52 protein-coding genes are annotated in these 56,218 nt (G+C 66.4%); 28 read left to right on the forward strand and 24 right to left on the reverse strand.

Translation table 11 applies throughout. The features are described 5' to 3' along the window. The coding region (locus VFC51_10735) for an MFS transporter (GenBank protein HZT07495.1) at window positions 1-714 on the reverse strand (714 nt) is incomplete at its 3' end. Window positions 715-990: 276 nt separating this feature from the next. Here VFC51_10735 and VFC51_10740 point away from each other — a divergent pair. Further along, the gene (locus tag VFC51_10740; GenBank protein ID HZT07496.1) at window positions 991-2,694 is read left to right on the forward strand and encodes an ABC transporter substrate-binding protein; all 1,704 of its coding nucleotides are present in this window, start codon (window positions 991-993) and stop codon (window positions 2,692-2,694) included. An 18-nt stretch (window positions 2,695-2,712) separates the two neighbouring features. On the opposite strand, the gene VFC51_10745 is transcribed toward VFC51_10740, so the two are convergent. Beyond that, window positions 2,713-3,873: a cobalamin-independent methionine synthase II family protein gene (locus VFC51_10745; protein HZT07497.1), complete on the reverse strand. Its 1,161-nt coding sequence runs from the start codon at window positions 3,871-3,873 to the stop codon at window positions 2,713-2,715. A gap of 256 nt (window positions 3,874-4,129) precedes the next feature. On the opposite strand from VFC51_10745, the gene VFC51_10750 reads away from it, so the two are divergent. The 3 genes from VFC51_10750 to VFC51_10760 are packed head-to-tail and all read left to right on the forward strand — an operon-like array spanning window position 4,130 to window position 8,169. After that, window positions 4,130-5,257, forward strand: coding sequence for an AI-2E family transporter (locus tag VFC51_10750; protein ID HZT07498.1), 1,128 nt, complete (start codon window positions 4,130-4,132; stop codon window positions 5,255-5,257). Continuing rightward, window positions 5,257-7,803: a cation-transporting P-type ATPase gene (locus VFC51_10755; GenBank protein ID HZT07499.1), complete on the forward strand. Its 2,547-nt coding sequence runs from the start codon at window positions 5,257-5,259 to the stop codon at window positions 7,801-7,803. The genes VFC51_10750 and VFC51_10755 overlap by 1 nt, the downstream gene beginning before the upstream one ends. Before the next feature lie 18 nt (window positions 7,804-7,821). After that, window positions 7,822-8,169 (forward strand): hypothetical protein, encoded by a 348-nt coding sequence (locus VFC51_10760; GenBank protein HZT07500.1) that lies wholly within the window; start codon window positions 7,822-7,824, stop codon window positions 8,167-8,169. A 70-nt stretch (window positions 8,170-8,239) separates the two neighbouring features. On the opposite strand, the gene VFC51_10765 is transcribed toward VFC51_10760, so the two are convergent. Then, window positions 8,240-8,608, reverse strand: a complete 369-nt coding sequence (locus VFC51_10765; protein HZT07501.1) for a ChaB family protein — start codon at window positions 8,606-8,608, stop codon at window positions 8,240-8,242. A gap of 260 nt (window positions 8,609-8,868) precedes the next feature. Between VFC51_10765 and amrB the strand changes: the two genes are divergently transcribed. The 6 genes from amrB (at window position 8,869) to VFC51_10795 (ending at window position 13,895) form a co-directional block, all read left to right on the forward strand. Next, window positions 8,869-10,200, forward strand: a complete 1,332-nt coding sequence (gene amrB / locus VFC51_10770) for an AmmeMemoRadiSam system protein B (GenBank protein HZT07502.1) — start codon at window positions 8,869-8,871, stop codon at window positions 10,198-10,200. Window positions 10,201-10,333: 133 nt separating this feature from the next. Next, complete coding sequence (locus VFC51_10775; GenBank protein ID HZT07503.1) at window positions 10,334-10,780, forward strand: hypothetical protein; 447 nt, start codon at window positions 10,334-10,336, stop codon at window positions 10,778-10,780. A 50-nt stretch (window positions 10,781-10,830) separates the two neighbouring features. Then, entirely contained in the window at window positions 10,831-11,346 is a 516-nt protein-coding gene (locus VFC51_10780) for a hemerythrin domain-containing protein (protein HZT07504.1), read from the forward strand. A 275-nt stretch (window positions 11,347-11,621) separates the two neighbouring features. Next, window positions 11,622-11,837, forward strand: a complete 216-nt coding sequence (locus VFC51_10785) for a hypothetical protein (protein ID HZT07505.1) — start codon at window positions 11,622-11,624, stop codon at window positions 11,835-11,837. A gap of 175 nt (window positions 11,838-12,012) precedes the next feature. After that, the gene (locus VFC51_10790; GenBank protein HZT07506.1) at window positions 12,013-12,888 is read left to right on the forward strand and encodes a universal stress protein; all 876 of its coding nucleotides are present in this window, start codon (window positions 12,013-12,015) and stop codon (window positions 12,886-12,888) included. 95 nt (window positions 12,889-12,983) lie between these two features. After that, entirely contained in the window at window positions 12,984-13,895 is a 912-nt protein-coding gene (locus VFC51_10795) for a universal stress protein (protein HZT07507.1), read from the forward strand. A gap of 141 nt (window positions 13,896-14,036) precedes the next feature. Here the strand turns inward: VFC51_10795 and VFC51_10800 are convergent, their stop codons facing one another. Continuing rightward, window positions 14,037-14,279: a hypothetical protein gene (locus VFC51_10800; GenBank protein HZT07508.1), complete on the reverse strand. Its 243-nt coding sequence runs from the start codon at window positions 14,277-14,279 to the stop codon at window positions 14,037-14,039. Window positions 14,280-14,463: 184 nt separating this feature from the next. Here VFC51_10800 and VFC51_10805 point away from each other — a divergent pair, with 184 nt between their 5' ends. The 3 genes from VFC51_10805 to VFC51_10815 all read left to right on the forward strand — a co-directional run bounded on the left by VFC51_10805 (window position 14,464) and on the right by VFC51_10815 (window position 17,673). Continuing rightward, the gene (locus VFC51_10805; GenBank protein HZT07509.1) at window positions 14,464-15,825 is read left to right on the forward strand and encodes a nicotinate phosphoribosyltransferase; all 1,362 of its coding nucleotides are present in this window, start codon (window positions 14,464-14,466) and stop codon (window positions 15,823-15,825) included. A gap of 207 nt (window positions 15,826-16,032) precedes the next feature. Continuing rightward, entirely contained in the window at window positions 16,033-17,187 is a 1,155-nt protein-coding gene (locus VFC51_10810; GenBank protein HZT07510.1) for a Vms1/Ankzf1 family peptidyl-tRNA hydrolase, read from the forward strand. Window positions 17,188-17,196: 9 nt separating this feature from the next. Then, on the forward strand, window positions 17,197-17,673 hold the full coding sequence (locus tag VFC51_10815) for an archease (protein HZT07511.1): 477 nt from the start codon (window positions 17,197-17,199) through the stop codon (window positions 17,671-17,673). Here the strand turns inward: VFC51_10815 and VFC51_10820 are convergent. The 13 genes from VFC51_10820 to VFC51_10880 all read right to left on the reverse strand — a co-directional run bounded on the left by VFC51_10820 (window position 17,670) and on the right by VFC51_10880 (window position 28,868). Next, entirely contained in the window at window positions 17,670-19,436 is a 1,767-nt protein-coding gene (locus tag VFC51_10820; protein HZT07512.1) for an adenosylcobalamin-dependent ribonucleoside-diphosphate reductase, read from the reverse strand. The two genes, VFC51_10815 and VFC51_10820, sit on opposite strands and share 4 nt — an antisense overlap. Window positions 19,437-19,448: 12 nt before the next feature. Continuing rightward, the gene (locus VFC51_10825) at window positions 19,449-20,840 is read right to left on the reverse strand and encodes an RtcB family protein (GenBank protein HZT07513.1); all 1,392 of its coding nucleotides are present in this window, start codon (window positions 20,838-20,840) and stop codon (window positions 19,449-19,451) included. Window positions 20,841-20,969: 129 nt separating this feature from the next. Continuing rightward, a complete protein-coding gene (locus VFC51_10830; GenBank protein ID HZT07514.1) occupies window positions 20,970-21,239 on the reverse strand; it encodes a hypothetical protein in 270 nt (89 codons plus the stop codon). Beyond that, complete coding sequence (locus VFC51_10835; protein ID HZT07515.1) at window positions 21,236-21,430, reverse strand: hypothetical protein; 195 nt, start codon at window positions 21,428-21,430, stop codon at window positions 21,236-21,238. Before VFC51_10835 ends, VFC51_10830 begins: the two co-directional genes overlap by 4 nt. 117 nt (window positions 21,431-21,547) lie before the next feature. Further along, on the reverse strand, window positions 21,548-22,222 hold the full coding sequence (locus VFC51_10840; protein ID HZT07516.1) for a BON domain-containing protein: 675 nt from the start codon (window positions 22,220-22,222) through the stop codon (window positions 21,548-21,550). A 172-nt stretch (window positions 22,223-22,394) separates the two neighbouring features. Then, the gene (locus VFC51_10845; protein HZT07517.1) at window positions 22,395-22,691 is read right to left on the reverse strand and encodes a hypothetical protein; all 297 of its coding nucleotides are present in this window, start codon (window positions 22,689-22,691) and stop codon (window positions 22,395-22,397) included. A gap of 169 nt (window positions 22,692-22,860) precedes the next feature. After that, a complete protein-coding gene (locus VFC51_10850) occupies window positions 22,861-23,118 on the reverse strand; it encodes an acyl carrier protein (GenBank protein HZT07518.1) in 258 nt (85 codons plus the stop codon). Next, window positions 23,115-24,266: a dihydrolipoamide acetyltransferase family protein gene (locus VFC51_10855; GenBank protein ID HZT07519.1), complete on the reverse strand. Its 1,152-nt coding sequence runs from the start codon at window positions 24,264-24,266 to the stop codon at window positions 23,115-23,117. The genes VFC51_10850 and VFC51_10855 overlap by 4 nt, the downstream gene beginning before the upstream one ends. After that, window positions 24,259-25,242, reverse strand: a complete 984-nt coding sequence (locus VFC51_10860) for an alpha-ketoacid dehydrogenase subunit beta (GenBank protein ID HZT07520.1) — start codon at window positions 25,240-25,242, stop codon at window positions 24,259-24,261. The genes VFC51_10855 and VFC51_10860 overlap by 8 nt, the downstream gene beginning before the upstream one ends. Before the next feature lie 4 nt (window positions 25,243-25,246). Then, window positions 25,247-26,236, reverse strand: coding sequence for a pyruvate dehydrogenase (acetyl-transferring) E1 component subunit alpha (pdhA, locus tag VFC51_10865; GenBank protein HZT07521.1), 990 nt, complete (start codon window positions 26,234-26,236; stop codon window positions 25,247-25,249). A gap of 1 nt (window position 26,237) precedes the next feature. Further along, window positions 26,238-28,031 carry an acetate--CoA ligase gene (acsA, locus tag VFC51_10870; GenBank protein HZT07522.1) on the reverse strand — a complete coding sequence of 598 codons (1,794 nt, stop codon included), beginning with the start codon at window positions 28,029-28,031 and terminating at the stop codon, window positions 26,238-26,240. 2 nt (window positions 28,032-28,033) lie between these two features. Beyond that, complete coding sequence (locus VFC51_10875) at window positions 28,034-28,411, reverse strand: carboxymuconolactone decarboxylase family protein (protein HZT07523.1); 378 nt, start codon at window positions 28,409-28,411, stop codon at window positions 28,034-28,036. 13 nt (window positions 28,412-28,424) lie between these two features. Then, a complete protein-coding gene (locus VFC51_10880) occupies window positions 28,425-28,868 on the reverse strand; it encodes an HPF/RaiA family ribosome-associated protein (GenBank protein ID HZT07524.1) in 444 nt (147 codons plus the stop codon). Window positions 28,869-29,089: 221 nt separating this feature from the next. Between VFC51_10880 and VFC51_10885 the strand changes: the two genes are divergently transcribed. The 5 genes from VFC51_10885 to VFC51_10905 all read left to right on the forward strand — a co-directional run bounded on the left by VFC51_10885 (window position 29,090) and on the right by VFC51_10905 (window position 34,819). Further along, the gene (locus VFC51_10885; protein HZT07525.1) at window positions 29,090-30,505 is read left to right on the forward strand and encodes an ATP-binding protein; all 1,416 of its coding nucleotides are present in this window, start codon (window positions 29,090-29,092) and stop codon (window positions 30,503-30,505) included. A 41-nt stretch (window positions 30,506-30,546) separates the two neighbouring features. After that, complete coding sequence (locus VFC51_10890; protein HZT07526.1) at window positions 30,547-32,487, forward strand: adenylate/guanylate cyclase domain-containing protein; 1,941 nt, start codon at window positions 30,547-30,549, stop codon at window positions 32,485-32,487. 193 nt (window positions 32,488-32,680) lie between these two features. After that, complete coding sequence (locus VFC51_10895; GenBank protein HZT07527.1) at window positions 32,681-33,379, forward strand: dienelactone hydrolase family protein; 699 nt, start codon at window positions 32,681-32,683, stop codon at window positions 33,377-33,379. A gap of 23 nt (window positions 33,380-33,402) precedes the next feature. Next, window positions 33,403-34,101 (forward strand): phosphoribosyltransferase family protein, encoded by a 699-nt coding sequence (locus tag VFC51_10900; GenBank protein ID HZT07528.1) that lies wholly within the window; start codon window positions 33,403-33,405, stop codon window positions 34,099-34,101. 25 nt (window positions 34,102-34,126) lie between these two features. Continuing rightward, window positions 34,127-34,819: a BON domain-containing protein gene (locus VFC51_10905; GenBank protein ID HZT07529.1), complete on the forward strand. Its 693-nt coding sequence runs from the start codon at window positions 34,127-34,129 to the stop codon at window positions 34,817-34,819. Between the two features lie 216 nt (window positions 34,820-35,035). Here the strand turns inward: VFC51_10905 and VFC51_10910 are convergent, their stop codons facing one another. Beyond that, window positions 35,036-35,254, reverse strand: a complete 219-nt coding sequence (locus tag VFC51_10910; GenBank protein ID HZT07530.1) for a hypothetical protein — start codon at window positions 35,252-35,254, stop codon at window positions 35,036-35,038. 237 nt (window positions 35,255-35,491) lie between these two features. Here VFC51_10910 and VFC51_10915 point away from each other — a divergent pair, with 237 nt between their 5' ends. The 3 genes from VFC51_10915 (at window position 35,492) to ftsH (ending at window position 40,931) form a co-directional block, all read left to right on the forward strand. Further along, a complete protein-coding gene (locus VFC51_10915; protein ID HZT07531.1) occupies window positions 35,492-37,858 on the forward strand; it encodes a glycosyl hydrolase family 65 protein in 2,367 nt (788 codons plus the stop codon). Next, window positions 37,851-38,771, forward strand: coding sequence for a universal stress protein (locus VFC51_10920; protein HZT07532.1), 921 nt, complete (start codon window positions 37,851-37,853; stop codon window positions 38,769-38,771). The genes VFC51_10915 and VFC51_10920 overlap by 8 nt, the downstream gene beginning before the upstream one ends. Window positions 38,772-39,029: 258 nt before the next feature. Continuing rightward, entirely contained in the window at window positions 39,030-40,931 is a 1,902-nt protein-coding gene (gene ftsH / locus VFC51_10925; protein HZT07533.1) for an ATP-dependent zinc metalloprotease FtsH, read from the forward strand. Here ftsH and VFC51_10930 read toward each other — a convergent pair. Then, entirely contained in the window at window positions 40,915-42,555 is a 1,641-nt protein-coding gene (locus tag VFC51_10930) for an ATP-binding protein (protein HZT07534.1), read from the reverse strand. The genes ftsH and VFC51_10930 overlap by 17 nt on opposite strands. A gap of 174 nt (window positions 42,556-42,729) precedes the next feature. Beyond that, on the reverse strand, window positions 42,730-43,389 hold the full coding sequence (locus VFC51_10935; protein HZT07535.1) for a response regulator transcription factor: 660 nt from the start codon (window positions 43,387-43,389) through the stop codon (window positions 42,730-42,732). 401 nt (window positions 43,390-43,790) lie between these two features. Between VFC51_10935 and VFC51_10940 the strand changes: the two genes are divergently transcribed. Genes VFC51_10940 through VFC51_10950 form a run of 3 tightly spaced genes read left to right on the forward strand, consistent with a single transcriptional unit; the run spans window position 43,791 to window position 48,592 of the window. Continuing rightward, window positions 43,791-45,122: a GTPase gene (locus VFC51_10940; GenBank protein ID HZT07536.1), complete on the forward strand. Its 1,332-nt coding sequence runs from the start codon at window positions 43,791-43,793 to the stop codon at window positions 45,120-45,122. 52 nt (window positions 45,123-45,174) lie between these two features. Continuing rightward, complete coding sequence (gene arcC, locus VFC51_10945) at window positions 45,175-46,092, forward strand: carbamate kinase (protein ID HZT07537.1); 918 nt, start codon at window positions 45,175-45,177, stop codon at window positions 46,090-46,092. A 7-nt stretch (window positions 46,093-46,099) separates the two neighbouring features. Continuing rightward, window positions 46,100-48,592 carry an AMP-binding protein gene (locus VFC51_10950; protein HZT07538.1) on the forward strand — a complete coding sequence of 831 codons (2,493 nt, stop codon included), beginning with the start codon at window positions 46,100-46,102 and terminating at the stop codon, window positions 48,590-48,592. Here VFC51_10950 and VFC51_10955 read toward each other — a convergent pair. Next, window positions 48,576-49,334 (reverse strand): CPBP family intramembrane glutamic endopeptidase, encoded by a 759-nt coding sequence (locus VFC51_10955; protein HZT07539.1) that lies wholly within the window; start codon window positions 49,332-49,334, stop codon window positions 48,576-48,578. The two genes, VFC51_10950 and VFC51_10955, sit on opposite strands and share 17 nt — an antisense overlap. Before the next feature lie 86 nt (window positions 49,335-49,420). Between VFC51_10955 and VFC51_10960 the strand changes: the two genes are divergently transcribed. From VFC51_10960 to VFC51_10970, 3 genes are read left to right on the forward strand one after another with little or no spacing between them, the layout of a single operon-like run. Beyond that, window positions 49,421-50,419: an ABC transporter substrate-binding protein gene (locus VFC51_10960; GenBank protein ID HZT07540.1), complete on the forward strand. Its 999-nt coding sequence runs from the start codon at window positions 49,421-49,423 to the stop codon at window positions 50,417-50,419. A gap of 30 nt (window positions 50,420-50,449) precedes the next feature. Beyond that, complete coding sequence (locus VFC51_10965) at window positions 50,450-51,778, forward strand: aromatic ring-hydroxylating dioxygenase subunit alpha (protein HZT07541.1); 1,329 nt, start codon at window positions 50,450-50,452, stop codon at window positions 51,776-51,778. Then, window positions 51,775-52,266: an aromatic-ring-hydroxylating dioxygenase subunit beta gene (locus tag VFC51_10970; GenBank protein HZT07542.1), complete on the forward strand. Its 492-nt coding sequence runs from the start codon at window positions 51,775-51,777 to the stop codon at window positions 52,264-52,266. Before VFC51_10965 ends, VFC51_10970 begins: the two co-directional genes overlap by 4 nt. Before the next feature lie 334 nt (window positions 52,267-52,600). Here VFC51_10970 and VFC51_10975 read toward each other — a convergent pair whose 3' ends face one another. From VFC51_10975 to VFC51_10985, 3 genes are all read right to left on the reverse strand, one after another. Next, window positions 52,601-52,996, reverse strand: coding sequence for a VOC family protein (locus VFC51_10975; protein HZT07543.1), 396 nt, complete (start codon window positions 52,994-52,996; stop codon window positions 52,601-52,603). An 85-nt stretch (window positions 52,997-53,081) separates the two neighbouring features. Then, a complete protein-coding gene (locus VFC51_10980) occupies window positions 53,082-54,809 on the reverse strand; it encodes an ABC transporter substrate-binding protein (protein HZT07544.1) in 1,728 nt (575 codons plus the stop codon). A 128-nt stretch (window positions 54,810-54,937) separates the two neighbouring features. Further along, window positions 54,938-55,516, reverse strand: a complete 579-nt coding sequence (locus VFC51_10985) for a urate hydroxylase PuuD (protein ID HZT07545.1) — start codon at window positions 55,514-55,516, stop codon at window positions 54,938-54,940. Between the two features lie 224 nt (window positions 55,517-55,740). On the opposite strand from VFC51_10985, the gene VFC51_10990 reads away from it, so the two are divergent. Beyond that, the coding region (locus VFC51_10990; GenBank protein ID HZT07546.1) for an ABC transporter substrate-binding protein at window positions 55,741-56,218 on the forward strand (478 nt) is incomplete at its 3' end.

The raw sequence follows: 56,218 nt of genomic DNA on the forward strand, positions 1-56,218 counted from the left end.
CGCGCTGATGATGGTCTCGGACCGCACATATTGAAATCCCTCGAGAATCGCCTGCAGGGCGTTGGAGTCGGAGCCGCGTTCGACGGGGTTCGTCACGCGAATGGCGAGCAGGCATGCGCCCAGCGCCACGAAGGTGAGGGCGTTCAGCGTATACGTGTTGGCGACCCCGACGGTCGCGACGCTGATGCCGCCGAGCGATGGTCCAATGATTTGGCTGCCGCGCCGCAGGATGGAGTTGAGGCTGATGGCGGTCATCAGGTCCGCGCGAGGGACGAGGTAGGGGAGCAGTGCCTGTTGTGCCGGAATCTGGAACGCGCCCACGAGCGCGTTGAGCACGCTGGCGACGTAAATGTGCCACACCTCGACGGCGCCGACGGCGATGTCGATTGCCAGCGCCATGGTGATGAGCGTGCTCGCGACCTGTACCCAGACCAACATCTTCTTGCGGTCGACGCGGTCGACGACGGTGCCGGCGTATAGCGACGTGACGACGAAGGGGAGGCTGCTCAAGAGCCCCCCGACCCCGACGAGGAACGGCGACCGCGTCATGTCGTAGATGAGCCAGGATTGCGCGACCTGCTGCATCCAGTTCCCGGCCTGAGAGACGAAAGACCCGGACCAGAAGAGGGCGAAGTCGCGATGGCGCAGCGCACCAAAGGCGCGTCCCTCCCGGGGAGCGCCTGTGTTGGGCAAGGTGTGGCGGCGGTCATGCATCGAGGGAGTGCCTCGGGCCGACAGATGGTCGAGCGCGCGGCAATCATAGGGTGGTCAGTCGCCTCGGGTCAACGCGCACGCTGCGGCCCCGGCGACGCACACGATACGACAGAAGGGGTGCTGGGCGTCTGCAGGTCATGCGGAGATTCCGTTGAACGAAGCCGGTTGTGGCGTTGACGGAGTCGCTTGGTGTCTCTAGACTCGTCGTCGCACGGATGCCCCAGGCAGGGGGCAATGCCCTCGTTGCTCTCCGAAGATGCTGGAAGGGAGTGGCCGATGCGGCGCACACACATGATCGTTCCGGTGGTAGCTGCAGTTCTTTTCGCCTCGGCCTGCGCGTCGCCGGTGCCGCCGGCCTCAGTTGGCCCCGGTCCGTCTCTTCGCGCACCCAACACCGTGCAGCGAACGCTCGTGATGATCGCGCGCGGCGAACCCACAAATCTCGGCGCGGTGGACATGGTTTCTGCGGGACCGGCGGGGCGGGAGGTGGCCCGTCTGTTTTTCGCGACGCTCGACTTCGCGGACGAGCATGGGGTGGCACAACCCTTCCTGGAAGAGGCGATTCCTCAGCTCAACACCGAGACGTGGCGTGTACACGCTGACGGAACCATGGAGACGACGTATCGGTTGAAGCCGAACCTGACGTGGCACGACGGCACGCCGCTCGTTGCCGATGACTTCGTGTTCGCGTGGGACGTCTACAGAACGCCGTCCATGGGAGTTGCCGCGTCCCCGCCCCTAAACCTCATGGGAGAGGTGCTTGCGCTCGACACCCGAACCGTCGCCATCCGCTGGAACCAGCCGTATCCGGACGCTGGTAGCCTCAAGGAGAGCTTTCAGGCACTACCCCGACACATCCTCGAGCCCGTGTTCAACGTCGGCGACGTTGACGTGCTCGCCAACCATCCATATTGGACCCAGCAATACGTTGGGCTTGGCCCGTACATGCTCGACCATTGGGAGCCGGGCGCGTATATCGAGGCGCAAGCATTTGACGGTCATGCGCTTGGTAGACCAAAGATTGACCGCGTCAAGGTCGTGCTGGCAACCGACGCCAACGCGGCAATCGCAGCGTTTCTCAGTGGGGATGCCCACATCGTCATCGACAATCTTGTTCGCGTCGAAGATCTTGCGACGATTCTGGGCGCTGGCGGAGTCGTGCTGAAAAGCCCGCTCAGCTTTCGCATCATCCACATCCAGCGGCGACCAGAGATGGGCGCCCTGCGCGAGCTGGGTGATCTTCGCGTCCGTCAGGCAATCGCGCACGTCGCGAACAAGCAGGGCATCAACGACGCGCTGTATGGCTCTCAGGCCGTCGTGACCGATACGCTAGTCTCTCCACTGTCGGACTACTATCCCGCTATCGAATCCGGTGTGACCACATACGCGCAGGACCCGCGCCTGGCACAACAGCTTCTGGAGGAGGCCGGGATGCGGAAAGGACCCGATGGCTTCTACACCGGATTCGACGGTGCGCCCCTGTCCATCGAAGTCGGAACGACCGCGAGTCCAGTGAACCAGACCGAAAACGAGATCCACCGTGACGATCTGAAGGCGATCGGGCTCAATAGCACGACGATGGTGCTCACCGTCGCCCAGATGCGCGACAACAGAGCGGTCGCCACATTTTCCGCGCTTTTCGCCACGGGCCGAGTCGGCAGCGAGGCCGGCCTGGCCGACTTCGCCACGAAGAATATTCCCCGCGACGAGAATCGCTGGCTGGGAGGCAACCGCGGCGGCTGGTCGAATTCAGCGTATGATCGCGCCTGGGACGCGTACAACACCCTGCTCGACCGATCTGCCCGGGTGGAGCAGATCGCGGAGATGGAGCGGCTCGTGAGTGCCGATGTCGCTGCCATTCCGCTGCTGTACACCCCGCGGATGATTGCCCACGTCGCGAACCTTCGCGGGCCGACTGCGCGCACATCGCGCGACGCAATGGAGCTGGTGCACGTCGAGCAGTGGGAATGGGCCAGCTGATGGACCAATCTGAGGAAGTCAGCCCCAGAGCAGCTTGGTGGCCAGATCCGCCCCCTCCCGCATGGCGCGAAACTTCGCCCACACGACCGTCGGATGCACATTCGGACTGGGCGTAGCCTGGGACGAGAAGCCGCAATCACTCCCCGCGATGACCCGCTCGCGTCCGACGATCCGAGCGAATCGAACGATTCGCTCGGCGATCCATTCGGGATGTTCGACGATGTTGCTGACGTGGCCAATTACCCCCGGAATGATCACTTTGTCGTCCGGAAGCTTCACCGATTCCCAAACGTGGTACTCGTGCTCGTGGCGAGGGTTCGCCGCCTCGAATGAGTACGCACCGGCGTTGATCTTGAGGATGAATTCGATCATCTCTTTGAGGGGTACGTCCGTTGTGCGCGGTCCCTCGTCGATTCCGTAGCACGTGTGGAAGCGTACGTTTTCGGACGGGATTCCTTTGAGCGCTCGATTGATCGCTTCTACGTGGAGGTCGGCCTCTCGTCGGCGCTCTGATGGGCTCAGTTGTGGACTGTGACCCAAGGCATACGTCAGAGCTGGGTCATCGACCTGGAGGATGAAACCAGCATCCACTATCGCCTGATACTCCTCGTGGAGAGCATCGGCCACGGCTCCGAGGTAGTCCTCGTAGGACGAGTAGTAGACATCTTGGCCGATGTCGCGACCCCGTGGAGCGCTCGCCGGCATGAATGCATCCTCGGTCTCGCGGCCGGCGAGCCCAGCCTTGAAGTTCGCAATGTCTGTTTGGACGGCCGCGTGCCCACGGTACGTGACCGGTCCCGTGCAGATGAGCGCGCTGTTTGGCCCGACGCCGCGGCTCGCCGCGACTGACTGGTAGTAGTCGGGAAAGGCATTGAACTCGCTGATCCAGGGCGAGGGGCGCCCGGCAGTCCCTGGCGGCGCCGGCTCGAAGCCCGACAATCGCTCTCGCACGTATTGAAAGAATCCGACCTTGCTTTGCTCGCCATCGCTGGGAACGTCTACACCGGACTCACACTGCATCCGTACAACGTCCGCGACGGCGCCGCGGACACGGCTCGCATACGCCGTGGGGTCGACCGGTCCTCCGGTGGCGCGCGCCTCCATCATCTTCAGGAGATCGGGAGGTCGCGCGAGGCTGCCGACGTGGGTTGTCAGGATCCGATCGGTGCTGCGCTTCATTCGGCTGCTCCTGGTTCAGTTTCGCTCGCCGCGCGGTGCCGGCGGACAAGGCTTGGGGGTTGCTCCAGTGTATCCTCGGCCTCCCCACCCAGGTGGGCGCGCTCCCCACCCAATCGGCGGTGGGAATGGCCGACCTCCGCTGCCTACACTGTTGGTATCACCCGTTCGGGGGGAGCCTCGTGCGCATCCACTCCTCGACGTCGGCGAGCGCGGGGGGTCCGCCGGCGGGGCTCCTCGTCGCCACCCCAGGTTGACGATGCCCTCCGACATCCGAATCTCGCTCGATTACCTGCGGGCCCTTGCTCTGGCAGCGCTCCTCGTGGTGGTGGGGTGGTGGGTGATCGGTCTGTTGTACGGGATCCTGGTGATCTTTGCGTTGGCCGCAATTGTTGCGTTCGTTCTCTCTCCGTTGGTCGACCTCATCGACGCACGGCTCGGGATTCCGCGCGGCCTCGCGGCCATTGCATCGTATCTGGTCCTCGCTCTGGTATGCGGAGGCGTTGGCGCCCTGCTGGCTCAACCGCTCATCGCCCAGCTTCGCCAGCTCGTCGAGATCGCCCCGACCCTTCTTCGAGACCTGAGCAGCCCCACCGCGCCCTGGATCGAGCTCGCCCGCAACGCCGGCGTAACCGCGGACCTCTCGACGGTGCTCACCGCCCTATCCGCCCAAATCCAGAGCTCGTGGGACGATATCGCGCGCCAGGGGTTCGCGGTTGCGCAAGGAGTTGGAGGCGCCGCGGTCGACACGCTACTCGTTTTCGTGATCGCCTTTCACATGCTCACCGGACGTCACACGCTCCGTAACCTCGTTCGGCCCTTCGTGAGTTCCGAGCATGAGCCTACCATCGCGCGCATTGAATCGCGGGTGGGGGACATTCTTGGACGCTACCTCCGTGCTCGGCTCTTGTTGTCGACGATCGTCGGTGTGCTGGTATTTCTCGCGGCGCTCGTCTTCGCTTTACCCTTCCCCATCATCCTGGGCCTCGTCGCCGCGATCTTCGACCTGGTCCCGTTTGTCGGTCCCGTGATTGGGGCGCTGCCCGCGATCGCCGTTGCCCTTGCGGAGGGGCCGCCGCTTCGCGCCTTGGCCGTGCTCATCGCGTTCGTCGTCATCCAGCAGGTCGAGGGCAATATCCTTGCCCCTAAGCTCATGAGTGACGCGGTTCACACATCGCCGCTCGTCGTGATTTTCGCGGTGCTCGTCGGTGCGGAGTTTGGGGGCGTCTGGGGCGCGCTCCTCGCGGCTCCAGTGGCGGGCAGCGTCGGAGCGATAGTCCAGGTTTTGACTGCTCCGCCTGGCCTTCCCGTGAGCCCCGGCGCGAGCGAGGAGGTCGCCGCCGATGGGAAGCCCGCTCGCGTCGCGGCCGGGCGCGAGAACGGTTGATGGCGGAGCGCGCTTCCGTGCCCGCCGCAGTCGATCTCGAAGAGCCTTCCCCGCGTGAGCCTGGCCTCTCGAGTACCGAGGTCCGCAGGCGCGTCGAGGAGTTCGGGCCGAATCGACTGGTGCCGGTGGCGCGGCGGCCGCCTCTGGTCGCCTGGCTCCTCCGCCCGCTCGCCGATCCCATGGTTCTGCTTCTTCTGGTCGCTGGCTCCACGTACCTGTCCCTGGGTGAGCTGGTCGACGCGGTCGTCACACTGGTCGCGCTCGTCCCTATCATGCTCGTCACCTTCGTCCTGGAGGCGCGCGCCGAGCGAACGCTGGAGCAGCTCGGCCGGCTGACTGCTCCAACGGCGACGGTCTGGCGCGATGGCCGCCGTCAGAAGGTACGGGTGGAGGAGCTGGTCCCCGGGGACGTCGTGTTTATCCGCGAGGGGGATGTTGTCCCGGCTGATGGCGTCCTCTTCGAGGGTCGCCAGCTGATGCTCGACGAGTCGTCGCTGACGGGCGAGTCGGAGCCTGTCCCGAAGGATGCGAAGGCTGAGCCAGGCGACCGCGACGTGTGGGCCGGTACCACCGTGCTATCCGGGCGCGGGATCGCACGGATTGTGGCGACCGGTCATCACACGCGTCTCGGTCGGATCGGAACGCTGGTCGCGGAGATTCACCAGCCGGAGACGCCCCTCCAGCGCGTCATACGACGCCTGGTCTGGCAACTCGCGGGCGTGGCGGTGATCTTCTGCGTTGGGGTCTTTGTCATCGAGCTGGTACGTGGCAACGGCTGGTCGGCGGCCATCATCGCAGCCGTGAGCCTCGCGATCGCGGCCGTCCCAGAAGAGTTTCCCATGGTTTTTACCCTGTACCTCACACTGGGCGCCTGGCGCCTCGCGAAGGACAATGCTCTCATCCGGCGCATGGTTGGCGTCGAGACCCTTGGCTCGACGACCGTGATCTGCGCGGACAAGACGGGCACCCTGACCCTTGGCCATCTGGAAGTCGTCGCCTTGGCGACCGAGGAGGGCGAGACGATGGCCGCCGGCGAGGTTGGAACCGGGGCGCGCGCGCTGCTCGAATCGGCCGTGCTCGCGTCGGAGCCGCGCCCCTTCGATCCATTGGAGCAGGCGATCCTCCGGTGCGCTCGGCTGCACGGGATCGAGGTCGCGGGACTGCACGGACGGCACCTCCTCCACGACTACCCGTTTGACCCGGACGGGAAGTACGTCACCCACGTGTGGGGTGACGACGACGGCGCCACGTACGTCTGCGCCAAGGGCGCTGTTGAGGGCATCCTGGCGCGCTCGCAGGCGTCCACGGCAGCGCGACGGGCGGCCCTGACGGCGATGGGTTCGCTCGCCGACCGGGGGATGCGAGTGATCGGCGTGGCGGGCGGCCCGCTCGACGCGCCGAGCGGAGACCGAGCTCGAGATGAGGTCGCGCTCCGATTCCTGGGCCTCGTCGCCTTTTCAGACCCGCTGCGGCCCGGCGTCGCCCAAGCGCTCCGCGAATGCCAGTCCGCCGGCATCCGCGTCTTGATGATCACCGGGGACCACCCGGTCACGGCCCACGCTGTAGCCGAAAGCCTCGGACTCGTCCACGACGATCGGCAGCCCATCGTGACAGGCGAGATGCTCGATCGGGCGGACGACGACGCCTGGAGGAGGCTGGCGCGTGTGGGGAGTATTTTCGCTCGGGTGCGGCCGGAGCAGAAGTATCGACTCGTTCGCGTCCTGCGTGCCCAGGGAGAGGTCGTAGCCATGACTGGCGATGGCATAAACGATGCGCCCGCGCTTCGGGAGGCGGACATCGGCGTGGCGATGGGGCAGCGCGGCACTGAGGTCGCCCGCGCAGCGGCGACGTTGGTGCTTCTCGACGACAACTTCGCGACGATCGTCGCGGCCGTACGCGATGGTCGTCGAATCTTCGAGAATCTGCAGCGCGCCTTCAATTATCTGCTGGCATTTCACGTGCCGATTCTTCTGGCCGCCTTCATCCTCCCGTTCGCCGGGCTGCCGCTCTTCCTGTTGCCCATTCACCTGGTATTGCTCGAGCTCGTCCTGCATCCTATCGTGGCGCTGGTCTTCGAGAACGATCCGCCCTCCCGAGACCTCATGGCCCGCCCACCGCGGCCGCGCAGCGCCGGATTCCTGGCGGGGGCGGATTGGTTGACCTGGCTTGGGCACGGCGCGGTCCTCTTCGCGGGCGTCCTGGTGGTCTTTGTCGGCCAGCTGTCTGCCGGAGCTCCGGTCCCAAGCGCGCGAGCCCTGGCATTCGTCACCCTGGTACTGGGCCAGCTCGTCCTGTTGGTCCTCGCGCGCTCACCCATCGAACCGGTCTGGCGGTCCGGGTTGCGGAGCAACCGAAGCCTTCCGATCATCGGCGCCATCGTCGTCGCAACCCTCGTCGCGGCTGTCGTGGTACCGTTGGTCGCTGACACGCTGGAGCTGGCGACGCTCTCGGCCGCAGACTGGCTCCTCGCGATGTTGGTCGCCCTGGGGACGACGCTCTGGCGCGAGCCGTGGAAAGCCTTGCGGCCGGCGAGCCGGTCCACATAGCGCACGTGGGAGCGGACGATGATCGAGATGGAATGTGTACCTGGCGAAGTGGACCTTCGATGCGGCGGCAAGGCGACGATCCGCCTGGCTGTGCGCTTCTCGTCGCCGAGCGAAAAGCGCCCATTCCGCGTGGACTTCCTGGCCTACGATTCGGCCCTCGTATCGATCTCGCCAGACCACTTAGAGAGCCAGGCTCCCCACGGCAGCCCGGGCGACAACGTGTTCCTGGACTTCGTCGTTGGGTGCATCGGGAGCATCTCGGAAGAGGAGTTCGTGGGCTGCCACCTTCACTCGCCGGAGCTGGACGCGCGCTGCGTCCTATCAATCCGATGTCGGCCCGCCTTGCCGAGCTGGCGGCCTCCGTGATGCGTCCGGCGCCGCCGGCCCAGGGGATCCGCGAGGAGCAGCGCGCCCACGCTCACGCGTGTCGGAAAATCTAAGCCGCTCGCTTTCGGCGTGCCCGGGCGCTCTCTCGGCTCGCCTCGCGCGCCTTGGCCCGCGCTTGCTCTGTGGAGTGGGCAACCTTGCCCCGCGCGGTCGGGGCTTTCGGCTCGTCCGTCGAGGACGGTTTGGTCGTTGGCCCGCGCGCGGCCTGCGGATCAGAGGGACCGCGCTCCGATTTCTTGACCCATCGGTCGCCCTTCTTCATGTACTCATGCTTGAGGGCGGCGAAGGCAACGCGATGAGCGCGCCCGCCGTCGCCATACGTTTTCACGGCACTGTCGTGGGCGTTCTTCCAGATGTGACGGGCGTGGGGCTCCGAGCGCATGATCGTTTTCGGGATTTCGGTCGGCTCATTGGGCATCGTGTGCTCCTCCCTGTCCGTATATGCATACCTCCAAGCATCGCGGACGCTGGTTGCTGCGGGAGTGGTGCGGGGTGGCCGTCTCGTCAACGGAATTTCACCAGATCGAGAACGGACCGGGCGAAGGCGAGGCGCGCTAGGAGAACGATCGGCTCCCGTGCGCTTGAGAGGCGGCTCGTGGAAAATGAAGGCGCGAGAGGGTGGAGCGCCTACGTTTTGTGCCGCGCGTCGCTCTGTCGACACTCCACTTGGGATGACCTGTGCGAATCGACCGATCAGATTCCAGGACGGATGCCGCCGCGCCCACGGGCGAGGCCGCGGACGGTGAGAACCGCGCCGGCGGATCAGAATCGAACACGACGCGTCACGTGGGCGACTTACCGGAGCGTCCTCGCCTGCGTCCCGTCGAGGCGTTCCCTGCGCACGTGAAGGGCCAGCCGATGATCTGTCTCCGCGATCCAGCGCATATCAGCGAATCGGTGCTCGGGCTATCACCCGAGGCGGCGCCGATTCTCAGCTCCCTGGACGGGACGCACACGATCCTGGACATCCAGACGGCGGAGACACGAAGGCGCGGCCGAATCGTCCTGCGGTCGGAAATTGAGGAGGTCGTCCGCGCGCTCGACGCGGGTCTCTTCTTGGACAGCCCGCGTTTCGCGGCGGCGTACGAGGCCCAGACCCAAGCGTTCCGCGCCTCAACCTCGCGACCGGCGTATCACGCGGGCCGCGCGTATCCCGCCGATCCGGATGCGCTGCGCGAATGGCTTGACGGTTTCTTCCGGCATCCCGACGGCCCTGGCGCCATCGCGCCGGACGCCCCGCCCGCCCCGGTCGCCGGAATCCTTTCTCCCCACATCGACTTCGCGCGCGGCGGACCCGTGTACGCCTGGGCGTATCGGGCGCTTGCGGAGGCCGAACCCGCCGACGTGTACGTCGTCCTGGGCGTTCCGCATCAGGGTATCGAAGGGCCGGCTGCCGTGACCCTCAAGCCCTTTGAGACGCCGCTCGGCGCACTCGAAGTTGACCGCCCCTTTGTCGACGCGCTGGCTCGGCGCGCCCGGTCGGACCTCTTTCGCGGGGAGATCGGGCATCGCACGGAGCACTCGATCGAGTTCGAGACGGTCTTCCTGCGGTACCTCTTTCCGCATCGGGAGATCCGCATCGTCCCGATCCTCACAAGCTTCGTGCATCAGTTGATGGCCGAGGGAATAAACCCCCGCGACGACCCCGAATCGCAGCGCTTCATCGAGGCGCTGGGCGAGACGATCGCGGCCTACCCGGGCCGTGTCTGCCTGATCGGGGGTGTTGACCTGGCGCACGTCGGCCCCCAGTTCGGTGATCCCGCGCCTGTGACGATGCAAACGCTGGATTGGCTCGCCAGCGAAGACACGGCCATGCTCGCCGCAGTGGAAGCGGGCGACGCTGATGCGTTCTACGAATCTGTGGCGAAGGATCGCGATCGCCGACGAATTTGCGGCCTGACTCCCATCTACACCGCGCTGAGCGTGCTCGGTCGCGGGGGCAATCTTCTCAAGTATGGACAGGCTCCGGACCCAGGCGGCACGGTGACATTCGCGAGTGTGGCTTTCTAGCGCGCACTGCCCCCACGGGTAGGTAGCTCACACCTGGGCGGGCAGCCGTGGCGACTACCTCGTGGTCTGTGGCGACGGCCTCGCGCTCATCCATATGCTGGGTTGCAGATTGGACCGTTGGAGTGCGAGGCGCATGTCAGACGGATTCAGGCACAAGTTCCCCCACGTCGCCAGACCGACGCGCGATAACCTTGCCCGGGTAGCAGCGCTCGATTCGGCGCGCGCCATCGCGGACGCAGCGGACGCGGACCAATACGCCATTGCCGTCGCCGGCCTGCCCGGCCTCGGGCCTCCCGATTTCGAGGAGTTGGTGCCTCGCGCGCATCTCACAGCGATGAACGAGGGGCGACCGGCCGCCTATCGCATGACGATCGTGCTGAAGGTCGCCGATGCCGACCTCGGCGTGGTTCGGCTCGGCACCGTTCGCCCGTCCGGATTTTCCGTCGAAGACGTCAGGCGAGCGCGATGCCGCGCGGCGGTGGAGAGCCAGGCCCTCGCAACGACGCTCGGACGGCTACGGTCCGCGAGGAGCTGCGTGGGTCGGAGCCCGAAACACCGCGCGCGGCCCCGCGTGGCATGATCGGAAGCACGTCCAGATTCTCGAATCGAACACAGGGAGGTAGATTGCCGATGACCACGATGCAGCCGCTCCACGAAGAGCATCAAACGCTTCTTCCCCACATCGAAGCCCTCAGAACGGCGGCCGAATCGCTGGATGCTTGGGACGCGAGACAGCTCCGCGAGGCGCTCGCCGGGGCACGGGAGTTCCTCAGGGAAACCCTCATGCCGCACGCCGCGGCGGAGGAGGACGTTCTGTATCGCGAGGTGGAGCGGTACCTCGGCTCGCCCGATGCGACCCGCACGATGCGGCGGGACCATGAGGAGGTACGCACGCTGCTCGGAGATCTGGAGTCGCTGCACGCGTCGCTTCCGGCGGCAGGGTTAACCGGAGACGTGAAGAACGAGGCCCGTCGCGTGCTCTACGGGCTCTACGCCCTCTTGCGCGTGCACTTTGCGAAGGAAGAGGAGGTGTATCTCCCGATCCTGGAGGCACATCTCGACGAAAGCGGCGCCCAGGCCCTGTTCCAGCGCATGGAGCACGCGGCGCACGAGGCCCACGCGCATCTCTCGCACCCTGCGGCCTAGCGGGGATCGTTGGCAAGCGCGTCCCATTGACGGGCGTGTTGCCGGGTGGATTCCGTCATTCGCACGCGGGGCCTGAGCTAGCGGTATGGCGCCGTCCAGGCCCTCCGAGCGCTGAGCCTGGAGGTGCCACGGGGACGCGTGGTCGGGCTGCTGGGGTCTACAGCCCCGAGATTGGCGTGGCCGCGCTGGACCTCACCGTCCTGGTCGCGATCGCCACCGCGATAGCTGGCGAGCTCGCCTGCCTCTAAGCCGTGACGGTGCGGCAAGCGTAGCAGATGCTGAACGTTGTCCTTATGGCGGGCGGCCTCGCGCCGCTTTTTGGGGCGGAGCTGCTGCCGACTGTGACGCGGATTGAAGTCGCGCGACGGGCTGCGAGCGTCGGCTCAGGGGGGTGGCTCCTCTTCGGGGGCGCGGTTCTGTCCGCGCTCGATGGCGTCCTTCTCATCGTCGCGAGCCGCCGATTTCGCCGACCCGAGCTTGTGCTCGATTGAGCGGGTTCGCAGGCAACACGACTACCCGTGCCGGCATCGACAACCACCCGCTCGGGGGGCGTGCTCGCTACGCTGGGCGCGGTACGCTCTAGGTGCAACGAGGCGGCACGGAGTGCACGTGTTGTGGTGCTGACGGAGCAGAATCGCCGACAGGTGCCGTCGCAAGGAGGTGGCTGTGATCCACCGAATCCTCTTCCCGACCGATGGCTCCGCATTTGCTGAGCGGGCGCTCCCGACGGCAGCGGCGATAGCGGCTGCCCAGGGCGCGGAGATCTTTCTCGTCCGGGTGACGGCGCCGCCGGCGTGGCTCACAATGGACGGCGTCGCCGGAGATGGCATCAGCCCGGAGCTATATCAGCAGGTGACGGACGAGCTCCACGAAGAGGCTCATCGAAACCTCGATCGCCTCGCCGGAATCTTGCGGGCGCAGGACATCAAGGCATCTGTGCGGCTCTTGGAGGGAAGCACATACGCGGCGCTGCTCGACTATGAAGCCCAAGTCGAGCCCGAATTGGTCATCATGGCAACCCACGGTCACACGGGGCTGGCCCGCTTCGCCCTGGGGAGCGTTGCCGACGTGATGGTCCGGGAAGGAACAGCGCCAGTCCTATTAGTGCGCTCGTTTGGCAAGGAGGTCGTTTCTCTCGAGAGCGCCCTGGTACCGCTCGACGGTTCGGCGCTGGCTGAGCAGTCCCTGCCGTTAGTCGAGACGTTGGCGGGGAAACCGCTCCAGCGGGTGTTCTTGCTCAGTGTGGTCGATACCCCGCAGGAGCGGGCGGACGCGTGGAGCTATCTCATCCAGATCGTCCTCAGGCTGGCAAACACGCCGTTGCATCTGGACTTTGACGTTCAGGTGGGTCGCGTGGTCGAGCGGATTGCTGAGCGTGCTCGGAGGATGGATCTCGTAATGATGGCGACACACGGCCGCGGCGGATTCGACCGACTTCGGCATGGGAGTGTGGCGACTGCGATGGTCGCGGAGTCGCCGGCGCCGGTGCTACTCGTACGCGCTCGAGCGGAAGCGGCATCCGCCGGCGCTCTGGCGGCGTAGCGCATGACATGGCCCTGGATCGGGTCGCATGCGATGAGCGCCGCGGCGGGGATGGCCCGGAGCGAAGCCGCTGAGGCGCACCCGAGGAGGCAATGATGTCGGTACAGCCGAGCCCACAAGTGGAACAGGCGCCGCCCGCTCAACCCGCTCGACTCCGCGTCCTCGTGGCTGTGGACGGCACTCCGGCCGCCGCCGCTGCGCTGGCGGTGGGCCGCGTGCTCGCGGCTCAGCTTGGTGCGCGCGTCGCTGCGTTGCACGTTACAGCAACACCAACCGACGAGCGTGAGGCGCGCCAGCGTCTGGGCCTTGATGCACCAGAGACGAGGGATCTCGAACTGGCGCTCCGGGTCGGGGACCCCGCCAGCGAGATCCTTCGCGCGTCCAGCGACGATGATGGAGTGACCCTATTGACGATGGCAAGCCGGGCCACAGATTCGGCGGCGCCGCTGGCATCGGTCACTTTATCGGTCATCAGGCACGCGTATCGGCCCGTCGTGCTCGTCCGACCGGACCTGGTCATTGGCCATGACGTTCGACCGGTCCGCCGGCTTCTTGTTCCCGTCGATGGGAGCCCAACGACGGCGCGCGCGCTGAGATCGGTCACGGAGCTAGCACATCGGCTCGGCGCATCCATCAACCTCCTGTACGTCGCGGGGGCTGAACGCCTTTCTGCGGAGCAGGGAAGCATTACCGCGCCGCGGTACGTGGACCAGGTCCACCACGAGTGGGCACAGTGGAGCACGGAGGTTGTCGATCGACTCATGCGGTGCCTTGCTCGATGCCCGGAAGACGTACCGATCGAGCTGTTCCTGGCCGTGGGCGACCCGGGGAGCGAGATCGTCCGGTTCGCTGCCGAGCATCACGAGGACGCAGTCGTGCTGGTGCGCCGAAGCGAGCTGGAGCCGGGGCGGGGGAAGATCCTGTGGCGAATCTTCGAGGAGAGCCCCCTCTCGCTGGTTATCGTCGCCGCGCCCTATCCGTTCGGTGAGCCGGCGAAACAGGCCTGAGCTTGTGGAACGGCAGGGGTGAGGGGCCGCCGGATGGCACGCTCAGCACGTCGGAGTCCAATCCTGCACCGAAGAAACCGGTCATTGGTGGTTTTCGGTCCTTCGCCCGCCGGCTCAGAATGGCGGATTGCGTTCGGCTGCTTAGCTGCGCGATCTCGGCGCGCGATTCAACGCGAGCACCATCTCCTCGAGATGCCTGTCTGATTCGAACCGTTGGACGACCAGGAACGCGTGCACGACCGGCGCCAGCGCAAGCCACCAGAAGCCCTGGAGCATGAGAACCAACGCAAGCGCCCAAATGGCGCCATTGATGGCGGCCTGAGCAGGTCTGTCGCACAAAAGAACCGCGGCCGGACTGCAGACCAACGTGAGCAGATACCGCATCTTCCGTCCCGCCTTTCCCCATTTGGTGCGTGTGTAGGACGGAGTGTAGGATGCGCTGGCGTTACACTCCCCCGACCGAAGGGGTAGTTGTTGCGATGGAAGCGCTCGCATTGCGGGCCTACCCCTCCGGTCCTATTCGCGTCATCGCGAAGGTTCCCATCTCTCGGCGCCCGGAGGACTCGCCATGGTCGATCCGCACTCCGTGAGCCTCGCCACAGATCTCTATCAGCTCACCATGGGCGCGAGCTACCATGCTCTGGGGATGACCGATGTGGCCACCTTCAGCATGTTCGTGCGGAAGCTCCCGGCCAACCGCTCGTTCCTTGTCGTCGCGGGGGTCGAGGAGGCGCTCGACCGCGTGCGGGCCCTCCGATTCGACGGGCCAGGAATCGACTACCTGCGATCGACCAGCCAGATCCGGTCGGACTTCCTCGATTCGTTGAGCGAGTTCCGCTTCAGCGGCGATATTTGGGCTGTGCCGGAAGGGCGCGTGATCTTTGCCGACGAGCCTATTCTCGAGGTGCAGGCGCCCATCATCGAGGCGCAACTCGTGGAGACGGTCCTCGTCAACGCGCTCCACTTTCCGACGCTCGTCGCGACGAAAGCCGCGCGCTGCGTCATTGCCGCACCCAACGCCGCCCTCATCGATTTCGGTTTGCGACGCACGCCCAGTATCGACGCGGGACTTGCCGTGGCGCGGGCCGCGTATCTCGCGGGATTCGACTCGACCAGCAATGTCCTCGCGGGCGAACGTTTTGGAATACCGGTCGCGGGAACGGTCGCCCACTCGTTCATCGAAACGTTCCCCTCGGAGATCGAGGCCTTCCGGGCGTTCGCAGCCACGTTCCCGGGGCCCGTCACGCTCCTTATCGATACGTACGACACGGTGAGCGGCGCGCGCCACGCGGCGCAGGTGGCACACGAGCTCGCCACGCAGGGCCGGCGGGTTCAGGCGGTGCGAATCGACAGTGGCGATCTGGCGCAGCTCAGCCGGGAGGTCCGTCGCGTGCTCGACGCGGCAGGCTGCCGAGACGTTCGAATCGTCGCGAGCGGCGGTCTGGACGAGGAAGATCTCGCGGCGCTGACGCAAGCGAACGCGCCCATCGACGCATACGGTGTGGGAACCAAGCTCGGCACGTCGGCGGACGCGCCGACCCTCGACATGGCCTACAAGCTCGTGCAGTATGGCGACGAGCCGTGCCTGAAGCTGAGCGCCGGCAAGCAGACGTTGGTTGGTCCCAAACAGGTCTGGCGACACATCGATCCTCACGCCCGGTTGACCGGCGATCGAATTGGCACGCGCGATGAGGCGCCGCCCGGCCCGGGGTGGGAGCCGCTTCTGGTTCCCGTCATGCGGGCTGGAGAGGCGCTCGCGCGTCCGACCTTAGCGGAGCTTCGTGCGGCCCATCGGCGCGAGATGGCCGCGCTCCCTCCTTCCTTGCTCGACCTCGCGCAGCCTGGTCGCTATCCCGTCGAACTGAGCGAGACACTGGCGGCCCGACAGGCCGAAGCGGTCGCTGAGGTCCGGCGCCGCGAGGAGCTGTAGGCCGGGCGTGTCAGGCCCTTCGACGGGCTCAGGGCGAACGGGTCGGGGGCACAGGGCGAGCGGAAGGGAAGGACGCGCGCCCACCCCGCCAGCGCCGGGCCAACTACCCCGACGGATGTCGGCCGGGCCTACCAAAAGTGGGATCATTGATCGCAGGAGCCGAGAACACCCGACGGTCAATGCCTGGCCATTGACGGGAGGTCTACTGTGAGAACTGATACCGGCACGACGCACCTTGATGTCACTACGCTCCCGGCCGCGAAGGCGGTGGACGCCCTGCGCGGACGACTGGAGGGAGATCACGTGCTGTCCGCGTACCTGGATACGAGCCCGCAACGGACCGATGGGCCGGGGTGGTTGCTCACGCTGCGCGACCACGCCAAGGAGCTTCGAGACAAGCTGGCAGACCCGGTGGCCGAGGGTTTCGAGGCAGCCGTCCAGCTCGCGGAGCGCTTCTTGACCGATGCATTTGTCCCGACACACCCCGGCATTGCCCTCTTCAGCACGGAGAGCCGGGGCGCGTACGTCGTCAATCTCCCCTACCGACCGGTCGAGGGCGTCGTGTGGATGAAGGGCGCGCGCATCGAGCCGCTGGTCGCGGCGCTTGACGACTTCGAACGCGTCGCCGTGGCGCTCCTGGACAAGGAGGATGCGCGCCTCTACACGGTGTTTCTCGGGGAGATCGAGGCTCGGCTGTCCTTAACCGACTACGTTCCCGGTAAGCAGGCGACGGGCGGCTGGTTTGGCCTTTCCCAGACCCGGTACGCCCGCCATCACGAAGACCACGTGCATCGCCATGTGAGCCGGACCATTGACGCGCTGCTGGATCTCGATCGCGAGTATCCCTTCGACCGATTGCTCGTCGGCGGACCAGACGAAATAGCGGCGATGCTTCGACGGAAGCTCCCATCCCGACTGCGCGGCCGCCTGGCTGGAAGTGTCAGCCTGCCGATGTTTGCGAGCGAGCGCGATGTGCTCGATGCCGCGAGACGTGTCGCCGAGGACGTCGAGCGTGAGCACGAGATCGCCCTCGTGTCCGAGCTTCTCGACTCCGCGGGCCTGAAGCACACGGCGATTGGCCTGGACGACGTGCTCGCCGCGCTCGCCGACGGGCGAGTCCACGAGCTGCTGGTGGCCGAGTCATTCGACGCGGCCGGCGCCGAGTGCCAAGTGTGCCATCGGCTGCTCCCCGCGCGCGACCGCTGCGTCTGGTGCGATGCGCCCACCATCACGGTGCCAGACCTCCGCGAGCAGGTCGTCCGGCGGGCCCTCGACCAGGGCGCCAGCATCGAGATCGTACGCGGAGAGGCGGCGAGCAAGCTGAATGAACAGGGTGGCATGGGAGCCTGGACTCGCTTCTGAGTCCCGCCCGTGGAGCGCAGCGGCGTCGATCCGCCCATGAATAGCGGCAGCTCCCGCTGCGGCTATGCCGTCCTGGAGCATACGGCCGATGTCGGGCTGCGCGTGTGGGGGACCACGCCGGCTGAGGCCTTCGGGCAGGCCGCCCGCGGAATGTTGGCCATCATCGTCGGCCCCGATGCTTCCATCCTGCGTGCTTCGCGCCCGGTTGAAACGCGCGAGGTCCGAATCGACGGCGTCGACCTGGTCGATCTCCTGGTTAGCTGGCTCTCGGAGCTGCTCGTCTTGCTCGATGCGGACGGATTCCTGCCCATCGACCCACGTATCGACGTGTGCGGACCAACCGAGCTTCACGCCTGGGTCAGCGGATACCAGCTAGCCGAGAATGAGTGGCCGGGTGGTCTCATGATCAAAGCGGTGACCTACCACCAGGCGCGCGTCGATGTGCGGGATGACCGGGTCGAGGCTCAGGTCATCTTCGACATCTAGCGAGACGCCGGGGCGCCGGCATCGACCGGTTGCGATGGCGGTGCATCACACGCCAGGCAGAAGCTCGCCAGGTGCAGGGGTTGTCCGGGTCGGCTTTCATCGCGGAATACGGTAATGCCCTTGAGCCCAAGCGCGAAGGCCTGCAGAAAGGTCTCTTTCACCGTCTCCACCGTTGCGCCAGGAGGGAGATTGACGGTCTTGCTGATCCCCGCGTCAACTTCGTCCTGAAACGCTGCCTGCACTTTGAGGTGCCACTCGGGCGCAATCTGGTGGCTCGCGGCCAAAACGGTGTGGATAGAATCGGGCAGCGCGGTCGACCGCGTGGTAAGGCGCTCCAGCATCTCCTCCACCGCGACGCCGAATTCCTGGGCAAGCTCCGCTACGGCGTGGTGCAGAAATTCCAGCGTCTCTCCCTCGGCGAGCACCCGGCGGTACGACAGCGCATAGATGGGCTCGATACCCGAGGAGCAGTCGGCGAGGATACTGAGGCTCCCGGTGGGCGCAACGGTCGTGAGCGTGGCGTTTCGCCGCGGCTTCGCACCGTGATCGGCGAACACGCTTCTCCGGAACTCGGGGAAGGGTCCCCGAACGGCTGCCAGCGCCTCCGAAGCGGCGATGGCCTCCCGTCGGATGAAATGCATGACGCGCTTCGCCGTCGCAACCGCCTCCTCTGACGCGTAGGGGATGCGCAGACGGATGAGCAGATCCGCGAACCCCATCACGCCGAGGCCGATCTTTCGATTCGTCAGGCACATCTCCTCGATCTCGCCGAGCGGGTACCGGCTCACGTCCACCGCATTGTCGAGGAAGTGGACCCCGAGCCGGACCGCGCGGCGGAGGCGCGGCCAATCGACGGCCGGCCCACCATCGCCAGATCGAACCATGTGCGCGAGGTTGATTGATCCGAGGCAGCACGCTTCGTATGGCAGGAGCGGCTGCTCGGAGCACGGGTTCGTTGCCTCGAGGGGCCCGAGCTCCGGCGTTGGGTTGTCGCGGTTGATTCGATCGAGGAAGAGGAGCCCAGGCTGGCCGTTGGCCCACGCGCAGCGCGCAATCTCGTCCAACAGCCCGCGCGCGTCGACCGATCGGACCACAGCTCCGGTGCGGGGGTTGACGAGCGGGTACGATTGCCTGTGGGCGACGGCGTGCATGAAGGAATCGGGCACGCCGACCGACAGGTTGAACGTGGGTAGGGCTCGCGGATCCTGCTTGGCGTGGATGAACTCGTCGATGTCCGGATGATCGACGCGGAGAACCCCCATGTTGGCGCCCCGCCGCAGACCGCCAGTCGTGACGACCGCGGTCGCCTGATCAAAGATGCTGATGAAGGACACGGCGCCGCTCGAGCTGCGCCTGGTCGAGAGGACCACGTCGCCCCGGGGCCGGAGTCGCGAGAACGAGAATCCGGTCCCGCCGCCCGACTGCTGAATGAGGGCTGCCGCTCGGACGCTGTCAAAGATTTTCTCGAGCGAATCTTCCACGGGGAGCACGAAGCAGCCATGGAGTTGACCGAGCGGAGTACCGGCGTTCATCAGGGCGGGTGAGTTGGGCAGGAAGTCGATCTGCGCCATCAAGCGGGCAAAATTCGCCGCGGTGCGTTTGGCGTCCGCGGACGCGCCGTACAGAGCGTCGGCGGCTGCAACGGCCCCGGCCACTCGGCGAATCAGTTCGGATGGGGTCTCGACAATCGTCCGATTGGGATCACGGCGCAAATATCGAAGGCGAAGCAGCTTTGCCGCGTTTTCGGAGAACGTCGCCGTCACCGCGCTCGCCCGCTATCCCTTGATGACGCCCAGCGGCTCCAGCTCCGCCACGATTCCGGCGATGCCTGCGCGCTCCAGGATTGAGACGACCTCTCGGACGTCCTTGTACGCCTCGCTCGACTCCTCTGCGAGGGCGCGCCGATTCTGGGCGCGGACGAGGATCCCGCGCTGCCGAAGCCGCTCCGCGACGTCGATGTTCACGAGGGCGCGCGTGGCGGCGTGCCGGCTCAACGTTCGCCCGGCGCCATGGCAACTCGATCCCCAGGTTTCCTGCATCGCTCCGCCCAGCCCCACACAGAGGAAGGAATAGCGTCCCATGTCGCCGGGCACCAGGACCGGCTGCCCGACCGTGCGATAACGGGCCGGCACGTCGGGATGGCCGGCCGGAAATGCCCGGGTGGCGCCCTTTCGGTGGACGCACAGCTCCAGTTCCTCGCCATTGACGACATGCCGTTCGAGCTTCGCGATGTTGTGGGCCACGTCGTACACGATCTGGATCGAATCGTCCGCATCGGCGATGCCAAGCACCCGCCGAAAGCCGTCGCGCACTGCCGCGGTGATCGCCTGGCGATTGGCCCATGCGAAATTGGCGGCCGCTGCCATCGCTGCCAGATACTCCTGGCCCTCGGGTGACCCGACGGGAGCGCAGGCCAGTTGCCGGTCGGGCACGTCGATATCGTAGCGCGCCATCGCCCGCTGCATCACCGCCAGCGCATCCTGACACACCTGGTGCCCAAGTCCGCGCGAGCCCGTGTGGATCGACACGACGATCTGGCCTGGCCCGGTGAGTCCGAAGACGCGCGCCGCCTCCTCGTCGGAAATGGACCTCACGGCCTGTACCTCGAGGAAGTGGTTTCCGGAGCCGAGGGTGCCGAGCTGTCCCGCGCCCCGCTTGCGAGCCCGCTCGCTCACGCGCGCCGGTTCTGCGCCGGGAAGGGCGCCGCCCGACTCGATCACGTCGAGATCGGCCTGGGTGCCGAGGCCCATGCCCACGGCCCACGCCGCACCCTTGGAAAGGATCCCGTCCTCATCGTATGGCGTCAACGTTCGCGCAGCGGCGTGTCCCATCCCCGCCGGCACGTCGCGAAAGATCTGGTCGACGAGCTCCTTCAAATGGGGCAGGACTTCTTCGCGACGCAGGGGCGTCCGAAGGAGTCGTACGCCGCAGTTGATGTCGAACCCGACCCCGCCCGGCGAAACCACGCCGTCAGAAGCCCGCGTCGCCGCCACACCGCCGATGGGAAAGCCGTAGCCCCAGTGGATGTCGGGCATCGCGATGGCGTGGCCGACGATGCCAGGGAGTGTGGCCACGTTGGCCACCTGCTGGATGGCCATGTCGGCGGCCATCGTGCCCATGAGCGCCTCGTCCGCAAAAATCAGGCCGGGCACCCGCATACCGGGCATGTAGTCGATGGGCAACTCCCAGCGAACGGGATCAAGTCGGCGGAGGACCTGACGCCAGTCGCGCTCTTGCGCCTCTGCTGCCACCATACCTCCTATCCAGATGGCTCGTGCCGTCGTCCACGCGCGACCCTACGCGGCGGAGCGCATTGCCTCTTGCAGCGCGGCCGCCACGCGGGATTCCTCACCGGGCTCCTCGCTGAGGGCTCGGATGTGATCCAGCGTTCGCCTCACGGCTTCGTCCTGGACGCTCGTTTCGTGCTTGCCCTGCTCCATGTAGTTGTCGCCGCCGGGTGGATCGCGGTGGCCCCACGCGATCTGCCAGTGGCCGGCGCGCTGCCGGAGCGTCACGTACGCACGCCCAATTCGGTCGGTCCAGAAATAGATCGTCGTGTCTGTCATCGCACATCCGCCTTCTGGCGAAAGCCAAGAACTGCGCAGGCCCTGAATTGCGCCAAGGGGATATCGTCTTTGCCCACGCAGATCAGCGTGGGGTCTTCGGTGCCCGGAAACCGCTCGCCGTACTCGACCTTGATCTCCTCGGCTCCTTCGATCTCGATCTCCTGGCCTCCCGAAAGATAGATCGTCATCATCTGGGCTCTCCGGTTTCGATCATCGTCCTGCTTCAAGCTTAAAGAACGGGGCCAAGCATGGAAAGCCACGGGCGGGTGGTTATTCGCGAGCGACGGTCCTGCCCCGTTGGGTGGCCATCAGCCTTCGGCCGCGACCTCGAGCTGATCGACGACGGAGCTGACGCCGGGCGCGTGACGCGTGGCCTCGATGGCGGCCCGCTTTTCGGGCCACGAGCGCACCTTCCCCTGCAGCGTAACGGTCCCGTCGGCCACCAGGACCTCGATCCGCTCTACCTCGCGCGCGAGCTGGCGCTGCAGCGCGTCCTCGATCGCTCGTCGGATCTGGTAGGGGGACAGTTCGGGGCGCCGGACTTCCAGCTTGTTGACGATGCGCGTCACGCCATTGATGTGCAGGACCGCGTTCCACGCGTCGTCACGCTCCCGCAGGAGGTCGACCTCCCCCTCGAGCGTCAGCTCGCCGTGAGAAACGGTGGTGCGAATCCGATCCGCGGCGACGAACACGTCGCGTTCTAGAGCGCGACGCACGTCCGCGGCGATGTCCACGTCGGTGCGGATGGTGCTTGTCGGAAGTCGAACGTCCACGTGGTTGACAACGTCCAGAACGTCCCGAACCCGATGCGCGGCGTTCTGCGCCGCGATGCGAGCCGCATAGCTCGGAACGGTGCCGGTGAGGGTGACAATGCCATCCTGCACCTCGACGCCTATATCCGTCTCGTCCACCCGCGAGTCCCACTTCAACTCGGCCACGACGTCGGATTTGATATCGGAATCGGATTTCACAGCGCTCACCATCGTGCCGTGCCTCGATACGGTGGCATCCGAAAACAGGATAGCTGCCCGAAGCTGATGGTTCCATACCCCGCAGGGTAGTTTCCCCCAGTGCACCGTTGGCCCGACGGTGGACGGGCCCGCGACTCACCATCGGGCCGCGCCGGTCGCTCCATCACGCTGTCGACCGTGCTGGCTAGCTGCGGCCTCCATCGGTGACGACGATGATCCCTCCTTCAGACCTGGGCCAGATGCGCATGACGCGCGCGGTTCGTCCGCGGTGCTGCGTCGAGATGTACAGGCCGCGTGGCCGCGTGTAGGATCGGCTCCAAGCCAGGCAGGCGTCCCAAACCCTGGGCGTGTAGACGATGGGGAGCAGCGCTTCCAGATGATCGACAACGACGCGGTGGTAGAGCGTCCCGTTCTCGTCGCGGATCTCCGCCAGGTACCGGTATTTGGCCAAGGGGCTCGGCATCGTTCGAACGAGTTCCATGACGCGCGCCTCCTGCTCCGCGATGGACTCCACGCGGGATGGTCGGAGCCTCTCGATTCCGAGGGCGCGCCGTTCTTCGTCGCCGAAGGCCGTCCCTCGGTTCCCCACGGGATCGCGTAATAGTCCGCCCGCGGAGGGAGCCCCGACGTCGCTGCCGACGAAGTGCGTTTTATGTGGTCGCCGTCGCGAGACGCGCCGCCAGGTACTCGACGCAGCCGTTCAGCGTGGCGAGCTTCCGATAATCCGTCTCAGGAATCGGAATCCGAAGCTCGTGATCGATGGCGACGACGAAGTTCAGGAGATCCATCGAGTCGATGTCGAGCTGGTCACGGATGTTGGCATCCGGATCGAGAGCAGCGAGGTCCGCTTCCGGCGCGATCTCGCCCAGGATTCGAACCACGTTCTCGCGAATTTCCGTCTCTTTCATAGCTTCTGTGGCTCCTGGAGGAGGCGGTCGATGGCCGCCAGGAATACGCTACCGCGGTGCCCGTCGGCGACTCGGTGGTCGGCGGAGAGCGTCGCGACGACCACCGGCCGGGCGACGATCGCGCCGTCGACCACCCAGGGGCGCTCCACGATCCGGCCGAATCCGACGAGGGCCACCTGGGGCGGGAAGATGATCCCGAACGCGGCTTCCGCGCCCAGGTCTCCCAGGTTCGTGACGGTGATGGTCGGGTCAGACATTTCCGACGCGCGGAGCGTGCCGGCCCGCGCGCGCCCCACCAAGTCGCGCAGGTCTCGCATCAGCTCGTCGAGACTGCGCTGGTTGGCGTCGTGCAGCGCAGGCGCTACGAGGCCGCCGCCGCGCAGGGAGATCGCGACGCCGACGTGCACATTGGCGATGCGCTCCACGTGGTCGCCGGCCCACGTGGCGTTCAGCTCCGGCACGTCGCGAAGCGCGAGCGCCGTTGCCTTGATCAACAAGACGCTGGAGAGCAGACGCTCGGCCACGGACCGGCGCGCGTTTTCCGCGGCGAGCCACGCCAGCGCCGCCGCCATGTCGATGGTCTGCTGCAGATAGAAATGTGGGATCTCCTGACTGGATCGCGTCATGGCCGCGGCGATCGCCTGGCGCATTCGCGTCGCGCGATCCGAGGGAGCGGGCGCGGCGGCTGGTGTTACGGCGCGTTGGACATCCTCGATCTGCACGCGCCCGCCCGGGCCCGTTCCGACGATGGCGCTGACGTCGATCCCCAGCTCCCGCGCGAGTTTGCGCGCCGCGGGGGAGATCCGGGGTCCCCGTCTGGATGGCTCCGTCGCCTGGGGTGCTGGCATGGGGGCTGCCGTGGCCAACGGCTGAGTTGTGGTGACCGCCGGGCGCAGGGAGGCCGTCGTCTCACCCGGCTCGCGAATGATGGCGAGGGGCGTGCCGACCGGCACTTTCTCCCCGGGCTGAACGAGCAGCTCTTCGACGACACCGTCGGTGAAGACCTCGACCTCGACGACCGCCTTGTCTGTCTCCACGTCGGCGATGATCTCGCCGCGGCGCACCGTATCGCCCGGTCCCTTGTGCCAGGCGACCAGGGTGCCGGCCTGCATATCCGCCCCCAGGATGGGCATCACAAACTCACCCATGGTCGGCGAACATCCCCTGCACAGCGGCGACGATGGTCGCGGGCTGGGGCAGCACCGCGTCTTCCAGATGTTTCGCGTACGGCATCGGGACCTCCGCGCTGCACACCCGCCCAACCGGCCAGTCGAGCGAGTCAAACGCCCGCTCCATGATCTGTGCCGCCACCTCCCCGGCCAGGCTGCCGGTCCTCCACCCCTCGTCGACGATCACGGCGCGATGGGTCTTCGCGACGGATTCGAGGACGGTCGCCATGTCGAGCGGACGAAGCGTACGCAGGTCGAGGACGTCTGCCTCGATCCCGCGTTGCGCCAGCTCGTGCGCCGCGTCCAACACCTTCCCCAGCGATCCCCCATAGGTGATGAGACTCACGTCGCTGCCCGCACGCCGGATGGACGCGTGGTCGATGTCGCAAGGGCCGGCGCGCTCGTCAACATCTTGCGCTAAGGGGTAGAGGAGCGCGTGCTCGAATATGAACACCGGATCGTGCTCTGCCATCGCTGCCAGCATCATGCCGCGCGCATCGGCGACCGTGGCCGGCGCCAGAACCCGAATCCCGGGCACGTGCGCGTACCAGCCTTCCAGGCTGTGGGCATGCTGGGCGGCCATTTGCCGGCCGCCCCCGCTGGCCATGCGCACGACGAGGGGGATCTCGAACTGGCCGCCGGACATGTAGCGGATGGCCGCCGCGTTGTTCACGACCTGGTCGAGAGCCAGCAGGCTGAAGTTGATGGTCATCACCTCGACGATCGGACGCATGCCTGCGAGGGCGGCGCCAATGCCGGCGCCGACAAAGGTCGACTCCGAAAGCGGCGTGTCCCGCACGCGGTCTGGCCCGAACTCCTCGAGGAGGCCATGGGTCACGGCGAACGAGCCCCCGTAGCGTCCGACGTCTTCGCCCATGATGAACGCGCTGGGGTCGTTCGCCAGGATCTCTCTCAGGGCGCCGCGCAGCGCGTCGCGATAGGTCATCTTCGTCATGGCGTCACCTGCTCGTCACGAATTTGGCCACATCCTCGACCGGCTCCCACGGGCTCGCTTCGGCGAACGCGACCGCGGCTTCGATTTCGGCGTCCACGGAGGTCTCGATCCGTGCGAGATCCTGGTCGGAGATCAAATGCTCCTGTTGCAGGAGTCGCTGGAACGCCGGAATGGGGTCGCGCGCTTTCCATCGCTCGACCTCGTCCTGGCTCCGATAGAGCTGGGGATCGGCCATCGAATGCCCGCGAAATCGATAGGTGCGAAACTCCAGAAGCTGCGGCTCCATTCGCTCGCGTACGAGCTGCGCGCGCTCACTCGTCGCTCGCTCCACGGCCAGGACGTCCATGCCGTCCACCGCCTCGGCTTCGATCCCGTACGCGCGGGCCCGTTGGGCAACGTCGGTGACGGCGTGCGACCGCTCGATGGCGGTGCCCATGGCGTAGCGGTTGTTCTCGCAGCAGAAGAGTACCGGGAGCTTCCAGAGTGCCGCCAGGTTCAGCGACTCGTGGAACTCGCCCTCCACGACCGCCCCCTCCCCGAAGAAGCAGGCGGTCACGCGGTGGTTCCCCTGGAGCCTGTCCGCAAGCGCGAGCCCCACCGCGATCGGCAGGCCGCCACCAACGATGGCGTACCCTCCGTAGAACCGGCGGGTGGCGTCGAAGAAGTGCATGGACCCGCCGCGACCCCGGCTGCATCCGGTTGCCTTCCCGAACATCTCCGCCATGAGGACGTCGGCGGAAACTCCCCGGGCGAGCGCGTGGCCGTGCTCCCGATAGGTCGCGACGACGGCGTCGTCCGGCGTGATGGCCTGCATCGCGCCGACGGCCACCGCCTCCTGGCCGATATACAGGTGGAGGAACCCGCGGATCTTTCCGATCTGGTAGACCTCCGCCGCCTTCTCCTCGAAGCGGCGGATCAACAGCATCGTGCGCAAGAGCGCCTGGGCATGGGCCCGATTGGTAGGCGGGCTCGACGAAACGACAGGTGATGTCATCTTAGCTGGCCTCCAGCGTTGAGATGTCCCCTTCCGGGAGTCCCATCTCGCGCGCCTTCAAAAGGCGGCGCATGATCTTCCCGCTCCGCGTCTTCGGGATCGACGGCACGATCTCGATCTCCCTCGGCGCGATGGCCGCGCCGAGCCGCGATCGGGCAAAGCCGAGCAGGTCGCGCCGAAGCTCCTCGCTCGGCGCATGGGTGCCCTTGAGGGCGACGAAGGCCTTGACCACTTCGAGCGCGACCGGGTCCGGTTTGCCGATGACGCCGACTTCCGCCACCGCTGGATGCTCCATCAGAACGCTTTCGATCTCGAAGGGGCCGACCAGGTGGCCGGCTGTCTTGATCACGTCGTCGGCGCGGCCGACGAACCAGAAGTAGCCGTCCTGGTCGCGTCGCGCCAGGTCTCCGGTCAGATAGAAGCCGCCGCTAAAACACTTCATGTAGCGCGCGGTATCGTTCCAGTACGCGCGGAACATGGACGGCCATCCGGGCCGCAGCGCCAGCTCGCCCAGCACGTCGGGTCGCGCCTCTTCGGTGATCGCGCCGTCGTCCGCGCGATGGACGATCGCGGCTTCGATCCCGGGCAAGGGTCGCCCCATCGAGCCCGGTTTGATCGCCATGCCTGCGTAGTTGGCGATCATGATCCCGCCCGTCTCCGTCTGCCACCAATTGTCATGAAAGGCATGGCCCAAGGTCCTTTCGCCCCATACCACCGCCTCGGGGTTCAGGGGCTCGCCCACGCTGCCGAGAAAGCGAAGTCGCGCCAGGTCGAAGCGCTTGGCCAGGTCGCCGCCGGCTTTCATCAGCATGCGAATCGCGGTGGGCGCGGTGTACCAGACGGTGACGCGCTGGTCCTGCAGCAGGCCATACCAGCGCTCGGCGTCGAAATCGCCCTCATCGACGATGCTGGTGACGCCGTTCGTGAGCGGTGAGATGATCCCGTAGGACGTGCCCGTGACCCAGCCGGGGTCCGCGGTGCACCAGAAGACGTCGCCCTCGTGCAGGTCGAGCGCGATCTGGCCCGTCGCGTGGTGGACCACGACGGCGCCGTGAACGTGGAGCGCGCCCTTCGGCGTGCCGGTCGTCCCGCTCGTAAAGTGGAGGAGCGCCATATCTTCCGGGTACGTCGCCCCGATGGTGTACTCGTCGCTCGCCTCTTCCATCAGCCGAGAGTAATCGAGCGTGGCACGCGCCTCCGCCGTGCCGCCGTGCTCGGACACGAGGATGACGTACTCGAGGTCGGGCAGGGCCGAGCGGATCGCCGCCACCTTACGCTTGTAGAGCGTCTCCGTTGTGACGAGCACGCGCGCGCCCCCAATGGCGGCGCGGGCCCGGATCGGCTCGGGTCCGAAGGCCGAGAAGAGGGGGCAGAAGACAGCCCGATGTTTCAGTGTTCCCAGTGCCGCGACGTAGAGCGCAGGGATCCGCCCGCAGAGGGTGTAGACTCGGTCGCCACGGGCCACGCCGAGCTTGCTCAGGACGTTGGCGAAACGGTTGGTGAGTCGGCGAAGGTCGGCATAGGTGAAGTCCTCGACGCGGCCATCGCGCGCCACCCAGCGAATCGCCACTTGGCTCGCGCGCGGCCCGGATGCGTGCCGATCCACGGCTTCGTGAGCGATGTTGAGCCCCATTCCACCGGGCAGGCCGCTGAGCCCTCCGCGGACCGCGTCCCAGGTGAAGCCGGCGCACAGGTCCTCGTACGCGAAAGCGCGCCCATCTGGACGTCGATTCTCGATGATCGGCCAGGGAACCGTAGAGCTTGCTGCCGCAACGGGCGGGTCCTTGGCGATCATGCTCAGGCCGCCGACAGTTGGAACTGGTCCAGCGCCTCCAGCGCTTTCGCTCCGTAGATGACCGCCGGCCCGCCGCCCATCATCACGGCGACGCCGATCGCTTCCAAGATCTCGGCCCGCGTCGCGCCGGCTCCCAGCGCGTCGTGCACGTGGTACGCAATGCAGCCGTCGCAGCGCGACGACACGGATATCCCCAGGGCGATCAACTCTTTTATGTGGCCCGGGAGCGCGCCGCTGGCCAGCGCCTTCTTGTGCAGAACGGCGAAGCCGGACATCGGCCCTGCGGCCTCTCGGCCCAGATATGGAATCAGCTCCTGGAGCCGCTCGTACATTTCCGGCCAGCTATGGATCATGGTCGGCGCGGAATGCAGATCGTTCATCCGGTTGCCTCCCTCAGGCGAGGTCCTCCTGAATCGCTTCCTTCTCCTCTACGTCCTCCGCTTCGGCCACTCGTGCGGCGTGCGCGGGGCTGAACTGCGACGGGCGGAGGCTTGCGGGGAGCCGGCGGCTGGGGACGCCAAACGTCGGCTCTCCTCGCTGGCCTGCGTGTCGCCGCTCGAGCTGGCGTTCGATGTCGTCCACCGCGAGGCTCACGGCCCGGTCGGCGGATTCGGCGTTCTGGCGGCTCACCAGCCCGCCGCCAAGCGGCCCGAGCTGCACGCGCAGGTGGAGGCCGATCCGCTTGGTCGCCCGATGAGCGGTAAAGGCGAGGGTTGCGGTCGGAGCTGGGTGGTGGGCGAGTCGCTGCTCGAGTCGCGCGAGATGGTGCTGGATTTTTCGATCCTCGGCGTCGCTCAGGCTGAACCCGCTCGTTCGAACGATTCTTTCGAGGGCCATGGTCTGCGCTCCAGAACCAGATTAGGGCTCGACAGGCCGGCGCTTCGCCGTCTGATGCCTTCACGATATTCCGTCCGATCGTGGGACGGACAGACATCTCGGGGTGGTTCGAGGCCGCTTGCAGACTGCCCGCTGGGATGGCGGCAACTACCTGCCGGCGGTGGGCCTGCCCGGGCGATTGGTCCCTACGCTTATGGCATCCGCCCAATGGAGGTGACGCCATGACCACGGCCGGTAGACAGCCGTCAACCGAAGAGCACCGGGTCGGGGACAGGACCTCCGAGGAAGACACCCTCGTAGAAGGGGAGCCGCGGGCCCCATTCTTCCCGGAAGCGCCCACGACAATCGACGAGACCGGGATGCCCAACGCCTTCCTCCTCGACCATGCGATCCGCATCCTGTATCAGGCCACCGAGCTGACCGGCTACGAAATCGCCGAGCGGATGGCGCTGCCGTTTTATGGCGTGGTGGCGCCGCTTCTCGAGACCCTCCGACACGACCACGAGATCGAAGTGAAGAGCCAGCGCGGCATCGGCGATGCCGGCTACCTTTACGGGATCGTCGAACGGGGTATCAATCACGCTCACGCGGCCGCGGAGCGGTTGAACTATCTCGGGCCCACGCCAGTTCCGGTGAGCAAGTACGTTGAGTCGGTTCTTGCCCAGTCCGTCCGAGGCGTCGTCGTCACGCAGGAGAATATCCGCCGAGCGTTCGCGGACCTGATCCTCAAGGACGATATTCTCGACATGATTGGGCCAGCCGTGAACTCCGGCGCATCACTGTTCCTCTTTGGCTTCCCGGGCAACGGCAAGACGGCTATCGCCGAGCGGATCACGAAGCTCATGGGGGACCGAATCTTCATCCCTCACGCTGTCGAGGCAGACGGAGCCGTGATCACGGTGTTCGACGCCGTCAATCACACGCCCGCGGAGGACGTCGACGCCAGCGGGCAGCCAGTCAAGGCAACGTGGGACGCGCGCTGGGTGAGGATCGAGCGACCGATTGTGATGGTCGGCGGCGAGCTGACCATGCCCAGCCTCGACCTGCGCTTCAACCCCGTCGGCAAGTACTATGAGGCGCCGTTACAGATGAAGGCGAACGGGGGCATGTTTCTCATCGACGACTTCGGTCGGCAGATGATTCGACCTCAGGACCTGCTGAACCGATGGATCGTGCCGCTGGAGAAACGCATCGACTTCCTCAACCTCCTGACCGGTAAGAAGCTCGCCATTCCCTTCGAGGAGTTGATCGTCTTCTCGACGAACCTCGATCCCGCCGATCTGGTGGACGAAGCCTTCCTGCGACGGATCAAGTTCAAGATCAACGTCGTCGATCCAGACGAGGAGCAGTTCCACACGATCTTTCGTATGGTCTGCAGGCAGAGAGGGATCGAGTTCGATGAGCATGCGTTCGAGTACCTGCTGAACGCGTGGTATCGTCCGGCGAGAGGGCAGCCGCTGCGCATGTGCCATCCGAGGGACATCGTCGATCAGCTCATCGCCATCGCGAAGTATCGAATGGTGAAGCCTGAGCTGAGCCGAGAGCTTCTGGACGCGGCCTGCGGCTCGTACTTCGTCACGGTTTCCGGCCCGCGCGTGGGCCGTCCCGCGGTCACCGTTCGGCCCGTGGCGGCCTGACTGGCGATCCGAGCTATTTCGCGCGTGAACGAGAACGCCGAGTGAGCCGGTTCGGTTCGCAGGGCGAACGTTCGGTCGCGGTGGCGGTGATCGTCGGCCTGCTCGTATCACTGCTCAGCGGTGCGCTGCTGTTGATGCCGAGCCAGTTCGTCCAGGTGCTCGAGCTGAACGTCTCCGACTTCCTGTTCATTCGCGACGGTGGGCCTCTGCTCGGCACGCGCGCCGCCCGAAACGACATCGCGCTGGTCGTATGGGATGCGAAAAGCCAGGAAGCCCTCGGGGTCCCATTTCCCAGCCTGAGCCAGGACCTGCAGCTCTACCAGGCGCTGATCGAGGGCGGCGCACGCGTGGTGGGCGACACGCGCCTGCTGTTTTCGGATACACCGGGGCTCGAGTCCTTCATGGGCTCGCTGGCGACGCTCGACCCACAGGGGCTCATCGAGCGCGACGCGAGTCCGGGCAACGCGGAATGGTTCGTCGCGGACCAGGCCACGTTGCGGCGACACATCGGCCACAGCCCGCTCCTCGATCCGTCAGTCAGCGACGTCACGCAGTTCGTCCGCTACTATCCCCTCCTGAGCTTCGATCCCGTCGAGGGGGTCGACGAGAACATGGCGCTCAAGATCGCGCGAGCAATGCTCGGCGCGCCGCGGGCGCCCGACCTGGACCAGATCGGACGGGAGAGCGGGATCGCAGCCATCTGGGCGCTGGGCTCAGGACTCGCGACCGAGGAATCGCTGTCTCCGGCCGTAGTCGAAGCGGGCCGCCATCCCCAGCCTTACCCGCTGGATGCCGGGCACCGCGTTCACTGGGTGGTTCCGCCCAACCCACCGGCGCGTTTCCTCGTGTCTCCAGCCGCGTTCTGGATCAGCTACACAGGGCCGCACGGTAGTTATCCGACCGTCTCGTACGTCGACGCGCTCCAGGGTCGCGCGCAATCGCTCGCCGGAAAAGCCGTACTCGTCGGCGAGGCGCTGGTGCCGGGTGACACGTTTCCGGCGCCGGTGTCGGTCTCCAAGCGGATGTACCGGGTCGAGATTGTGGCCCAGGCGGTGCAAACCATCCTGGACGGTCGCTTCATCGAGACCCCGCCAGAGGCGCCGCCGAAGGCCCCGAGCGTGATCATCGCGGCCATTTTTGGGCTGGCTGGCGCGTTATTCGTTGCCCTATTCCGGCCGCTGCGCGGCAGTCTGGCCGGCGTGGCGCTGCTTGTCATGGGCCTGGTGGCGGCGACGTTTCTCTATCGGTCGGTCACCTTGGCCGACGTGGTGGTGGCGCCAGGTGCCCTGATTTCGGCGCAAGTGCTCGTCGGCGGCTATGAATACGCGCGCGAGGCCCGCGCGCGTCGACGCGTGGCAGACCTATTTGGCCGGTACGTTCCGCGTTCGGTCGTGGCCCGCGTAGTCGAGCAGCCCGAGGTACAGGCCCGCGCCCTCGGCGGGGTGACCCGCGACATCACCGTTCTTTTCGCCGACATTCGCGGCTTCACCGCGCTCTCCGAGCATCTTGCTCCTGATGAGGTGCTCTCCCGACTGAATGAGGTGTTGAAGGTGATGGTCGCATGCGCGTTCAGATACGAGGGGACCGTTGACAAGTACATCGGGGATGCCATCATGGTGCTCTTCAATGCGCCGGTCGATCAGACGGACCACGTGGAGCGTGCCGTGCGGACTGCGCTGGACATGCAGCGGGCCATGGCAGCAGAGCCGAACGAGCTGGGGTTCGGCATTGGCATCCATTGCGGTGAGGCCGTGGTCGGGACCATTGGCACGCCGGAGCGCCTGGAGTACACGGCGATCGGCGCGACGGTGAATTTGGCCTCCCGCCTGTGCGACACGGCGAAGGGCGGCGAAGTCGTCGTGTCTGACGAGGTGTACCGTCGCCTCGAGGGTCGCCTCGACGCGCGGGCCCTGCCCCCGATTCGAGTCAAGAACATCGATCGTGAGCTTTCGATGTACGTCGCAACGGGAATCCACGAGTAGCGGACGATCCGCCCTTTTCGTGTCCAGCCTACCCGAAGGGGTCGCCGCGAGGACCCTCTCCTCGGGGGGTGCCCGCCCACGCCCATTCGGGGTACGGTGAAAACAGGGGCTGGATCTCTCGCAACGAGGAGAATGGCGCGCCATAAGGCCCCCGACGCGAGAAGCGATCGATCCCAGATCGGAGCGAGAACCCATGCGAGAGCAAATGCCGACCGAAGACCCGGTCGAACAAACTGTGCAGCTGGACCTGGGCGAAGTCAGGCTCGAAGGGACACTCGTGTTGCCGCCGGGCACGCGCGGCGTCGTGCTGTTCGCCCACGGCAGCGGGAGTAGTCGATTCAGTCCGCGAAACCGCTTCGTGGCGCGGAAGCTGCAAGAGGGCGGCATCGGGACGCTTCTCCTCGACCTGCTTACCAGGCAAGAGGAGATGATCGACGCGCGGACGGGACACCTGCGATTCGATATCGGTCTGCTCGCCGAACGAGTCATCGGCGCGGCCGACTGGCTTCGAACGAAGGCCGACACGCGAGCTATGCGAATCGGGTACTTCGGGGCAAGCACCGGCGCCGCCGCCGCGATCGTCGCTGCGGCCCGGGAGCCGACCTGGGTCTCCGCAATCGTCTCTCGTGGAGGACGGCCGGATCTCGCGGAATCCGATCTTCGCCGCGTGCAGACTCCCACATTGCTCATCGTCGGCGGTCGCGACTTCGAAGTTCTGGACCTCAACCGCGCGGCGCTCGAACAACTTCCCGGCGTCAAAGCCCTGGAGATCGTACCCGGCGCCACCCACCTCTTTGAAGAGCCGGGAGCCCTCGAGCGGGTCGCGGAGCTAGCGCGGGGCTGGTTCGCCACCTATCTCGGCCAAATGCGCGACCGTGCGCGGGCGGCCTGAGCATATGAATGGGAGGTGTATCCGTGGATGGGGAGTACAGACGGGTCATGGGGTTTCGCGATCGCGCCGATGCCGGACGGCGGCTGGGCCGAGCGCTTTCCCGATTCCGCGGCGCCGACACGCTCGTGCTGGGGATCCCCCGGGGCGGCGTCGTCGTCGCTGCTGAGGTTGCCGACGAGTTAGACGCGGAGCTGAACATCGTGGTGGCCAGGAAGCTTGGAGCGCCGGACCAGCCCGAATTGGCCATCGGGGCTGTCACCGCCAATGGCGGGCAGTACCTCAATGACGAGCTGGTCCTCGAGATCGGCGTGTCCCAGTCGTATCTCGATTGGGTCATCGACGTTGAAACGGCAGAGGCGCGCCGGCGCGATTCGACGCTTCGAGGTCGGGTACCGCCCGCCCGCATCAAAGGACGCACCGTGATCGTCGTCGACGACGGCCTGGCCACCGGCGCGACGGCGCGGGCGGCGCTGCGGTCGGTCAGGAAGGGGGAGCCGGCGAAGCTCGTGCTCGCTGTTCCCGTGGGGGCCCGGCATACCTGCGATGCGCTGCGGCCGGAGGTGGACGAGCTGGTGTGCCTGGAATCGCCCGAATGGTTCCCGGCGGTCGGCGCCTTCTATGGGTACTTCGAGCCAACGCCGGATTCCGAGGTCCGGCGCCTTCTGGAGCAGGCTGCCGCGCGGCGCTCGGCGAGCCGTGCGGGGCTGGATAGGAGCGCGTAGGCGCGTCCAACAGGGAGGGCGAGCGATGTACCAGCCGGAAAATTCAGACCGCTCGGCGCTCACCGATGAGCAGCGGGCCCGGCTCGTCGACGATGAGCTGCGCAACGCGGAGATCTCTCTGGTCGTCTCCGTCCAGGGGCGCGAGGTGAGATTGAGCGGCGTGGTCCATAGCCACACCCAGCGCGCGCACGCGGTAACCATCGCTCGACGCGTGCTGCCGGGATTCCGAATCGTGAGCGAGATCGCCGTTCGGCCTCCGGAGCCAGAGCCTATCCCGGGGGATGTCGTGGTGCGAATCCATCCAGACGAGCCCGAGGTGGCTGATCGCTACGTGACGGATATCACGCAGACGACGGAGCAGGGGCTCGCTTTCTTTCCGCCGACTGACCCGGTCGTGGTCCCCGGGGAGCGCGGTCTGGAGCTGCGCGGTGGGTTCAGTGCAACGTCAATGGACTCGCTCACCGAGAATGAGAACGCGAGCACGCCGGACGAACCGGGCTCGCGTGGCGATGAGGCGATCGCCGATGACATTCGGCGCGAGCTCGCGGAAGATTCGATGACCGCCTTCCTCTCGATCGACGTGCGTGTTGAGCGGGGCGTCGCGACGCTGAGTGGGACTGTCCGCCATTTGGAGGACGCGGACGCGGCCGAGGAAGTGGCCGCGCGGGTCCCGGGGGTCGTCGACGTCCGTGAGCGGCTGGAAGTGCTCGGCGTGTAGCACGGTGCCGAATGACCGATCACCCTCCGATTGGTCGAAGGGGATGCGGTCTGCCGGCCGCCTGGTTGGCGGCAACGGCCGCATTGGCTTCGCGGAAGATCGCTCGCAGGATAGGCACCTGACGCAAAGGATTCGGCGCGCCCAGCCGAGCTGGCGCCGTCCCCCGTCATCGCCGTCGGGGGACACGGCGGGGAGCGCCCCGGGCCATCGGATCGACTAAGCCGCCGGAGGCTCGGCCGTCTCCTGTTCGGTCATGGCGGCCTCGCCGGCGCGCTCCCGGCGCGCGCTGGCGAGCGCGGTCGGCTCGCGTGGTCGAACAACCTCGGCCATCGGGAATGACCGCGCGCAGGCGAAGCAGCTCACCCAGCCCGGATCGTCGACGTCGTCGTGCATGTCGCCGCCGCAAACCGGGCATGCGTGCAAGTACCAGTTCATTGGGTCCTCCTCGGTTGGCGAACACCACGGGCAGCGTTCACCGCCTTACGCTGAAGACTATGTCGTCGAACGCATGGCAAACCCCCACCATGCGGATAGTTCGCGCCACGCAATGAGGTGGTCCCGGCGTTGCATCGCTAACCGAAAGTGCCACGCCGAACCGCCCGATGGTGCGTGGGGAGCGCACTGCGTGACCACTTACCCTAGGAATTGTGAGATTGGCGAACGGGAGGAGCCATGCAAGCGCTCGAGATTGCGGTTCCTCCACGAGCGCTTCCGCGCATGCGCGCCACCACGGATCTGGCTGAGGTGGCGCACGACACGCTTCCCGAAGCGCCGCGCGATCCCGCCTGGAGCATCAGGGAGCGTCGCTTCTCCCCGGCTACGGAGCCGTCCGTAGAGGCCCGATTCTCGGTGTCGAACGGCCTCGTCGGCGTGCGCGGCTCGCTCGAAGAGGAGGCGTCGTCGCCCCACCCGCGGACGCTCGCCGCGGGACTGTTCGATCCCCTGGATGGGGACGTCGCGGTTCCGGGACTCGTTCCCGCGCCCGATTACCTCGGTCTGCGCATGTACGTCGATGGCGTCCCCATTGGATACGAGACGTCAGGGGTGCGGAGCCAGGTCCGCACCCTCGATCTTCGGCGAGCGGCCCTATGGCGTGAATGGTCGTACGATGATGGCAACGGCGGATCGGTCCGCGTGCGGACGCTGCGCTTCGCGTCAGCAGTGCACCGGGCGCTCACCGTCCACGTCACAGAGATCTCCGCGGATCACCATGTGGAGCTTTTGCTCCACCAGCAGTGCGCGCGCTGCGATGCGCATCTCGTTTGCGTCTCCTCAAGCGGGCACCGAACCGTTTGGGAGACCAAGAATCGAAAGCGGCGGCTGTACGTGGCCCGCTCGTCCATCCTCGAGCGCGCTCCCGGCCACTGTGAGCGCATCACGCCCACGGACGATGGGTCGTTGCTGAGCGTTCGTCTCGATCCCAACAGTCCAGTCACTCTCACTCGAATCGTGGCGATGGCGCCCGACTGGGCGCTCGGCGACCAGGAAGCACTCGACGCGACATTGGAGCGCGCGTGCCGCGCGGGCGGGAGTCGGCTCCTCGATGAGCACGTGGATGCCTGGCGGCGGCGCTGGCACGCCAGTGACGTCGAGGTGGCCGGCGATGATCGGGCCCAGCGGGCCCTTCGGTTCGCGGCGTACCATCTTCTCAGCGCAGCGAACCCGGGGAGTGACGTCGCCTCGGTTGGCGCGCGCGGTCTCACCGGCGACGCCTACTGGGGCCACGTGTTCTGGGATACGGACATTTTCCTCCTCCCCTTCTACACCTTCACGTGGCCCGAGGCCGCGCGCGCGATGCTGATGTATCGCCATCGCGGCCTCGACGCAGCCCGAGAAAAGGCGAGACGACATGGGTACCGAGGCGCGCTGTTTGCGTGGGAGGCCGGAGCGAACGGGGAAGAATCCACGCCCGACTTCGTGTACGGACCGAACGGCTCGCGGATCGAGATCAAAACCGGCGCCGAGGAGCACCACATCAGCGCGGACGTCGCGTACGCGGTATGGCAGTACTGGCGGGTAACCGGTGATGACGCGTTCATGCGGGACGCGGGTTCGGAGATTATGCTGGAGACCGCTCGGTTCTGGGCCAGCCGCGCCAAGCTCCACGACGACGGCCGGTACCACATCGGCCGCGTTATTGGCCCGGACGAGTACCATGAGGACGTCGACGACAATGCATACACGAACCTGCTCGCCCGGTGGAACCTCCGCCGGGGGCTCGACGTGTCGCGCATCGTGGAGGAGCGCTGGCCCGAACGATGGGCCGAGCTGAATGGGGCGCTGGGGATCACCAAGGGCGAGCTGCGAGCCTGGCGGCGAATTGCTTCCCGCATCGCAGTCGGTGTCGATCCCGTCAGCAACGTGATCGAACAGTTCGCCGGCTACTTCGGGCTTGCACCCATCGACCTGAGCGCATTCGAGCCGCGCACGCAGCCGATGGACGTACTGCTGGGCCACGACGCAATTCAGCGATCACAAGTCATCAAACAGGCCGACGTCGTCATGCTTCTCGCGCTGCTCGAGGACGAATTCACCGGCCGACAGCGGGTGGCGAACTTCCGCTATTACGAGCCGCGCTGCGGCCACGGAAGCTCGCTTTCCCCCGCGATTCACGCGCTGGTGAGCGCACGTCTCGGAGACGTGGACTTGGCCTACCGGTACTTCCAACAGGCTGCGAGCGTCGACCTCGACGACGCGCTGGGGAACGCGGCGTCCGGGATCCATATGGCGACCCAGGGTGGCCTGTGGCAGGCCGCGGTCATGGGCTTCGCCGGGCTCAAGCTGAGCGGCGACGGATTACGCCTCGACCCGCGCTTGCCATCTGCGTGGCGCTCGATGGCATTCAGAGTCCAGTGGCAAGGACGCCAGGTCCACTTCGAGATCCTGCAGGCGCCACGGACGGTGAACGTCACGCTGGAACGCGGCGAGCCATTCACGGTGCACGTGGGAAAGCGCTCGCACGTTCTTGAGCGTGGTGAGGTGTGGACCAGCGCTCGAGGGACGCGAGGGCGCCAGGGAAGGGAGGCCGCGAATGTCTGAGACCGAACGCGGCTCTGAGCACGTCGTTCTCGTCGCCCTCGACGGATCCTCCGCTGCCACGGCCGCGGTGCCGGTGGCATGCACCGTCGCCCGTCAGCTCAATGCGCAGGTGGAGGCGCTCTACGTCGCGACCGGCGAAGCGGCCGAGACCGATGTGCGGTCGCGCTTGGGGCTGAACACGAGGGACTATGCCCACATCCCGCTGCGTATCGCCCACGGAGACCCCGCGGAGGAGATATTGCGCGCAGGCGAGGATCCGCGTGTCGCGCTCGTTGTCCTCGCGACCCACGGGCGCCGAATCCGCCCAGGGGGCGCTCTCGCTCCGGTCCCGCGGCGCGTGGCCGCTGGCACGAGCCGCCCAGTGCTGTTGGTCCGGCCGGAAGCCGCGCCGGCGCAGCAGCACCTTCCGTTCTTTCGGCGGCTCCTGTTTCCCGTCGATGGGACACCGACCACCGTGGATGCCTTCGCCACCGCGACGGAGCTCGCAGCCCGTCTGGGAACCGAAATCGATGTGCTCTTCGTGGTCTATCCAAAGCAGGCCGCCCCAGTGGAACGCGGAACGATGACGCCACCCTATTACGTCGATCAGCCCCACCACGAATGGCCGGCATGGCAAACGCGCGTTGCGCACTGGATCCGGCGGCATTGCGCGGACCTTCCCCAGGAGACCGTGATTCGCGCGCGAGTCGTCCGGGCTCGTAATCTGACCGAGGTTGGTGAAGTGATCGCCAGGTTTGCGGCCGAGCGGGCCGCGGACGGCATTGTTCTCGTGCGCCGCAGTCACCTTGAACACGGCCGCGCAGCCATCTTGCGCGCCGTTCTGGAACGTACGCCCTGCCCGGTCCTCCTCGTCGCCGGAGAGCCTCAGCGAGTGGGACGCCTCAGGCAACGGCCGCGCGAGGCTGTCGCGTAACGAGCCGTGCGAGCGCCATGATTCCGGATGCGCCAGACTCGTGCACCGCGCGCGTGGGTGGGACGAACCACCCCTGAGGACGATGCTCCTCTTTGGCGCGACGACCTATGCTGAATCACAGGTCCGCGGACACGGAACGCGCCCCGCGCGCTCCGGGAATGCCGAAGACAGGAGAAGATCATGCCTCCTCCGCGGCAACCCAGCTCACAGCCGGCGGAAAGCCATCAGACCAAGAATCCCCCGGCCGGACGGCCGTTGATGCCGCCTTGGGTTTGGTGGCTTCTCCTTATCGTAACGATGCTCTGGAACATCTATACGCTTGCCGTGCCGAAGACGGCGCCTGTGGTTTCGCTCTCCTACAGTGATTTCATCGCACAGGTGCGCGCCGGCCACGTCGCATCAGTCACAATCACCGGCCAAAATGTCGACGGCCACTTCGCCGAGCCCATCGCGTGGCCCCCCCAAACCGGTACGCCGCCGGCAGGCGGGGCGGCGCCAGGAGAAGGGCTGTACAGTCAGTTCACCACGGTGCTCCCGCCCTTCGATGATCCAAACCTCCTCCCCCTGCTGGATCAACAGGGGGTCACGGTGACGGCCAAAGACACGAGCGGCGGCTCCTGGCTCCTGAATCTCGCAATCAACATCCTTCCCATGCTGCTCTTCGTTGGCCTGCTGTACATGCTGAGCCGGCAAGCGCAGCGCGGTCAGCAGTCCCTCTTTGGGTTCGGCTCCAGCCGCGCTCGGCTGTACACCAGCGAGCGTCCATCGGTGACCTTCGCCGACGTCGCGGGGGAGGAAGAGGCGAAGGCCGAGTTGCGCGAGATCGTCAGCTTCTTGAAGGAGCCCGAGCGGTTTCGGGCGCTGGGCGCCCGGCTCCCGCGCGGTGTGCTCCTGGTCGGGCCCCCGGGCACGGGAAAGACGCTGCTGGCGCGCGCGGTGGCCGGAGAAGCGGGCGTGCCGTTCTTCAGCATCTCGGCGTCGGAGTTTGTCGAGCTGTTCGTCGGTGTCGGGGCCAGCCGCGTGCGCGATCTGTTCACCAAAGCCAAGGCATCCGCTCCATCGATCGTGTTCGTGGACGAGATCGACGCGGTGGGTCGCCAGCGCGGGGCCGGCCTCGGCGGAGGAAGTGACGAGCGGGAGCAGACCCTCAACCAGCTCCTTGTCGAGATGGACGGATTCGCCGACCAGACGAATGTCATCGTCCTCTCGGCGACGAATCGGCCGGACGTGCTGGACCCAGCGCTCCTCCGGCCCGGTCGATTCGACCGCCAGGTCACGCTCGGCTTGCCCGACCGGAACGGTCGCGAGGCCATCCTCAAGATCCACACGCGGCACCTGCCGCTCGCGACCGACGTATCCCTCGCCATTCTGGCCCGTCGAACGCCCGGCTTCTCCGGCGCGGACCTGGCCAACCTGGCCAACGAAGCGGCGCTCACCGCTGCGCGCCGCGGGGCCAAGCTCGTTAGCATGGCAGATTTCAGCGAGGCGATGGATAAGATCGTCTTCGGGACTCGCCAGGCGCTGCTCCTCAGCGAAGAGGAGCGCCGCCTGGTGGCGTACCACGAGGGCGGCCACGCGCTCGTGGCGCGGCTCACGCCCGGGGCTGACCCGGTCAGCAAGGTCACCATTATCCCGCATGGCCGCGCGCTGGGCGCCACCGAACAGCTTGCGGAAGAGGAGCGCCACAACTATCCGCGCGCGTACCTGATGGGCCGACTCACCGTCATGCTGGGCGGTCGCGCCGCCGAGGAGCTCGTGTTCAACCAGCCGACTACTGGCGCCGAAAACGACCTGAAGCAGGCCACGGCGCTCGCGCGTCGGATGGTTGGCACCTGGGGAATGAGCCCGCAAGTGGGGCCGGTCTCCTACGGGCTTGGCGAAATGCACCCGTTCCTTGGACGGGAGCTCGCCATGCCGCGCGAGTATGCCGAGGCGACGGCCTACGAGCTAGACCGAGCAGTGCGCGACCTGATTCGCGAGGCCTACGACCTCGCGCTCGAGAAGCTGAAGTCGCAGCGCTCTCAGCTCGACGTCCTCGCGAATGCCCTCATTGCCCGCGAGACCGTCGAGGGCCCGGAGCTGGATGCGCTGCTCGCGGAGGCCGGTCGACAGCCGTCGCAGCCAACGGAATTTCCGGTCGCCGCTATTCCGGCTGCCTGACTGGCTCGATCGGCAGGCGGACCGTAAACACGCTGCCGAGCCCCTGGCGGCTTCGAACGGCGATGGACCCGCCGTGGAGTTTGACGACCTCCCGCGCGCTCGCCAACCCGAGGCCGGTGCCCTGAATCTTTCCGGCGACGTTCGTACCGCGATGGAACGGCTCGAAGATCCGAGCGAATTCATCCCTGGGGATCCCCAACCCGTGATCGCGAACAGTGAGACTGGCCCATGCCCCGCGGGGTGTCACGATACGCCTGAGCCCCACGGCGATTCGACCTCCGCCGGGGCTATATTTCAATGCGTTGTCGAGGAGGTTCCGCACCACGCGTTCAAGGCGAGGCTGGTCCCACATCCCGACGAATGGGCCGCCACTCACCGTGCAGGTGATGAGGTACGTCGATCCGCCATACTGCGCGCGCACGTCCGCTACCACGAACCGCACGATTTCGGCCAGGTCGCATGCGGAGCGATTCATCTCCAGGCTCTTCCCCAGCTGCGACTGCGACGCGTCCGCCAGGTCGTTCACGAGGTTTGCCATGCGCATCGTGGTCTGTTCGATGCGCGCAACCTGGTCGATCAGTGAGCTGGCTGGCTTGCCGGCCCTTGCACGCGAAGCCTGGATGTGGAGCATCTGCACGCGGGCGCGAATGCTCGCCAGCGGCGCCTTCAGGTCGTGCGCGACGAGCGCCAGCACGTGGTCGCGCATCTCGACCGCGCGCTCGTGCTCCTGGTGCGCCAGAGCCAGCTCGATGGCCGGCGCAATGCGCTGGGCGACGGCCTCCAGGAACTGAACCTCGTCCTCCTTGAAGGGGTGGGGCTGTGACATCCCGACGACGACCGCCCCGAGCACGCGTCCCTGCGTCAGGAGTGGCGTTCCCACGACGGCACGGATCCCCGCGTCGAGCATCTGCCGCCCCCCACCCGGGCAGCCGGTGAGGTCGGCGTGCGCGACCGTCCGCCCGGCGGCCACGACGTGCGCGGCGAACTGGCTCTCCACGGGGGTGCTGTCCGGCGCGGTTTCCCCGAGTCCCCACGCAGCGAGCCGCACGAGGACGCCACGCGGTTGGTCATGCAGAACGATGGCGGATGCATCCGCGGCGAGCGCGTCACGGATGGGACCCAGAAGCGCGGCCGGCAATTCATTCGGCACCAGATGCACCAGCGTACTGTCCGTCACGGCCTGGAGCCTCCGGAGCTGGGCTTCCCGCTCGATGACGTCCCGTTCTGCCCGCTGGCGCTCGAATGCGAATCGAATTGAGCGCACCAGCGCGTCGCCCGTCAGCCCTTCTTTTGGAAGAAGATCCTGCGCGCCCTCCTGAAACAGTTCCGCCGCGGCGTTTTCCTCTGCGAGGCCGGCCAGGAGGATGACAGGAATGCTGGGAAAGCGGGCGCGAAGGGTGCGAAGCTCCACCAAGCCCTCGACGTCGAAAAGCTTCAGACCGAGCATCACCGCGTCGAAGCGGCGCTCGGAGAGTCGATCCAGACCTGACGAGAAACCATCGGCCCAGTCGAGCACGATGCGGGGGTCCGGGAGGGCCGCCAGCAGCTCACGGAGCTTTCGGGCCTCCGCGGGGTCGTCGTCGATGAGGAGCACCTGGAGCTCAGCCGGTTCTCTTCGGTTCATCGGCACTTCTTTCCGCCTGACGGTCCCAATCGAATGGCTGAGGTGACTGGATGTTCAGTTGATGGATCATCTCAAAGGTTTACAGAAGAGTCAACAAATTTGCGGCCCCCTCGGTGCCATTACGCCTGCACCGAAGGGCCAACTTTTTGGCCGCAATGCTCCTGGCCGTGACCGCTATTCGACGAGGCGGCGCTGGGCCGCCCGCATGCCCAGCTCGAAAAGGCTTTGCGCGCCCAGCTTGGGCTTGAGGTCTGCGATCACGCGTCGAACCGTGCGCCGGCTCAGGTGCTCCTCCCGGGCGATTTGGTCTTCGCTCATGCCGTCACTCAGTCGCGTTAGGATGACGTGCTCGCGCTCGGAGAGCTGGAGGTACGAGGGCGCGTGGGAACCGGGGACCATTCCGCCCTCGATGAACGCCTGCCCCACCGAACGGCTCACCACCATGAAGGCCCCGGTGCAGACGAGGGCGAGACAATGCCGAAGCATGTCCAGGGACAGGTCACGCCAGAGCCAGTATCCGACCGCGCCGTTGCGCGCGTAAGTCGCCAGCTCTTCGGCCTCGAAGCGGCCCGCGATCACGATGACCAGCGCATTGGGCGCGATGCGCCGGACGTCACGCACGAAGGTCGCGGAGGATGCGCCCTCGACGACTCCCGCGCACACGATGACGTCGGGCGGAGTGGCCGCGGCCAGCTCAATGGCATGGGCGCACGTTGCCGCCTCGAGAACCCGGTGGACTTCGGGGGCCGTCTGAATCGCTGCCCGAACATCGCTCCAGCCCAACTCTCGTGAAGCGACGACGAGGGCAGTCCTGCCGGATGCGCCTGCCGCCAACCTCTCTCCTCCTCGCCTGCTGCCCGCGAGGCGGAACTGAACGCGATTGATGACGCTCCGGGGCCTTCGCTGTCTGTCGTTTTGCAGATCGCAGGTTCTACCGCCGTTTCTATTCTAGGCATACTGGTGTCTACGCGTGATAGGAAATAACTCCTATCGTAATGGAGCTATAACCCATCTCTTGGTGTAGGCTGAGCGCTCAGAAATACCGTCGTTCGGTTCGCGGTGGCCTACCCGAACGTGGGTCGCCGTGACAGGGCGAGAACGGTACGATGGATCGTGGCATCGGGAGTCACCAATGCGTGCGTCGCATGGACGGACTCCTGCCCGTCGAGTGCTGCCGCCGCGTTGGAGGAGCGATCGTGAGCCGATTGGGCCGGGAGCCGACGCGCGTCGTCATCATGGGCGCGGCCGGTCGCGACTTCCATAACTTCAACGTCGTTTTTCGGGACAATCCCGCCTTTCACCTGGTCGCCTTTACGGCGGCTCAGATCCCAGAAATCGCCGGCAGGCGGTACCCTCCTGCGCTCGCGGGGTCGCTGTACCGGGCGGGGATCCGCATCGTCCCGGAGGCGGAGTTGCCGCGCCTCATTCGCGAGGAGTCTGTCGACACCGTCTACCTTTCTTACAGTGATTTGTCGCACGAAGAGGTGATGCACAAAGCATCGATCGTGCTCGCGGCCGGGGCTAGCTTCGGTCTCCTGGGCCCCAATGCCACGATGCTGCGCGCGCGTGTGCCTGTCGTCTCCGTGTGCGCGGTCCGCACGGGCGTGGGAAAGAGTCCCCTGTCACGGCATATCGTCCGCTGGCTCCGCCAGCGCGACCACCGCGTCGTCGCGATGCGCCATCCCATGCCGTACGGGGATCTTGAACGCCAGGCGCTGCAGCGCTTCGCGACCGAGGCGGATCTCGACGAGGCGCATACCAGCGTCGAGGAGCGGGAGGAATACCAGCCCTACGTTGCGATGGGCGCCGTCGTGTACGCGGGCGTAGACTACGCGCGCGTGCTCGCCGCCGCCGAGACGGAGGCCGACGTCATCGTGTGGGATGGCGGCAACAACGACCTGCCGCTGGTTCGCCCCGACCTGCATCTGGTGTTGCTGGATCCCCACCGCCCGGGACACGAGCTTGCCTATCATCCGGGCGAGGCGAACCTGCGGATGGCAGACGTCGTGGTCGTGACGAAGGTGGATACGGCGGCGCCGGCCGACGTGGACCTCGTCGTCGCCAACGCCAGCGCAGTTCGGCCGGACGCGCCCGTCATTCTTGCCGATCTTGAAATCACCTGCGCCGAACCGGAGGCGATCGCCAGACGGCGCGTGGCGCTGGTGGAGGACGGGCCGACGTTGACCCATGGCGGCATGGGGATCGGCGCGGCCACAGTCGCCGCCCAGCGTTTCGGCGCCGGGGAGGTCATCGACGCGCGCCCGTTCGCCGTCGGCTCCATCGCCGACGTCATGTGCGAGTTCCCCCATCTTCGCGGCGAGATCCCGGCGATGGGGTACTCGCCGAGGCAGCTTGCCGACCTTCAGGAAACGCTGCGGCGCATACCGTCCGACGTCGTGATCGCGGCAACACCCGCCCGGCTCTCGCGCCTGCTCCAAATCGAAAAACCCATCGTCGAGGTGGGCTACGAGTTCCGCGAGCGCGGCAGCCAGCTGCCGACGATTCTCGAGGCCTTCGAGGAACGCTTCCGCGGGCAGCGGCCGGCGGACCGCTCGGTGCTGATGTGACGGTGACGAACTGGCTGGTCGTTGCGACCCGCGCTGTCCCAGCGGGGCATCCGTGACTCGGCTGGTCGTGGCCCTGGGCGGCAATGCGCTCCTGCGCCGCGGCGAGCCGCTGGAGGCGTCCGTTCAACGGCGGAACGTGCGGCGCGCGGCCGAATCGCTCGCGCTGCTGGCGCGCGATCACGAGCTGGTAATCACCCACGGGAATGGACCGCAGGTCGGGCTGCTGGCCCTGCAGAGCGCGGCTTACTCATCGGTGCGCCCGTATCCTCTCGACATTCTCGGCGCTGAGAGCGAGGGCATGATTGGCTATCTGATCGAGAATGACCTGCGGAATGCTCTGCCCGGGCACGAGGTGGCGACCCTGCTGACGCAGGTAATCGTCGACCGCCACGACCCCGCGTTCCGCCGTCCCACGAAACCGATCGGTCCCCTCTACCCCGAGGCCGAGGCCCGGCGCCTCGCGCTCGAGCGCGGATGGACGGTCGGGCACGATGGGACGCAATGGCGGCGACTCGTGCCGTCGCCGGATCCGGTGGAGATCGTGCAGCTTCGGCCGATTCGTATCCTCTGCTCGGCGGGCGTGACCGTCATCTGCGGGGGCGGCGGGGGCGTTCCGGTCGTGCGCGACGAGCGCGGCCACCTCGATGGGGTGGAAGCTGTGATCGACAAAGACCTCCTGGCGGCGCTGCTCGCCTCGAGCGTTGCCGCTGACGGCCTCGTGATGCTCACGGACGTGGACGCCGTATACGAGGGATGGGGCGGACCGGAGCCGCGCCCGATCCGCGAGGCCACGCCGCGCGAGCTCAGGGCGGGCTGCTTCGCACCGGGCTCCATGGGTCCCAAGGTCGAGGCCGCGTGCCGCTTCGTCGAGAGGGGTGGGACATTCGCCGCGATCGGCGCGCTCGCTGACGCCCCGGCTATTCTGAAAGGAAGGGCAGGCACGACGGTGCGCCGCGCCGTCGGCCAATAGGGAGGGCGTGGCGCGAAACCTGGGCGAGCTGGTTCTCCACGCGACGGCGAGCTACGGCGACGCCGTCGCATTTCAGGTCCGGCGAGGATTTCGCATCGAGCGGCTCACGTTCGCCGATGTCGGCCTCCGCGCCCGACAAACGGCGGCGTGGCTCGTTGCGCGCGGGCTCAGGCCGGGCGATCGAGTCGTCGTCTGGTCCCCCAACATGCCGGAATATGCCGTGCTGTACTTCGGCGCCTGGCTCGCCGGCGTGGTGGTCGTCCCCATCGACGTTCGGACGAAGCAAGACGTGGCCGATCGCTTCGTCGCGGCGGCGCAGCCGTCCCTCGCCCTCGTTGCGCGATCGATTGGGGTGCCCTTCGGCGAATCCGTGCGTGAGAGCTTTGTCCTGGAGGACCTGTTCGACATGGTCGCCGGCGCCGATCCCGAACGAGAGATGCCGGACGTGGGGCCGTCCAGCTTGTGCGAGATCGCCTTCACCTCCGGCACGACCGGCGTGCCCAAAGGCGTGATGCTCACCCACGGGAATCTCATCGCCGAGATCGAGGGGCTGCGAGTGGCCTTTCCATTGGAGCGCTCCTACCGCGCCCTCTCGCTTCTCCCCCTGAGCCACATCTTCGAGCAGGCGATCAATCTGCTCCTGGCTTATACCAGCGGCGTTCGGATGACATACGTGCCGCGGGTCAATAGCCTGACGATCCTCCGCACGCTCCAGGAGGACCGCATCACCTGCTTCGTGCTCGTGCCGGAGCTGCTCCGAATGCTCCTGGCAGGGCTGGAGCGCGGGGCGCGTCAGCGTGGGCGGGAGCGTGCGTGGGAGGCGGCCCACCGCGTCGCGCCGTACCTGCCCTGGGCTCTGCGGCGCGCGCTCTTTCGCGACGTGCACCGCGCCCTGGGCGGGAGCCTCGATTTCATCGGAAGCGGGAGCGCGCCCCTCGACCTCAAGCTGGCGTCGACGTTCGAGCGGATGGGGATTCACATCTACGAGGGGTATGGGCTCACGGAGGTCGCCGGCGCGGCGACCATCAACGGCCGCCGGGACCGCCGCGTCGGGAGCGTGGGCCGGGCGATCCCCGGCGTCGAGATCACCACGGCCGATGACGGCGAGATCCTGATTCGCGGCCCAACGGTGACGAGCGGGTACTTCGCCAACACCGAGCTCACGGCCCGAGCGTTTCGCGGCGAGTGGTTCCGCACCGGCGACGTCGGTGAAGTCGATGGCGACGGGTTCCTCCATATCTCGGGACGCGAAGCCTTCAAGATCGTGCTGCCCGACGGGCGGAAGGTCTATCCCGAGGACGTGGAGCAGGCGCTGAACAGCCACCCGCTGGTCCGGGAGAGCTGCGTGGTTGGGCTTCCTCGGCCGGGCGGCGAGAGCGTGCACGCGGTGCTGCTTACAGACCACCCGGAGCGGGCCGGGCAGATCGTCCGGGATGCGAACCGCGTTCTCTCCAACCACGAGCAGATTACGAGCCACAGCGTGTGGGATGGGGACGACTTTCCGCGTACGCCGATCTTGAAAATCGACCGCAAGGCGGTGCGCGCTGCCGTGGATCGGCATGAGCGCGCAGCCGGGCCCGCACTGATCGAGGGAACCGGCACGGCCGCGGACCAGCTGCTCGCGATCGTCGGTCGGCTGGCGGGCCGCGCGCCGATCGATGTGCGGCCCGACGACGCGCTGGGTCTGGACCTGGGGCTGGACTCGCTCGGCCGCGTGGAGCTCGTCGCGGCGATCGAGGAGGAGATGGGGCGCGTGGTCGACGAGTTGGGCGTCGGGCCGGCCACCACCGTCGCGGAGCTGCGGCGGATGGTCGCGGCAGGCGCGCCCACGGTGGAATTTCGCCCGGGGGCTCGGTGGCAGCGGTCGTGGTGGGCGCGCGGCATTGGCCGCGTGCTCCTTTGGGGCGCCTTTCGGATCCAGGACCGCTCGATGCGGCTCGAAATCGTCCACCCCGAGCTGGCCGCGCGCCTGCCGTTCCCGTCGATCTGGATCTTCAACTACCAGGGACCCTACGCGGCCCTGGCGGTGCTGCGCGCGGTCCCGAGGCGCCTCCGAGACCGCGTCGCCGTGGCGACGGACTCGCGCCTCTGGGAGGGGCGCGACCGCTGGCAGGGCGTACTGGCGGCCCTCGCCATTCAGGCGTTTCCCTTCGTGAAGAGCGGCGGCGCCGTTCGGCCGAGCCTCGAGGAGATGGGCCGATGGCTGGACGACGGTTACGCGGTGATCATGAGTCCCGAGGGCAACCCCGAACAGGACGGGGTCATGCTGCCGTTTCTTGGCGGCGTGGGCCTTATGGCCGTGGAGATGCGGGTGCCGATCGTTCCGTTTCGCCTCGAGGACTACCATAAGCTCTTCCCACGCGATCCGCAGTTTCCGTATCTTCCCAACAGATCCGGAACGGCGCGCGTGATCGTCGGGGAGCCATTCACCGTACCAAAGACAATGCCACACGATGAGGCGAGCGAGCTGGCCCGCCGAGCCCTCATGGAGACGCGTTGAAGGGCTGCCCGCGTCGCCGGATGAACAGAACGATGGCGACGATCGCCAGCCAATGGGCAACCACCGCGCCCGCGAGGTGATCGGTCCGATGCCGGAGCCAGCCGAGGAGCGCCCCGAAGGTGAAGAGCGCACAGAGGGCGGCAGCGGTCAAGAACGGACGGAGTACCGAGGGCGCGCGCAGTCGCGCGACGTTGTGCCAGACGATGAGGGTGTGCCATAGTGCGAAGGCCCCACTGGTCAGCAGGACGGTGCGGCCTGGATCGAACGTTCGCGCCAGCATCGCCTGCAGGAGGCCGCGGAAGGCCACCTCCTCGAAGAGCGCGGATCCGATCAGATACTGGCCGAGCAAGAGCCGCGCGATCTGCGCGCGGGAGAGCCGGTCGATCTCCGGCACCGCGAGCCGCCGGGCGATTACCGGCAGACTCAACACGGGCCTGATCACGAGACCTGGCACGGCCGCGAGCGCCAGTCCGGAGAGGAGGCTGCGCCGAATACGGGCGGGCGCCAGGCCCAGTTCCCGAGCGCTGAACCGGCCGAGCCCGGCCCACGCGATGACCACGCTCAGCATCGCCACGTGGGCCCAGTTGAAGCGCAGGGGCACCTCCGTGCTCCGTCGGGTCGCCAGCCAGGCGCTGCCGTTGCCGTAGGCGAGCAACGCCGCGATGAGGGCGAGCGGCGACCAGAGGGCGCGGCTGCGCGCACCGGTCGTGCGCTTGGCGGGGGCGGTATACGGCGCGGACATCAATCTCGATAATATGCTGTCGAACGCGGAGTGCGGCGTCCGCCCCGGCGTGTCGTCGACCGCCAGCCGACCGATGGGGATGCGAAGTGGGAAACCTGGCCCTGACCGTCGCGTGCGGTCCCTACGATCGCACTGAGGCCCTTCGAACCGGCGCGGTGCTCGTCGAGGGAATCGATCTGACGTATCTGCCCATTCAGTCCCCGCCCGAGATTTTCAATCGGATGGTGCAGAAGGACTCCTTCGACGTCGCCGAGATGTCCGTCTCGCTGTACATGACGCGGCGCTCCGAGGGTCGATTCCCGTTCGTGGCGCTCCCGATCTTCCCGTCGCGCCTGTTTCGCCACGGGTTTATCTTCGTGAACGTCGACGCAGGGATTCGCGAACCCAAGGACCTGGAGGGGAAGCGAGTCGGCGTGCAGGAGTTTCGCCAGACGGCGGCCGTATGGATTCGCGGTATCCTCCATCGCGAATACGGTGTGGATTTGGATAGCATCCACTGGCTCGAGGGCGGGGTGAACGCGCCCCGACACCCCGGCACGGTGATGGACCTGCGACCCGAAGAGCATCAGGCCGTTGGGTTGGTGGAATTCATTCCGGAGGGACGGACGCTGAGCGACATGCTGGCCTCCGGCGAGATCGACGCGTTCATCGGCGCGCGCCGGCCGTTCTCGTTGGGGAAGAGCCCGAGGGTTGCGCGACTCTTTCCGAACTATCGCGCGGTTGAGCGAGCGTACTATCAAAAGACGGGAATCTTTCCCATCATGCACACGCTGGTGCTGCGGGAGCGCCTCTACGCTGAAAAACCGTGGGTCGCGGAGAGCATCTTCAAGGCCTTTGAACAGGCGAAGGCGTGGGCTCTCGAGCAGATGCGGTTTAGCGGCGCGATGCGCTACATGCTCCCGTGGCTGTACGACGACATCGACGAGCTGGACGCGCTGTTCGGCGCCGATCCGTGGCCTTACGGGCTGGAGCCCAACCGGGCGACGCTGGAGACCCTGATGCAGTTCCTGGTCGACCAGCGTTTCCTCCCAAAGCCCACGCCCGTCGACCAGCTATTCGTACCGATCGTCACGGCCAACGAGTAGGGCGCCGGAGGGTTCGATGAGGACACGGCCATGAAGATCGATCCCGCGGCGCTGGTGGTCGACCGGGAGAACGACTTCCGCGTTCATACGCGAGCCTACGTGGACCCGGAGATCTTTGATCTGGAGATGGAGCGCATCTTCGGGACCGTATGGGTCTACGTAGCTCACGAGTCCGAGATTCCGGCGCCGGGCGACTTCCGCACCTCCGCCATCGGGACGCAGCCCGTCATCGTGACGCGCAGCGGCGATGGCGCCATCCACGTGCTCCTGAATCGCTGCCGGCACCGCGGGTCGGTCGTGTGCCGGGACGAGCGTGGCCACGGCGAGCGGTTTCAGTGCCCATACCACGGATGGGTGTACGGGATTGACGGCGCGCTGCTGGGCATCTCGCAGGCCGATGGGTACCCCGAGGACTTCGACCGTGCGACGCTCGGTCTCATGTCCGCCCCGAGAGTGGCGTGCTACCGGGGCCTGATCTTTGCGAGTCTCGCTGCCCATGGGGAGTCGTTGGAGCAGCGGCTCCGCGACGTGCGCAAGTACGTGGACGTCTGGTGTGACAAGTCGCCGACGGGCACGCTGCGGCTGACCAGGTCGATGCATCGCTACGCGTATCCCGGCAACTGGAAGCTTCAACTGGACAATGGAGTCGACGGTTACCACGGCAACTACGTCCACGAGTCGTTTCTCAAGATCGTAGAGCGCGCAGGGGAGACGACCGTCGGCGCGTTCACCAACCTGCGAAAGACGGGATCTACGCGCGGGCTGAGCCACGGGGACGGGCTAATCGATCGGCCCTATGGGGGGATGGCGGGCCAGTTTGACTACCATGACCCGCTCCTGGAGGAGTACCACGAGCAGCTCCGCCAGGCGTACGGCCCCGAGCGGACGCAGGCGGTGCTGGGCCAGCAAAACGTCCTGGTGTTTCCGAACCTGTTCCTCTTCGAGTCCCACGTCCGGGTGATCCGGCCGGTGAGCCTCCGCGAGACGGTGGTCGAAATGCATCCCTTCGCGCTGGACGGCGTTTCGGATGAGCTGAACCAGGCGCGAATTCGAACGCACGAACGCTTCTTCGGTCCGGCCGGCTTCGGGGCGCCCGACGACGTAGAGATGTTCGTCAACGTTCAGTCGGGCCTTCAGGCGCGCGCCGTCGACTGGCTGCTCATGAGCCGCGGGCTGCACCGCGAAAAGGTCAATCAGGATGGCGAGCACGTCGGCGCGTCGACGGACGAGGCGCCCCAGCGCGCGGCCTATCGCGAGTGGCGTCGGCTGATGAGCCGCGCCGACGAGCGTCAGCACCCGGGCCCAGAGCTGACGGCGCACCCATCGCCTCCGCCCACCGATGAAGGGGAAGCTTCTTGATCCTCAGTCGCGAGGAGGCGGAAGCGCTTCTTTATCGCGAGGCGCGCCTGCTCGACGAGCGTCGTTTCCCGGAATGGCTGAAGATGTTCGCGGAGGACTGCCGGTACTGGGTGCCGACGAGCGAGGCTGACTCGCCCCTCGATCCCTCGCTCATCTTCGACGACCGCGCGCGCATGGCGGAGCGGGTCTTTCGCCTGTGCGAAACGCGCGCCTACGCCCAGCGTCCGCCGTCGCGCACGGTCCACAGCGTGTCGAACGTGGAGGTGTGCGAGCCGGAGCCCGACGGGGCGGTCGTCGTGCACTGCGCAGTGCTGATCGTCGAGCTGCGGGAGGGTGACGCGTCCCAGTCGGGCCTGGGCAGCCAGCGACTCCTTGCTGCGCGCTGCCGCTACGTCTTCGTCGGTGGCCCAGACTGGCGAATCCGCGAGAAAAAGCTCCTCCTCGTAGACCGCGACCTGCCGCACCACAATCTCTCGTTCATCCTCTGATCGATCTGTCGATCAATCGTCTGCATTTCAGGCCTGAAACAGAACCGGTGCCACTTTGCAGGCGGCGGGTGGCGTCTACTGGACTTGTCGGTACATAGATGGAATCGTAACGGCATGGCCACTCCTGGCCTGAGGCCGGAGCGCTGTGGTGCAGCGATCAGTCTTGGTCGTCGACGATGACCCGAGTACTAGGAGATCCGGGCGGCCGGATACCTCAACAAGCCTTTCGACGTCGTGGATCTCTTGTCCTGTGTCCAGGAGTTGTGTGCTTCGAATATCCGGGACCGGAACCAGTCCGTGTTTGGTCGCGTTTACGCCGAGCCGGGTGCAGACACTACGACGGCGAGCCAGCTTTCCTCTTGCTGAAGTGCAATTCGAGGTGATTGCCCTCGGTGTCGAAGAGGTAGATGGTGTTGCCGCTCTCCCGGTCCTCGGTAGTCCGGAACAAGCCCATCTCCTTCACCATCTTCAGCGCCTCCTCGTAGCTCCCGAGGTCCATCTCGAACGCCTGATGCGCGACCCCATCCTGCGCGACGGGGTCCCACGAGTGTGGCCTCGGCCGCTCGAAGAGGACGACGGTATCGTGGCCGCACTTGAGCCGGTCCAGCTTTTGCGCGGTGCCCACCCGGTCCATGAACTCCATGCCCAGGACTTTCGTGTAGAACGCCTGCGCCCGGTCGATATCGTTGACGGGGATTCCCATATGGTAGACGCCTTCAGCCTTTAGCACGTTCCCCCTCCTGTGGGTCGGTTCGTGGCGAGGACACCCAGCCGCGTGCCCACGCCGGGACGGCGACGCGCGAGAATGGACGGGTTCATTTCAGGTCCCACTGCTCAGCGTTCCACGCCTGGGTAAACAGCGCGCCCCGGGGCCCCACGTTCATCAGCCGATTCGAAACCATGGTCGGATCGGCGCCATAGAACAGGGGCAGCTCGCTCAAGTTCTGGGTCTGATGATGTACGAGCTGGGCGAGGGCGCCCATTCGCTCGGACATGGGGATCGTCGTCGCGTACTTCTCGAGCGCGGCGTCCACTTCGGGATTGCTGTAGCGCGCGGCGAAGCCGGTGGTCACGTAGTTGTTGTCCGGCAGCGGGATTCGCGAGCTGTGGAAGTTCCAGATGTCTGCGATGTCGAGCGCGTTCGCCCGCTCGGTGATGTTGAAGCCAGGGAACTGGGAGCGGAACTCGCGGTCCTGTGCCCGCTGGATCGGCAGCGGATCCTGGTCCACGGCGACGCCGAGTCGCTGCCAGGCGTCGGCAACCGGCGCCGCCGTCTTGGCATGGATATCATTCTGCAGCGGGATCTGGATGGAGACCTCGATCTTCTTCCCCTCCGCATCGTAGAGGAATCCGTCTCCCCGCTTGGTGAAGCCCAGATTCTGCAAAATCTGGGCCGATTGCTGTGGGTCATAGGGGTATTTCACGATGCTGGGCTCGACCAGGTTGTACATCGGCTCGTTGGGATTCACGTAGCTGTCGGCCACGACGCCGTGGCCGGTGATGACGAAATCGGCGAGCTCTTTCCGGTCCAGGGCCATGTACAGCGCCTTCCGGAACTGGTAGTTCGCGATGATCGGCGGATCCGGATTGATCCATTGGGGGTTGATCGGCGTCCAGTTCTGGGACTGGACCAGTACCGTTCCTTCCTTCCATTGATCTTCCGACCCGACTGCCATATCCAGGGAGATGGTCTTCCCCAGCGTCAGATCCACGCCCGAGAGCACGTTCGCCAGAAGCGTATTGTTGTCGGGGATGAACTTCACCTCGATCTCGTCGATCTTTGGCCTTCCCAGCACGTAGTCGTCGTAGGCGTGGAAGATCGCATAGCTATCCGGGACCCAATCCTGGACCTTAAAGGGGCCCGTGCCAACGTACTCCGTGGTCCAGAACGGGAGGCTCATGAGCGTGGACGGGTCGTCGGTATACGGGCCCTCCAGGAGGTGCTTGGGCAGCGGCAGCCCGACGGAGCCGGTCGAGACGTAGCCGAACATCCAGTCTGCCTCGATGTAGGGCTTCTTCCAGGTCACGACGATCGTGTGGGGGTCGGGAGCACTGATGTCCTCGACCAGGGCGTACGCCGACGGGGTCACCATCACGGTTTTGTCCTGCTCCACCGCGGCGGTGAAGACGAGATCATCCGAGGTCACCGGAGCGCCATCGTGCCAGCGTGCGTTCGCCTTGATCTTCCAGGTTGTCTCCATCCGCCCGTCGGGGAACAGTTTCCACAGACCGTTGTCGAGGCTTGGGACCGCCTCCGCCAGCTGCGGCGCCCGGGTTCCGTCGCCGAGGAAGTGCGTCAAGCCGGCGTTGGCCAGCTCTTCCATGGCATCCAACCCGCGAAAGGCGCTCGATCGCTCACGCCTGGCGGCGAACGAGGTCGGATCGTCGCGAATGGCGGCTGTGATCTTCTTGGGGCCGTTTGCCCGCGCACCGTCCGCTTGGGGCGGCTTCTGTGTGACCGATGATGCCTGCGGCGAGGCGCAGGCCCCCAGGAGCAAAACCGTCGTCAGGCCGATTCCAAGCGTGCCCACCCAACCGCGCATTGATCCCTCCTTCGCCACCTGAAAGGTTGACGAGACCATCGTACTCCGCGTGTCAACCGAGGGCGAATCGACTCCAACCTACCGACATCAAAGGGGAGAAGACGCGAAAAGCGACCTCCGAGCGAAGCTTAGAAGCTGGGGGCCGCCCACTTCTGCACTGTGAAGACGACCAGAAATCCGATAACGGCCGCGATCACCCCCGCGACGATGATCATCGGCCAGTCCATCGGGTAGTGCGTCGCCCCGCCCATGAAGAGCAGCATCGGGAACGACAGGACGAAGTTCACGCGGGAGGCGTAGAGCCCTGTCCGTCCCCAGGACGGGTCAGCCGGCTGGCCGGCCGCCGCCGCGGCGATGATGCGCTGCTGCATCCGCCAGATGATGCCCCAGACGTTGAGCATCATGATGATCCCGAGCAGCCCACCGATGAGGATCGTCTTGGATGAGTTCGTGTCCGCGAAATGACCGTTCTGCCAATACAGGACGTAAGCGAGGAGCAGTCCGATCACCACCGTGAGCCAGGACGAGTGACGGAACCAGGCCATGACGCGTCGCAGGTTGGCCTGGATGACCGCCGGCCGCGCGCCGGCGTCAAGGGAGGCCATCATGCGCACGTTGACGAGGTTCAGGTAGTAGAGCAGGCCGATCCAGGTGATACCGAAGAGGAAGTGCAGCCAGCGTAGGAGAGCCGGAGCCAGGTCAGCCACTGTGACACCTCCACGTCTCGAATCGGAACCATCCTATTCTCATCTGCTCAGTCCGTCTAGCGATTGACCCCGGTGACGGCACAGGACGGACCGGCCGAACGTGAGATGGGCGAAGGTGCGGCGGCGACCGGGATGTGTCCGTTTCCTCCTGCGCTGCGTTGACCCGCGAGAGCCCACGGGCATAGACTGCCTCTTACGGAAAACCCTCGTCAGGAAAAGGTCGTATGGCCGGCCTGCATCCGCGAACTCCGGGCCTGACGGTCGCCCTTGCGCTGTGTCTTTTCCTCTGCGCCTGCGCATCGCCGGAGCGCAATGCCGACCAGACCACGCAGCAGACAACCTCTGCGCCCGCTGCCCCGAAGCGGATTGTCGCGGCGATCATGGGTGAGCCGACAACGCTGAGTCAGAAGCTGAACGCGGCCGGTGCCGGGTCGATCCCCGGCACCGATGCGCTTGAACAGCTCGTCAACGCGGGCCTTTCGCTCGTGGATGGGCGAGGCGCTCTCCGGCCTCAGCTCGCCGAGGCGGTGCCCACTGTAGAAAATGGCCTGTGGACGGTCCATCCTGACGGCCGAATGGATACGACGTGGCATATCCGGCCGGGAGCCCAGTGGCACGATGGCGTCCCGGTGACCTCAGCCGACGTCGTCTTCACGCTTACCGTTGGCCGGGATCGAGACCTGGCCGCCTTCCGCGACATCG

It is taken from the genome of Chloroflexota bacterium, from assembly GCA_035652535.1.
GTDB lineage: Bacteria > Chloroflexota > UBA6077 > UBA6077 > SHYK01 > DASRDP01.

Coding starts and splice junctions, on each gene's coding strand:
- VFC51_10915 (HZT07531.1), top strand. CDS start 35,492: ATGCAAGCGCTCGAGATTGCGGTTCCTCCACGAGCGCTTCCGCGCATG.
- VFC51_10850 (HZT07518.1), bottom strand. CDS start 23,118: ATGAAAGAGACGGAAATTCGCGAGAACGTGGTTCGAATCCTGGGCGAG.
- VFC51_10955 (HZT07539.1), bottom strand. CDS start 49,334: ATGTCCGCGCCGTATACCGCCCCCGCCAAGCGCACGACCGGTGCGCGC.
- acsA (HZT07522.1), bottom strand. CDS start 28,031: ATGATCGCCAAGGACCCGCCCGTTGCGGCAGCAAGCTCTACGGTTCCC.
- VFC51_10845 (HZT07517.1), bottom strand. CDS start 22,691: ATGGAACTCGTTCGAACGATGCCGAGCCCCTTGGCCAAATACCGGTAC.
- VFC51_10905 (HZT07529.1), top strand. CDS start 34,127: ATGTACCAGCCGGAAAATTCAGACCGCTCGGCGCTCACCGATGAGCAG.
- VFC51_10755 (HZT07499.1), top strand. CDS start 5,257: ATGGCGGAGCGCGCTTCCGTGCCCGCCGCAGTCGATCTCGAAGAGCCT.
- VFC51_10895 (HZT07527.1), top strand. CDS start 32,681: ATGCGAGAGCAAATGCCGACCGAAGACCCGGTCGAACAAACTGTGCAG.
- VFC51_10855 (HZT07519.1), bottom strand. CDS start 24,266: ATGGGTGAGTTTGTGATGCCCATCCTGGGGGCGGATATGCAGGCCGGC.
- VFC51_10780 (HZT07504.1), top strand. CDS start 10,831: ATGACCACGATGCAGCCGCTCCACGAAGAGCATCAAACGCTTCTTCCC.
- VFC51_10840 (HZT07516.1), bottom strand. CDS start 22,222: ATGGTGAGCGCTGTGAAATCCGATTCCGATATCAAATCCGACGTCGTG.
- VFC51_10775 (HZT07503.1), top strand. CDS start 10,334: ATGTCAGACGGATTCAGGCACAAGTTCCCCCACGTCGCCAGACCGACG.
- VFC51_10750 (HZT07498.1), top strand. CDS start 4,130: ATGCCCTCCGACATCCGAATCTCGCTCGATTACCTGCGGGCCCTTGCT.
- VFC51_10885 (HZT07525.1), top strand. CDS start 29,090: ATGACCACGGCCGGTAGACAGCCGTCAACCGAAGAGCACCGGGTCGGG.
- VFC51_10860 (HZT07520.1), bottom strand. CDS start 25,242: ATGACGAAGATGACCTATCGCGACGCGCTGCGCGGCGCCCTGAGAGAG.
- VFC51_10930 (HZT07534.1), bottom strand. CDS start 42,555: ATGAACCGAAGAGAACCGGCTGAGCTCCAGGTGCTCCTCATCGACGAC.
- VFC51_10875 (HZT07523.1), bottom strand. CDS start 28,411: ATGAACGATCTGCATTCCGCGCCGACCATGATCCATAGCTGGCCGGAA.
- ftsH (HZT07533.1), top strand. CDS start 39,030: ATGCCGCCTTGGGTTTGGTGGCTTCTCCTTATCGTAACGATGCTCTGG.
- VFC51_10765 (HZT07501.1), bottom strand. CDS start 8,608: ATGCCCAATGAGCCGACCGAAATCCCGAAAACGATCATGCGCTCGGAG.
- VFC51_10980 (HZT07544.1), bottom strand. CDS start 54,809: ATGCGCGGTTGGGTGGGCACGCTTGGAATCGGCCTGACGACGGTTTTG.
- VFC51_10785 (HZT07505.1), top strand. CDS start 11,622: ATGCTGAACGTTGTCCTTATGGCGGGCGGCCTCGCGCCGCTTTTTGGG.
- VFC51_10830 (HZT07514.1), bottom strand. CDS start 21,239: ATGACAGACACGACGATCTATTTCTGGACCGACCGAATTGGGCGTGCG.
- VFC51_10795 (HZT07507.1), top strand. CDS start 12,984: ATGTCGGTACAGCCGAGCCCACAAGTGGAACAGGCGCCGCCCGCTCAA.
- VFC51_10825 (HZT07513.1), bottom strand. CDS start 20,840: ATGCCCGGTATGCGGGTGCCCGGCCTGATTTTTGCGGACGAGGCGCTC.
- VFC51_10835 (HZT07515.1), bottom strand. CDS start 21,430: ATGATGACGATCTATCTTTCGGGAGGCCAGGAGATCGAGATCGAAGGA.
- VFC51_10740 (HZT07496.1), top strand. CDS start 991: ATGCGGCGCACACACATGATCGTTCCGGTGGTAGCTGCAGTTCTTTTC.
- VFC51_10760 (HZT07500.1), top strand. CDS start 7,822: ATGATCGAGATGGAATGTGTACCTGGCGAAGTGGACCTTCGATGCGGC.
- pdhA (HZT07521.1), bottom strand. CDS start 26,236: ATGACATCACCTGTCGTTTCGTCGAGCCCGCCTACCAATCGGGCCCAT.
- VFC51_10910 (HZT07530.1), bottom strand. CDS start 35,254: ATGAACTGGTACTTGCACGCATGCCCGGTTTGCGGCGGCGACATGCAC.
- VFC51_10940 (HZT07536.1), top strand. CDS start 43,791: ATGGGCGCGGCCGGTCGCGACTTCCATAACTTCAACGTCGTTTTTCGG.
- VFC51_10920 (HZT07532.1), top strand. CDS start 37,851: ATGTCTGAGACCGAACGCGGCTCTGAGCACGTCGTTCTCGTCGCCCTC.
- VFC51_10745 (HZT07497.1), bottom strand. CDS start 3,873: ATGAAGCGCAGCACCGATCGGATCCTGACAACCCACGTCGGCAGCCTC.
- VFC51_10800 (HZT07508.1), bottom strand. CDS start 14,279: ATGCGGTATCTGCTCACGTTGGTCTGCAGTCCGGCCGCGGTTCTTTTG.
- VFC51_10965 (HZT07541.1), top strand. CDS start 50,450: ATGAAGATCGATCCCGCGGCGCTGGTGGTCGACCGGGAGAACGACTTC.
- VFC51_10880 (HZT07524.1), bottom strand. CDS start 28,868: ATGGCCCTCGAAAGAATCGTTCGAACGAGCGGGTTCAGCCTGAGCGAC.
- VFC51_10805 (HZT07509.1), top strand. CDS start 14,464: ATGGTCGATCCGCACTCCGTGAGCCTCGCCACAGATCTCTATCAGCTC.